This is a genomic window from Kordia sp. (genome assembly GCF_050633145.1).
Classification (GTDB): Bacteria; Bacteroidota; Bacteroidia; order Flavobacteriales; family Flavobacteriaceae; genus Kordia.
Map to the genome: position 1 here is coordinate 173,014 of NZ_JBOEFY010000026.1, position 45,616 is coordinate 218,629.

38 protein-coding genes and 2 tRNA genes (1 of these 40 cut by a window edge) are annotated in these 45,616 nt (G+C 33.4%); 16 read left to right on the forward strand and 24 right to left on the reverse strand.

The genetic code is table 11. The features are described from left to right. Positions 1-1,016, reverse strand: the 5' portion of a protein-coding gene (locus ACRBBL_RS14045; protein ID WP_431369699.1) for a helix-turn-helix domain-containing protein. 712 nt of this gene lie to the left of the window's left edge; only the first 1,016 of its 1,728 coding nucleotides appear in the window; its start codon is at positions 1,014-1,016; its stop codon lies beyond the left edge, outside the window. Between the two features lie 443 nt (positions 1,017-1,459). Here ACRBBL_RS14045 and ACRBBL_RS14050 point away from each other — a divergent pair, with 443 nt between their 5' ends. Continuing rightward, positions 1,460-3,325 carry a peptidase domain-containing ABC transporter gene (locus ACRBBL_RS14050; RefSeq protein ID WP_431369700.1) on the forward strand — a complete coding sequence of 622 codons (1,866 nt, stop codon included), beginning with the start codon at positions 1,460-1,462 and terminating at the stop codon, positions 3,323-3,325. A 428-nt stretch (positions 3,326-3,753) separates the two neighbouring features. Here ACRBBL_RS14050 and ACRBBL_RS14055 read toward each other — a convergent pair whose 3' ends face one another. Further along, positions 3,754-4,230, reverse strand: coding sequence for an STM3941 family protein (locus ACRBBL_RS14055; protein WP_431369701.1), 477 nt, complete (start codon positions 4,228-4,230; stop codon positions 3,754-3,756). Positions 4,231-4,331: 101 nt separating this feature from the next. On the opposite strand from ACRBBL_RS14055, the gene ACRBBL_RS14060 reads away from it, so the two are divergent. The 3 genes from ACRBBL_RS14060 to ACRBBL_RS14070 all read left to right on the forward strand — a co-directional run bounded on the left by ACRBBL_RS14060 (position 4,332) and on the right by ACRBBL_RS14070 (position 7,995). Beyond that, positions 4,332-5,663 (forward strand): alkaline phosphatase D family protein, encoded by a 1,332-nt coding sequence (locus tag ACRBBL_RS14060; protein ID WP_431369702.1) that lies wholly within the window; start codon positions 4,332-4,334, stop codon positions 5,661-5,663. A 127-nt stretch (positions 5,664-5,790) separates the two neighbouring features. After that, on the forward strand, positions 5,791-6,297 hold the full coding sequence (locus ACRBBL_RS14065; RefSeq protein WP_431369703.1) for an endonuclease V: 507 nt from the start codon (positions 5,791-5,793) through the stop codon (positions 6,295-6,297). Between the two features lie 207 nt (positions 6,298-6,504). After that, entirely contained in the window at positions 6,505-7,995 is a 1,491-nt protein-coding gene (locus tag ACRBBL_RS14070; RefSeq protein ID WP_431369704.1) for a hypothetical protein, read from the forward strand. Between the two features lie 1,480 nt (positions 7,996-9,475). Here the strand turns inward: ACRBBL_RS14070 and ACRBBL_RS14075 are convergent. Then, positions 9,476-11,182: a hypothetical protein gene (locus ACRBBL_RS14075; protein WP_431369705.1), complete on the reverse strand. Its 1,707-nt coding sequence runs from the start codon at positions 11,180-11,182 to the stop codon at positions 9,476-9,478. A gap of 158 nt (positions 11,183-11,340) precedes the next feature. On the opposite strand from ACRBBL_RS14075, the gene ACRBBL_RS14080 reads away from it, so the two are divergent. The 6 genes from ACRBBL_RS14080 (at position 11,341) to ACRBBL_RS14105 (ending at position 16,051) form a co-directional block, all read left to right on the forward strand. Then, on the forward strand, positions 11,341-12,747 hold the full coding sequence (locus ACRBBL_RS14080) for an MBL fold metallo-hydrolase (RefSeq protein WP_431369706.1): 1,407 nt from the start codon (positions 11,341-11,343) through the stop codon (positions 12,745-12,747). 129 nt (positions 12,748-12,876) lie between these two features. Beyond that, the gene (locus ACRBBL_RS14085; RefSeq protein WP_431369707.1) at positions 12,877-13,440 is read left to right on the forward strand and encodes a TetR/AcrR family transcriptional regulator; all 564 of its coding nucleotides are present in this window, start codon (positions 12,877-12,879) and stop codon (positions 13,438-13,440) included. A 65-nt stretch (positions 13,441-13,505) separates the two neighbouring features. Then, complete coding sequence (locus ACRBBL_RS14090; protein ID WP_431369708.1) at positions 13,506-14,267, forward strand: SDR family NAD(P)-dependent oxidoreductase; 762 nt, start codon at positions 13,506-13,508, stop codon at positions 14,265-14,267. A gap of 72 nt (positions 14,268-14,339) precedes the next feature. Continuing rightward, complete coding sequence (locus ACRBBL_RS14095; RefSeq protein ID WP_431369709.1) at positions 14,340-14,645, forward strand: carboxymuconolactone decarboxylase family protein; 306 nt, start codon at positions 14,340-14,342, stop codon at positions 14,643-14,645. Next, a complete protein-coding gene (locus ACRBBL_RS14100) occupies positions 14,645-15,694 on the forward strand; it encodes a flavin monoamine oxidase family protein (RefSeq protein WP_431369710.1) in 1,050 nt (349 codons plus the stop codon). The genes ACRBBL_RS14095 and ACRBBL_RS14100 overlap by 1 nt, the downstream gene beginning before the upstream one ends. Before the next feature lie 144 nt (positions 15,695-15,838). Further along, positions 15,839-16,051, forward strand: a complete 213-nt coding sequence (locus ACRBBL_RS14105; RefSeq protein ID WP_431369711.1) for a hypothetical protein — start codon at positions 15,839-15,841, stop codon at positions 16,049-16,051. A 167-nt stretch (positions 16,052-16,218) separates the two neighbouring features. On the opposite strand, the gene ACRBBL_RS14110 is transcribed toward ACRBBL_RS14105, so the two are convergent. The 13 genes from ACRBBL_RS14110 to ACRBBL_RS14170 all read right to left on the reverse strand — a co-directional run bounded on the left by ACRBBL_RS14110 (position 16,219) and on the right by ACRBBL_RS14170 (position 32,463). Next, positions 16,219-16,452, reverse strand: a complete 234-nt coding sequence (locus ACRBBL_RS14110) for a hexameric tyrosine-coordinated heme protein (protein WP_431369712.1) — start codon at positions 16,450-16,452, stop codon at positions 16,219-16,221. Positions 16,453-16,533: 81 nt separating this feature from the next. Next, complete coding sequence (locus ACRBBL_RS14115; protein WP_431369713.1) at positions 16,534-17,376, reverse strand: helix-turn-helix domain-containing protein; 843 nt, start codon at positions 17,374-17,376, stop codon at positions 16,534-16,536. 142 nt (positions 17,377-17,518) lie between these two features. After that, the gene (locus ACRBBL_RS14120; RefSeq protein WP_431369714.1) at positions 17,519-18,358 is read right to left on the reverse strand and encodes a zinc-dependent metalloprotease; all 840 of its coding nucleotides are present in this window, start codon (positions 18,356-18,358) and stop codon (positions 17,519-17,521) included. Positions 18,359-18,581: 223 nt separating this feature from the next. Continuing rightward, entirely contained in the window at positions 18,582-18,857 is a 276-nt protein-coding gene (locus tag ACRBBL_RS14125; protein ID WP_431369715.1) for an ATP-dependent Clp protease adaptor ClpS, read from the reverse strand. Between the two features lie 10 nt (positions 18,858-18,867). Continuing rightward, the gene (prmA, locus tag ACRBBL_RS14130) at positions 18,868-19,707 is read right to left on the reverse strand and encodes a 50S ribosomal protein L11 methyltransferase (RefSeq protein WP_431369716.1); all 840 of its coding nucleotides are present in this window, start codon (positions 19,705-19,707) and stop codon (positions 18,868-18,870) included. 2 nt (positions 19,708-19,709) lie between these two features. After that, positions 19,710-20,459 (reverse strand): triose-phosphate isomerase, encoded by a 750-nt coding sequence (tpiA, locus tag ACRBBL_RS14135; RefSeq protein ID WP_431369717.1) that lies wholly within the window; start codon positions 20,457-20,459, stop codon positions 19,710-19,712. 33 nt (positions 20,460-20,492) lie between these two features. After that, complete coding sequence (locus tag ACRBBL_RS14140) at positions 20,493-20,969, reverse strand: TlpA family protein disulfide reductase (protein WP_431369718.1); 477 nt, start codon at positions 20,967-20,969, stop codon at positions 20,493-20,495. Between the two features lies 1 nt (position 20,970). Further along, a complete protein-coding gene (locus ACRBBL_RS14145; protein WP_431369719.1) occupies positions 20,971-21,540 on the reverse strand; it encodes a L,D-transpeptidase family protein in 570 nt (189 codons plus the stop codon). Positions 21,541-21,648: 108 nt separating this feature from the next. After that, complete coding sequence (locus ACRBBL_RS14150; RefSeq protein ID WP_431369720.1) at positions 21,649-22,356, reverse strand: hypothetical protein; 708 nt, start codon at positions 22,354-22,356, stop codon at positions 21,649-21,651. A gap of 89 nt (positions 22,357-22,445) precedes the next feature. After that, positions 22,446-26,210 carry a DUF7619 domain-containing protein gene (locus tag ACRBBL_RS14155; RefSeq protein WP_431369721.1) on the reverse strand — a complete coding sequence of 1,255 codons (3,765 nt, stop codon included), beginning with the start codon at positions 26,208-26,210 and terminating at the stop codon, positions 22,446-22,448. A 6-nt stretch (positions 26,211-26,216) separates the two neighbouring features. After that, entirely contained in the window at positions 26,217-30,164 is a 3,948-nt protein-coding gene (locus ACRBBL_RS14160) for a DUF7619 domain-containing protein (RefSeq protein WP_431369722.1), read from the reverse strand. A 13-nt stretch (positions 30,165-30,177) separates the two neighbouring features. Continuing rightward, positions 30,178-31,254, reverse strand: a complete 1,077-nt coding sequence (locus tag ACRBBL_RS14165) for an ABC transporter permease (RefSeq protein ID WP_431369723.1) — start codon at positions 31,252-31,254, stop codon at positions 30,178-30,180. 9 nt (positions 31,255-31,263) lie between these two features. Continuing rightward, positions 31,264-32,463: a BT_3928 family protein gene (locus tag ACRBBL_RS14170; RefSeq protein WP_431369724.1), complete on the reverse strand. Its 1,200-nt coding sequence runs from the start codon at positions 32,461-32,463 to the stop codon at positions 31,264-31,266. Between the two features lie 145 nt (positions 32,464-32,608). On the opposite strand from ACRBBL_RS14170, the gene folP reads away from it, so the two are divergent. Continuing rightward, entirely contained in the window at positions 32,609-33,436 is an 828-nt protein-coding gene (gene folP, locus ACRBBL_RS14175; RefSeq protein ID WP_431369725.1) for a dihydropteroate synthase, read from the forward strand. Between the two features lie 175 nt (positions 33,437-33,611). Here the strand turns inward: folP and ACRBBL_RS14180 are convergent, their stop codons facing one another. Further along, a complete protein-coding gene (locus ACRBBL_RS14180; RefSeq protein ID WP_431369726.1) occupies positions 33,612-33,776 on the reverse strand; it encodes a hypothetical protein in 165 nt (54 codons plus the stop codon). Positions 33,777-34,093: 317 nt separating this feature from the next. Between ACRBBL_RS14180 and cdaA the strand changes: the two genes are divergently transcribed. Then, on the forward strand, positions 34,094-34,876 hold the full coding sequence (gene cdaA / locus ACRBBL_RS14185; RefSeq protein WP_431369727.1) for a diadenylate cyclase CdaA: 783 nt from the start codon (positions 34,094-34,096) through the stop codon (positions 34,874-34,876). A 7-nt stretch (positions 34,877-34,883) separates the two neighbouring features. Here the strand turns inward: cdaA and ACRBBL_RS14190 are convergent, their stop codons facing one another. Continuing rightward, positions 34,884-36,650 (reverse strand): ABC transporter ATP-binding protein, encoded by a 1,767-nt coding sequence (locus ACRBBL_RS14190; protein WP_431369728.1) that lies wholly within the window; start codon positions 36,648-36,650, stop codon positions 34,884-34,886. Further along, positions 36,643-37,395, reverse strand: coding sequence for a tRNA pseudouridine(38-40) synthase TruA (gene truA / locus ACRBBL_RS14195; RefSeq protein ID WP_431369729.1), 753 nt, complete (start codon positions 37,393-37,395; stop codon positions 36,643-36,645). The genes ACRBBL_RS14190 and truA overlap by 8 nt, the downstream gene beginning before the upstream one ends. A gap of 102 nt (positions 37,396-37,497) precedes the next feature. On the opposite strand from truA, the gene ACRBBL_RS14200 reads away from it, so the two are divergent. Further along, positions 37,498-37,995 (forward strand): metallophosphoesterase family protein, encoded by a 498-nt coding sequence (locus tag ACRBBL_RS14200; RefSeq protein WP_431369730.1) that lies wholly within the window; start codon positions 37,498-37,500, stop codon positions 37,993-37,995. A 74-nt stretch (positions 37,996-38,069) separates the two neighbouring features. On the opposite strand, the gene ACRBBL_RS14205 is transcribed toward ACRBBL_RS14200, so the two are convergent. Next, on the reverse strand, positions 38,070-38,483 hold the full coding sequence (locus ACRBBL_RS14205) for a DUF4293 domain-containing protein (protein ID WP_431369731.1): 414 nt from the start codon (positions 38,481-38,483) through the stop codon (positions 38,070-38,072). Positions 38,484-38,662: 179 nt separating this feature from the next. Here ACRBBL_RS14205 and rho point away from each other — a divergent pair, with 179 nt between their 5' ends. Further along, positions 38,663-40,405, forward strand: a complete 1,743-nt coding sequence (rho, locus tag ACRBBL_RS14210) for a transcription termination factor Rho (RefSeq protein WP_431369732.1) — start codon at positions 38,663-38,665, stop codon at positions 40,403-40,405. Between the two features lie 147 nt (positions 40,406-40,552). On the opposite strand, the gene rpsT is transcribed toward rho, so the two are convergent. The 4 genes from rpsT to proS all read right to left on the reverse strand — a co-directional run bounded on the left by rpsT (position 40,553) and on the right by proS (position 42,615). Further along, positions 40,553-40,804: a 30S ribosomal protein S20 gene (rpsT, locus tag ACRBBL_RS14215; protein ID WP_431369733.1), complete on the reverse strand. Its 252-nt coding sequence runs from the start codon at positions 40,802-40,804 to the stop codon at positions 40,553-40,555. Positions 40,805-40,842: 38 nt separating this feature from the next. Next, positions 40,843-40,914 (reverse strand) — tRNA-Glu (locus ACRBBL_RS14220). A gap of 69 nt (positions 40,915-40,983) precedes the next feature. After that, positions 40,984-41,058, reverse strand: a tRNA-Glu gene (locus ACRBBL_RS14225). 78 nt (positions 41,059-41,136) lie between these two features. Continuing rightward, positions 41,137-42,615, reverse strand: a complete 1,479-nt coding sequence (gene proS / locus ACRBBL_RS14230; RefSeq protein ID WP_431369734.1) for a proline--tRNA ligase — start codon at positions 42,613-42,615, stop codon at positions 41,137-41,139. A gap of 100 nt (positions 42,616-42,715) precedes the next feature. On the opposite strand from proS, the gene ACRBBL_RS14235 reads away from it, so the two are divergent. Together ACRBBL_RS14235 and ACRBBL_RS14240 are read left to right on the forward strand one after the other, a co-directional pair. Further along, a complete protein-coding gene (locus ACRBBL_RS14235) occupies positions 42,716-43,765 on the forward strand; it encodes a hypothetical protein (RefSeq protein ID WP_431369735.1) in 1,050 nt (349 codons plus the stop codon). A 48-nt stretch (positions 43,766-43,813) separates the two neighbouring features. Beyond that, positions 43,814-45,334, forward strand: a complete 1,521-nt coding sequence (locus ACRBBL_RS14240; protein WP_431369736.1) for an OmpP1/FadL family transporter — start codon at positions 43,814-43,816, stop codon at positions 45,332-45,334. Positions 45,335-45,616 lie beyond the last annotated feature (282 nt).

Consider the following 45,616-nt stretch of genomic DNA (forward strand, 5'->3'; position numbering starts at 1 on the left):
TCTTGTTTCTGATAATCGGTAAGCTTTTGTTGCTCTCCGTTAGCTTCATAATAATCTTTAATATAGTCATACGTTTCTAACAACTCGGGCATTACATCTTTGGTCACTTCCAATATGGAATCAACTTTTACAAAATGATTGATACTTTTTTTGTTGAGTGCTTTGCTCGTTCTTCCAAGAAATAAATGTGTAAAAGCTAATGAGGTCAACTCACTTTTATCGTTTTCAAATAACGCTTTTACTTTCATTAAACTATCATGTGCAATTTGATATTCCTTTTTAAAATATGAGTTGATTCCTGAATTTAATACAAAATAATTATATCCTACAGGATCGTTTCCTGCAATACTATTTTTTATGCCTTCGTCAATATAATACGTAGCAGAATCTAACTTTTTTGTATAAGTGAATGAATGCGAAAGCGCAAATATGGCTCTATTATACTTAATAGATGTTTTTTCGTATCCATTCGATTCTAGAAACTTTTTATATTGTTTAAAGATTTTTTTGGATTCAACATGACGTTCAATTGTGTTTTTTATTAGACCGATATTAAAATTTATAGTTTCGTAAAGTAATGTGTTTTCTTTAGCGCGATCTAAACCAGTTATTAAATTATTAAGTGCTAATTTATATTTACCAATTATATAATAATACCTTCCTTTTTGATTGTATCCGCTAGCGGGAAACTTTTCATTGTTTTTTATATCTTTTGTAATAAAGATGATACTATCACTATACTTAATACACATTTCATCTAAATCTTTTAGATAGAATTCTGTGTATTCAAAATAGGCATTTGCAATCTTTGAAGTGTTTTCAGTTTGTTTTGCTCGCTCCAATGCTATCCTCAATGATTCATGATTTAAAACATCGATTTGAGTAGCTATGCTATCATTTTTTGGAGCATTCGTCTCTTTTTTTATGGTAGTATTTTGAGCAAACACAGTAGCACAAAAAAGTTGTAACACTATGATTAATAGTAATATTAAGGTCGGTTTTTCTTTACGAATCATGGATGGTTAATGTATGATATATACGTACAGGCTAGCGTACGGTTTTAACACAACTAAGTTACTGTTTTTTTATAAAAATTTGTGAAAGATTTATAAATCGTGAATAGCTTCTCTTGTTTTTGGGTAAACTTTCGACTTACATTTACAGTAACGAAAAACGATAAAGCGATTCAAAAGCAATGAAGTTTTTTCATAACGAAAACTTCTAATTAAGATCTAAATTATTTGCTTCTGATAAAACATGAACTAAAGTTTAGCCGATTTCTTTACGAATGTTCAGTTTGCAAATATTTAGATTGACGAATACTTTCTTAAAGTATGGTTGTTGATTAACGTGCTACTAGTTGTCTTACCAAAATGACTAGTAGCTAATCAACAAACTTCCCAAAATCAGCACATAGTATGGTATAGACATGAATTAATAAACTTTTAACCACCAAAAGATGAAATTTACCAATGATAATATTATCTATTTCTTGATCCTGGCGATTTTGATTTTGGTATTTGGCATTATGTACCAAGTAATTCAGTCACTTACAATCGATGAATACTCCGAAAATTTTAATAAACGCCACGAATTACGAAAAAAGTGGTTTTTAAATATCATAAAACCCGACCACAAAACCATAGGTTACAGTATTCTTTTAGGAATCTGCATTGCTATTTTAGGAATGAGCATTGCGGTGTTTGCGCAGCAACTTATAGATGTTATTCTACCATCAAAAGACACCAAAATGCTTATTTTTAGCATGAGTATTGTCACCGTTTTATTGTTGATAAAGGTATATTTTACAACGATTCGTGATCAATTTTTAATTTCGCAAAGCAAAAATGTAAACAATCGCATTATTGATCGATTTTACAGTTCATTGCTAAGTTTACCTAAACCGTTCTTTGATACACGAAAAATTGGTGAATTGGTCGCACGATTCAACGATACACAACGCATTCAAAATGTAATTAAAGTTGTCATAGGAAACGTAGTGATTCATACACTGATTTCTATTGTTTCACTAGGTTTTTTATTTTACTATTCTTGGCATATTGGACTCATTGCAGCTATTAGTTTACCATTTTATTTCTTGCTGATGTATGCTTTTAATACAAGAATCATCAAAGCACAAAAAGAAATTATGAGCAGTTGCACCGACAACGAAAGCAATTATATTAGTTCATTACAGAATATTTCTATTATAAAAAATACAAACAGACAAGGTGTTTTTCAAAAACTGAATCAACGCATTTATGGAGATTTTCAAGATAAAGTATTTCAACTTGGAAAAATTAATGTGCGATTGTCATTATTTTCAAGCGTATTTGGCGTCTTATTTTTAATGGCTGTTTTAGTCTACACTTCATTTCAAGTGTATAGCGGCACTATGCTTATTGGCGAATTGACTGCCGTATTGTGCATTGCAAGTTCATTATTACCATCGGTAGCAAGTTTGGCTTTAGTAGCCATTCCAATCAACGAAGCAAAAGTTGCCTTTGACAGAATGCACGAATTCACAGCCTTAAAAGAAGAAGCTACTGGAAAGACACCAATTGAAAAGTTTAAATCATTAGAAATTAAAAATGTTTCTTTTGGCTTTTCAGATAAAAAACAAGTACTCAATAACATTAATATTAAAATTTCCAAAAAGCAATGCATCGCTATTGTTGGCGAAAGTGGTTGCGGAAAGAGTACACTAGGACAAATTATTCAAAAGTTTTATACACATTCTAGTGGAGAAATTTTAGTCAATAAAGAAATTCCGCTACAGCAAGTATTAACCAAAGATTGGCGCAATATTATTGGCGTTATTCCACAAGAAGTGCCCATTTTTCCAAATACAGTGTTTGACAATATTGTGTTGGGCGAAGATGATACACTTCAAAATGTAGATTCATTTATTACAGAATATGGTTTTGAAGACTTCATTCAACGTTTACCAAAAGGATACGCCACTATGTTAGGAAAAGGCGGTATGAATTTATCTAACGGACAAAAACAAGTACTAGCACTAATACGAGTGCTGTACAAAAAGCCACAATTATTGATTTTAGATGAATTTACAGCTACAATGGATAGAAAAACAGAATTGTTTGTCTTTAAACTATTAGAACAATTAAAATCGAAAATCACCATTATTTTCATTTCTCATCATTTACATCATTTGAATCAAATTGCTGATGAAATTTATGTAATGCAAGAAGGAGAAACGAAAGTACATGGCAATCATAAAACACTACTAAAAACGCCTAATTTTTACAGCGATTTTTGGAAAAAAATATTAAAAACACCTGAACCCATAAATTATATATCATGAAAAAGAAAATTTGTTTACGTAGTTAGTTGACAAAAAATTAAATGGGGACGAGAGATCACACAGGATGCACTAATTTTTTTCATTAAGTTTTTAATTTTTCAGGTCTAGTTTACTGGGAATACTAGACAATTGCAAAATGTGTTATCTCTCAAGTTTTTTAGGTTAGGGGAACCTATCATTATTTTTAGGCTGGCAAAGTGGTATATATGACATGTACCACTTTGCCTTTTTTTATGAACTATTGCTTTAAAACAAAGCTATGATACTATTTTTTAATTTTAAATGGAAAGTTATGAATCAAAAGAAATTACTTTATTTAAAAGGATTTATATCAGGTTTTTTAACCGCTATAGCGGGAATTATCATTTTTGTAATGATTAGTCTTTTTTTGATGAAAAGCTAAAGATTAAATTGACTTAGAAAGTTAACTAACTTTTTCTATAGTTTTCAATCATGTCAATAGCCTCAGGTAAAGGTAAATGAAACTCAGTTGAAGGAATAATTGCTGGACTTCCAAAACGATGTAAATTTGACTTCATCAAGTTTTTTACAATATTGTTTTTGTCTTTAAAAAATGCTTCATGATCGTTCAATAGAATAACCAATGCTTTAAAATTAATTCCGTCTTTTATTGCAAATCCATCTATAAATTCCCAAGAAATCATTCCTACTCCATTAGCAGCAGTTGTAATTCCTTGATTGCTTACCATAACAGATGGTTTGTTTTTAGTATATAGGTTTAATAAGTAACATCCCACGAAAGTGAACAATCCGAAAAAGATATATACAAACAGAGAAGACCAAAAAAGTATTGCACTAACAGAAATTAAAATAATAAACACTGAAAAAAATAATTGCTTCTTTCTGTGTTTTGAATTTCTGTAAAAAAGTAACGGAGTTTGCATAATTAACGATTCAGTGATTAAATATATCTAATTTGTAACCTAAAATTAAACTAGTTGCGTAATTTTATGCTGAAATTTGTAATTAAATAGAAATGATATTTATGAAAAAGAATTTTACGATACTTCTTTGCTTTGTATGTGTATTTGTGAGTTTTGCGCAAAAAAACCTTTTACAATCGGGTCCGATGGTTGGATATTCTGATTTTAGAGAAGCGCTAATTTGGGTACAAACAATAGAGCCCGCTGAAGTGAAAATAGGGTATTTTGCAAAAAATGAAACTGAAAAGTTTACAGAAACTGTTCAAACGACCAAAGCTGGCGATTTGATTGCAAAGCTAACTCCAAATGAAGTAGCCTACGGCAAAACATATACGTATAAATTATACATTAATGATGTCTACGTTCCGCGAGATTATAAGTTAGAATTCCAAACGCAAACGTTGTGGCAATTTCGAACCGATCCGCCAAATTTTAAAATAGCATTGGGTTCGTGTAGTTTTATCAATGAAGCAAAAGACGATCGCCCAAAACCGTATGGCGATAAATATCAGATTTTTAATTCTATCCTGCAAAAAGACCCAGATTTAATGTTATGGGTTGGCGATAATATGTATTTGCGTACCCCTGATTTTATGACCAATACTGGAATTCGTCATCGCTACAGACATACACGTGCTACCAAGGAAATGCAAGCTTTACTAGGAAGCGTTCACAATTATGCTACTTGGGACGATCATGATTACGGACCAAATGATGCTGATAGAAGTTATGTAAATAAAAAGATTGCCGAACAGACTTTTAATGATTATTGGGGGAATTTAAACACGAATGCTGCTGGAAATGGTGGTGTAACGCAACATTTTGCTTGGAATGATGTTGAGTTTTTTATGTTGGACGATCGGTATCACAGAGCACCAAACAGAGATCCAAACCAGGACAAAGCCTATTTAGGAAAACAACAACTCGATTGGTTGATTGATGCTTTGACAAAAAGCAGGGCTACTTTTAAAGTTGTGATTAATGGTGGACAAGTAATTAGCGATGTGGCTAAGTTTGAAAATTATGCTACATATCCAACAGAGAAAGCCGAATTGTTAAAACGTATACATGATGCCAAAATTGAAGGTGTATTTTTTATTAGTGGTGACAGACATCATACCGAAATTTCAAAATTGGAGCGCAAAGATGCATATCCGCTAATCGATATTACTTGTTCTCCACTAACAGCCGGAACACATGCTCCAAGAGATGAAGGCAATACATTTCAAGTAAAAGACAAAACGTTTTATAAGCGTAACTTCGGAATTATGGAAGTAACAGGAAAACGAAGAGAACGCGTATTGGTATTAACAATTTACGATTCTGACGGAAACAAAGCCTTTGATTACGAAATTAAAGCCAATGATTTACGATATCCGAGAATGAAGAAGTAACTTTCAACGCAATCGTTCTTAAATTTTTACAAAGAATTAATTGTGCAATCTTCAGAATAAAAAATAATTCAAAAAACCGCTAACAAAACTTAGCGGTTTTCTTTTACAAATTTTATAGCTTTACCTCATGATAGCCGCTATTGACATTCATTATAAAGAAACTTATGCGAAAGCCGTTTGTGTCGTATTTAATTGGGCAGACGAGACTCCGCAACATGTATATACAGCTATTATTACAGAAGTAGCACCTTATGTTTCTGGAGAGTTTTACAAAAGAGAATTGCCTTGTATTCTAAAAGTACTAGAACAAGTACAGTTAGATTCACTAGAAGCTATTATTGTGGACGGTCATGTATTTGTACATAATGATAAAAAATATGGTTTAGGCGGTTATGTTTGGGAAGCATTAGACAAAAAAGTTCCCATTATTGGTATTGCAAAAAAATCATTTATTCATACAGAAAAAGTAGCAACTCCAATCAAACGTGGTACAAGTGAAAGTCCATTGTATGTATCCTGCATTGGAATTGACAAAGAAACTGTACTCGAAAAAATTAAATTGTTTCATGGAGAATATCGCATGCCAACAATTTTAAAGCTAGTCGACTCTCACTCACGAACAGAAATGGAATAACAAAAAACGCATTCAAAACTGTAAATCAATTAGTTATAAAACTATTTATATTTCTTCTTAACTCCTTTTTACTTAACTTTTTGGCTAACAATTAGAGTTCAAGTCATAAAATCGAGTATTTATACGCTATGCCATTCATACTTTTTTCATGAAATTTGAATAATAATTAAAAGACCATAATACCAACCAAATTAACACCTAACTAAAATGAAGACTTTATTAAAAACTACTGCATTGCTATGCGTAGCTATCTTATTTCTAAATTCTTGTGAAGAAAAAAAGAAAGAAGATGCAAAAAAAGGCACTGAAACAACAAAAACTAAAGCCAAAGCGCAAGTTAATTATGACTTAGCAGAAGCTGATACAGTTGGAGATACTTGTGCTTGTGAATCCGATTGGTTTCCACACACACAAACACCAGCTCCTGCAGAAGGAAGCAATAGTCCGTTTGCTGCTAGTGAAACAACAAACTGTATTTTTCACCAATGGTCATGGCAAAAATTCTTATGGTTAACAGTACCAGACAGTAACAAAACCCCACTATTTTTAAGAGATGCAAGTATTAAGCAGGTAGATCCATTTATGAATCCTGTAACGATTCCTAGTGGAGCAACCGTAGCACTTTCTATAACGGAAGAACAGCAAGCAGGTTCATTAGGAATTTTAAGATCAAATCCTAACTTTAATAAAGGAAACTCAGAAACGGTTTATTATGCTATTTATATGAATGACACAATGAATGAGGCAGCTATAAATTATGCTTCACAACTAGCAGATGGTACCTTAGAGCATAATAATGCTCAAGCTTTTCCTGTAGGATCGTTCGAGCTAAAAACATCATGGATTCCAACAACTGCAATTCCACAAGCAGATTTAACTAATTACTATACAACGAATGCTAATATTGACGGAGCTACTACAGAAGTGGCACTTTTAGGAATGCACGTTGTAGGAGTTGTTGAAAATCACCCTGAATTTATTTGGGCAACTTTTGAACATAACAATTTAGCTCCAGCTTTCGATTGGACCAAAGGGACTGCAAGTGCTGATACTGATAAATTATTATTTAAAAAGGGAAGCGTTTCAACTATTGATGGAATTCAATGGCCGTATCAAGGTGCTGCTCCTACTTTAGAAAGTCAGGCATATACCCTTTTTGAATATGGTGTACCAAGAATTTCTGGGAGTAATCCTAAAACTAACTTCATGAAAACAAGTCAGACTGAACCAAAAAACTATCATAATATTAAGGCAATTGATGATTGCGTTGCAGGAAAATTAGATGACGTTTGGAATAATTATGCATACACAGGTTCTATTTGGCTTAATACAGATGGATTAACTCCTACAGAACAAACTGCGTTGATAAATACTCTAGGTACTGGTATTGGAGCTGCTACTCCAGGTTCATCAGCTAGAGGTTCGTTAAACTCTGCTAATATTTCAATGGAAACATATACACAAACATTTATGCCTAGCTTATCTAGTATTAATGCTAGTAACTTAGCAAACTGTTTTTCATGCCACAGTGCACAAAGTTTTACAAAAAAAGGACAGCCTCAGTTTAAATCTCCTTTGTATATAAGTCACGTATTTAACGGATATCTAGAACATCAAAAAGGTGCTACAAAAGATGAAATAAATCAAATGAAAGCACAAGATTTTCAAGACACATTTTTTAATAAGAAAAAGGAATAATACTTAAATTTTAGAAAGAAAAATATCAGTATTTAGTTTTATCGAGAATGCTCCAAACAAAAAGAGAATCCTTAGGGCAAAGGATTCTCTTTTTATATTTTATACAATTTATCAGATTGTCAATACCGTAATACTAAATATTATGATATAAATATAGTCGGATAAATATCAAAATAATTACAAAGTCGATCAATAAGTTTATTTCTGTAGATGAATAGTATTTTTTATTCGATTACCAACCTGATTTTCAGTAAAACGAATAATTTAAAAAATGTCGTAAATAAAAAAAGAATCCTTAGGGCAAAGGATTCTTTTTTTATTTTAAAACAATTTATCAGATTGTTAACACTTCAATACTTAATAATACTGACGCTAATATAGTTTAGTATTCATTTTGTCTTATATAAAGTCGATGAATACCTAATTATATGTAGATAAATGGTCGTAATATGTCGTTAAACTAACAATGAAGATAAAGAAAGTTAAAAATAGTCCAAAAAAAAAGAACTTTTAGGGGGCACAAAAAAGTTCTTTATATTTTACAATTTACCAGATTGTAATTATCGTAATACTAAATATTTAAGTCAAATATACAGGGAACGCATACATACACTTCCAAAAGTCGATCAGACATACTTATAGTGTAGACGAATGACATTATTATGACGATCAATGCTTTTTTCTCGCACTTCCAATCAGATAATCAGCAAGTTAAATATTTTCAAGCCATCTACGACATCATAATATGCATCCTAAGATTTATTTAATAATAAGTTATGTAGTCAAGAACGTTCTCCAAAATTATAAACTAAAATAAACGGATTTCATAAATGCTTATAAAAATACTTGTCGCTTGTTTTAAAAGTCAAAAAAGAATATTCTGTAGCTTTAGATTGAATTGTTACCAAAAGCGAAAGGAGCATTCCCCAACGCTCCTTTCTATTTGTAGAATAATAAACCTCAATAAAATACTCATTGAAACTTGATTCTAATGTAGTAAAACTTGTCATACAAGCTCTAAATTATTGTGTGAGCGTTAAAAAATAAATGTGAGCGTTAAGTTTTGAGTAGAAAAAACAAAAAAGGAGTGTCCCCCAACACTCCTTTTGCATAAGAAATATATTCTTCTAAGCGGACTTATAATTTTAAGTCTATAATTTTTTATTGAAGAATAAATAACCTAAAAAACCTACGGTAAACTTAGACAAAGTACTTGTATCATAAAAGAAATTGTACCCGCAATTTATAAATTACGTGCATATAAAGAAATAACTAACCGCCTGACTTACAACAAATAAAAACTCGTATTTCACGGAATTGTAGTCTTAAAAATGAATTTTATAGAAACCTCTTTTTTTCTCAAATTATTAGTGAAATTGTATCAAAAATTTGAAATTTACATATTATAAGATGACTTTTGTGATGGCAGTTTTGAATCCTTTTAGTGAAAAATATAGTCTGTTTTTGTTAAAACTATACATTATAAAAGTTCACTTTCTTCCAGTCCATCTTTGATTGCATTTCGAACAATCCGATACGTTTTTCGTTGTCCCAATACTCGAAAAGCAAAGCTATAAAAACCACTTTTAGTGAGCGATTTTACGATGGCACGAATTCTCTTTTTAATAGGTTTTTTATATGCCTTATCAAAAGCTTCCATATTGAATTTTGGATATGATGGATATGCTAAATTTGCATCTTCACCATAGTTTTTTGTATCATATTCTTTATTGATGATATGCAATGCACGCATGTCTGGAATAATTGGAAAGTAAGTAGGCACTTTATTTAAATCGTCTTTATCACTATATGAAAAACGATTTTTAGCGGCTGCCGTAACTTGTGAGCCAAATCGTTTGACAATATTTTTATTTTCTACCGCGAAATAATAACGTAAAAACGATTGACAATTTTTTCTTCCTAAATGAAAATCATGTTCACGGAACGATTCATCCAAAAAACCTCCAAAACCACTTAAAGGCGCAGAAGCCAAATCTTTTTTAGCACGAATCCATCCGTTTGTTGTTTCGCGCTTACGTTTTGGTTCTACCAAAAATTTGGTTCGATTGCTTAATGATAATGCTTCCAAAATTCCATCTTGATTAAACATTACTTGATTTCGCAAAGCTTTAAACATTCCTTTGGCTATAGAAATGATATCGCGTTTGCTATCATACGGATCTAAATCATGATCTTGATTTGGAAAAGGGTCTACCATTATAATGGCATAATTATCGTCTTCGCGAATTGTTTTATTTTTTTCAATGAGCACTTTCATACAAATTCCAAAAGGTTCATTGTTTATCAATCCACCATCAACCGAATTAAATTTGTATTCATCATCCGTCTTCAAATCGACACGAATACCTTCACTCCTATCAAATAAATATTTAGGATATCGCGCTACATATTCATGCGCAATTGTTATTTCTCTTGATTTCAATCCAATAGGAAAAGCAGAAGTACTTAACGTAGCATTTTTCAAATAATTTACGTGCGCTGAATCTTTTAAATCTAACACAAAATATAAAGAATCATCATCTTTTGGAATACCTGCATTATGCTCTTCATTTGCGATTTTATAACGAAAAAATCCTCCATGATTGGTAATAACGCTTTCGCTGTCTTTAAAATCAATATTAAAATTCAATCCACGCAAATTGGTGGTTGTTAAAACCAAATCTAAACTTTTAGAAACATATTTAGGAAACGCAACATGATCGTTTGTTTTTAGTGCGTTATCTGCAATTGTATCTATTGGTGCTGTATTTAGCAACGATTCAGGATATTCACCTGCTTTCAAATCATCTACATTCAACAACTTCATTAAAGAGGTTTCTGTATCTGTATCTGCCATTTTTACCCAAGACTTATAAAACACATTATTTTCACCTTTTGGATTGTCTTTGTTTACAAACCGATGATCTTTATCAAGCAAACTCAATACTGTTAAAGTTCCTGTAATTCCTCCAGCCGAAGCGCCACTTAACACTTCCAATTCTACATCATGCATCGGAATAGAATCATCATATTCAGGGTGATTTTTACCTAAAGTTTTATTGCGCTCTTTGGTTTTTTCCCATAAGTGCAATGATTCTAACAAGTAATCAATAACGCCAGCAGTGTAGGCTCCCGCAGAAACAGCGCCAGCCATTGTAATACATATTTTAAACTTTTTTGTAGGCATATTTCAAAGTAATTTCTGGATAAATATAGCGTTTTAGCACTCTTTTTATTGTAATACAAATAGCAATCTGTATATAATTTTTAACAAATAAATACAACACGTACAAAACATTTACAATCATAATGTTTGTTATATTTGTACATCGTAAAATCATAAGAATGAAGATTGAACAAATATATACAGGCTGTTTAGCACAAGGTGCATATTACATAGAGTCTAATGGTGAAGCTGCAATAATTGATCCATTACGAGAAACAAAAACATATATTGAGAAAGCAAAGGCTAATGATGTGAAAATCAAGTATGTTTTTGAAACACATTTTCATGCAGACTTTGTGTCAGGTCATTTAGATTTGGCAAAAGCAACTGGTGCAACTATAGTTTTTGGTCCAAATGCAACAACCGATTATGATATGCATAGTGCAAAAGACAATGAAGTATTTTCTATTGGAAATATCAAAATAAAAGTATTGCACACACCTGGTCATACGCTGGAATCTTCTACGTATTTATTGATTGATGAAAACGGAAAAGAACATGCTATTTTTTCTGGCGATACGCTATTTTTAGGTGATGTTGGACGACCAGATTTAGCAATTAAGTCCGATTTAACAAAAGAAGATTTAGCAGGTATGTTGTATGATTCGCTTCGTACAAAAATTATGCCTTTGGCAGATGATATCATTGTATATCCAGCACATGGTGCAGGTTCTGCTTGTGGAAAGAATTTAAGTAAAGAAACTGTTGGACTTTTAGGCGAGCAAAAGCAAACCAATTATGCGTTGCGCGCAAATATGACAAAAGAAGAGTTTATCAAAGAAGTTTTAGATGGTATTGCGCCACCACCTCAATATTTTGCTAAAAACGCACTTTTAAATAAAGTTGGATATGCGGCTTTTGAAACTGTTTTGGAAAAAGGAAATATTGCCTTAACTCCAGAAAGGTTTGAAACACTCGTTAATGAAGAAAATGCATTGATGTTAGATGTACGTAACCGAAAAGACTTTTTGGGAGAACATATTCCAAATAGTATTTTTATTGGACTTGACGGTAGTTTTGCTCCTTGGGTTGGTGCATTGATCAAAGATTTACAACAACCCATTGTACTAATAGTTCCTGAAGGAAAATCTGCAGAAGCTATTACACGACTTTCAAGAGTTGGTTACGACAATACATTAGGGTTTTTAGAAGGTGGAATGAAAGCATGGAAAGCTGCCGGAAAAGAAACGGCTCGCATTAATTCTATCTCAGCAGAAGAGTTTTCAAATCGTATAAAGAAAAACAAGCTGAATGTACTTGATGTTCGTAAAGATGGCGAATACAAGGCAAAACATATTGAAGATGCACAACACTTTGCGCTAGATTATATTGATAAAAACATGAACGAGATTGACGCAAATAAAGCATATCATATTCATTGTGCTGGCGGATATCGTTCTGTTATTGCTGCTTCTATATTGAAAGCACGTGGTTTTCATAAAGTAACTGATGTTGCTGGCGGATTTGCAGCTATTAAAACAACAGATATTCCGTTAACAGAGTTTGTATGTCCTTCTACACTTTAACCTAAAGAATTACTACGTTTTGTAATTTTAAAACACATATACTTTAGTAATAGTATAAAGTAATATGTAGTTTTTAAAGCAAAAACAGACAGACTTGTCTGTTTTTAATTTTTTGTATATATTTGCCCTGTGAAACATTCAGAAGTAAAAAATAGAATCATTGAAACTGCTTCATTCTTATTTTATAAGAACGGATATAACTCTACTGGAATAAACGAAATTATTTCAGAAGCCGGAATAGCCAAAGCAACACTTTACAATCATTTTAAGTCTAAAGAAGATATTTGTCTTGCATACCTTCGATTCAAGAATACAACCTTTATTAAGGATATTGAAGCATTTACGACTTCTAAACCAAAAGGAGAAACGCAGATACTTGCAGTTTTTGACTTTCTTGAATTATTTTTTCAGGATAAAGATTTTAATGGTTGTTGGTGTATTAAAACAGTTTCTGAAATTCCAATTGATAATCAAAGAATTAGAGATGAGATACAAACTCAAAAGAATAATTTCATTCAATTGATAGCAACACTCGTTACAAATAATTTAGACATTCTTGAAGAAGCAAGAATCAAATCAATTTCTAGACAAATATATTTACTTTATGAAAGTGCCGTTGGCGAAAGTCATTTGCATCAACTAAATTGGCCTATTAAAGAAGCTAAAAATTTATGTTCACAAATCATATTGTAAAAAAAATTTACATAATTAAAGACAGACTTGTCTGTTCATTTATAAATTAAACAAAAACAAATAAAATGAAAGAAGTAGGAAAAAAAGTAGCCTTAGTAATTGGAGGATCAAGTGGAATTGGAAGAGCAACTGCACAAAATTTATTAAACGAAGGTGTTGAGGTACACGCAGTTGGAACAAACGCTACAAAATTAGAGGCATTTAAAAATGATGCTTCTGGAAATTTACACACACATCAAGTAGATATTACGAACGCTGCACAAGTTGACGCATTGAATGAAAAAATTAACGGATTAGACAATTTGGATTATCTAGTAAATGCTTCTGGTATTTTTGGTCCTAAACCTTTTTTAGACCATACGGTTTCTGATTATGATTCGTATCAAGATTTAAATAGAGGTTTTTTCTTTATAACACAAGCAGCAGCTAAAAAAATGAGTACAACACAAGGTGGAGCTATTGTAAACGTAGGTTCTATGTGGGCAAAACAAGCTGTAAAAGCGACGCCTTCTTCAGCGTATTCAATGCAAAAAGCAGGTTTACATTCATTAACGCAACATTTAGCAATGGAGTTGGCAGATCATAAGATTCGTGTGAATGCCGTTTCGCCTGCAGTTGTTGAAACGCCTGTATATGAAAGTGTTTTTGGAGGAAAACAAGAAGCGCACAACGCATTACAAAACTTCCATGGTTTTCACCCAATTGGACGTAATGGAAAAGCACAAGATGTAGCTGATACTATTTCGTATTTATTGTCTGATAAAGCTTCTTGGGTTACAGGCGCTATTTGGGATACTGATGGCGGTGTAATGTCTGGAAGAAATTAAAAATTAGATATCAACTATTTATAAGGCAAGGTTTCTTGACTTTGCCTTTTTAATCCTTTAAAAGAAGAATTTATGTACGATATGAAAAATTTAAAGCAGTTAGGCACTTTAGGAAAAAATGCGCCTGCTGCTATGAAGGCTTTTCAAACTTTAGATCAAGCAGCTCTTGGTGATGGAGTAATTCCTAAAAAATATAAAGAATTAATGGCAATTGCCGTAGCTTTGACCACACAATGTCCATATTGCTTAGAGATTCATAAAAAACATGCAATAGAAGCTGGTGCAACACAGGAAGAACTTGCAGAAGTCACCTTTATTTCTGCAGCTTTACGAGCTGGCGCAGCCGTAGTACACGGAACACATTTAATGGAACACTAATGACACAAAAGAAAGCTACTTATATTATTATTGGCGCAGGTTTATCTGGTTTAACAACCGCTTATAAATTGCACCAAAAAGGAGAAACAGATGTATTAATTTTAGAAGCAAGAGATCGTATTGGTGGTCGTATTTTAACGCAAGATCAGGTTGATTTTGGAGCGACTTGGTTTCAACAGCATCATGAAAATTTGTATGCTCTTTTGGAAGAAGTGGCTACCGATAAGTTTCATCAGTTTAGTGATGGGAAGAGTGTTTTGGTTTATAACTCAATGGCACCTGCGCATTATTTTGAAAATGATCCTAGTTATCCATCAGCATTTCGAATTGCTGGTGGATCTTCTGCTCTTATGGAAAAAATGGCATCTTTTTTTCCTGAAAAAATTCACACCAATACTATCGTTTCTAGTATTGAAGAAGTAGAAAATCAACTAGAAATCTCTACAAATAATGGCACTTATCACGCAGATAAAGTAATTGTAACTATTCCGCCAAGGATAGCTACACACATCAAATTTTTACCCGAATTACCTGAAGGTTTAGTCCATGATATGAATATGACGCATACGTGGATGAGCAATGCAATAAAAGTTGGTCTAACCTTTAAAACTCCTTTTTGGAAAGCAAAAGGGTTGTCTGGAACTGTTATTGGTCAGATTGGTTGCGTGACCGAATTGTACGATCATTGTTGTATTGAAGAGAAGTCTTTTGCGTTAATGGGATTTGTAAACGAAGCTTTGCGCGATGTATCTGCCGAGGAACGAAAAGCCAAAATTTTAGCCTATTTGCAAAAATATTTAGGTGATGAGGTTTTAGATTTTATCACGTATGAAGAGAAAGATTGGTCTCAAGATTGTTTTACGGCTTCAAGCGATATTAAGTCTATTTATATGAGTCCGCGTTATGGGAATCCGAAGTTTCAGGAATATTATGCCAACGGAAAATTACTGTTTTCTGGAGCAGAAACCTCGCCTATTCACGGTGGTTATATGGATGGAGCTGTGTTTAGTGGTTTGAAAGCTGCGGAGAAAATTACGTCTACACTATAATTTTAAAAACGTACTGTATTTTATATTGGTTTTGAAATTCATGTCTGTTGTGAGTTTATCTTAGTAAAATACTACAAAATGTACGATACCATGAAGCTTTTTAAAAACTATATTTAGCGCTATCAACCTAATAATACGTGTATTATGAAAAAACAAAATTTAAAAAGTTTAAAGCTAAGTAAGAAGTCAATTTCTAAACTTACTTCTTTAAAAGGAGGTTCTGTACCTGCTGAAACATGTGAATCTCCTTGTCAAGGAGGAACAGATTGTTGTAATGGTAGTCAAGGAGTTTGTTATGATCCAGAATCTGTGAGCTGGGTGTATCGAATTTGTATATGTCCAATAACTGAATCGTAATTGAATTCGAAAATCACATCACTTCCTACACGAGGACTTCCTTTATCAAACTTTTCTTTTATAGGTTCAGTATCATCTTGTCCTTCTTTTAGTTGTTGTGCTTTTGTTTTTGATATCGCAAAAAAGATAAACTGATTACAATCTCAAAAGGTGTATTTTCTATGTTGCTATTTCCAGTAATTATTTGCAGCAGAAACCGTTTGAAAGTTAACGGCAATTACATGAGAAGCCATGGTAAGACCTGTTGCATTATTTGCATATTCTGGTCGTAATTTTTTCAGTACTTCCATGTCAGGTTGTGTTGATTTTACGCCCATTCTTGAGAGCTTTATTGCGAGTTCGTATCCTTCTTGTGGCGTTTCAGTTTGTAGACTATGAAGCCATATTTCTTTTTGTTCCATATTGATGTTTTTTTTATTTAAAACAAATGTAATAGCGAAGCTATATGCCACTTAAGGACAATTGAACCAAAACATGGACAATTAAATCAGTCTGTTATTTTTCAGTTGTTTGCGGAATTCTTTTGGAGAGATATTGGTATGCTTTTTAAAAACTCTACTGAAATATAAAGGATCGTTATAGCCAACTTCATAAGCAATGTCTTTGATAGATACATTCGTTAAGAATAACTTATTTTTTGCGCTAGCAATACGTTTTAGATTGAGTAGCGTTACAAAACTATTTTGGAAATATTTTTTACAGAGTCGGTTGAAAGTAGAGATTGACACTTCAATTTTTTTTGCATAAAATTCTGCCGAAGATTCTTTGATATAGTATTCATCTATCAGTTTCTCAATTTGATAATGAATGTTTTCTTTCTTGATGGATTCGATTTCTTGTTTTCCTTTTTTATAGCGAACTGCTTTTATTAGAAACATTTTTAGTTGACTTGATACCATGTCTAGTTGTCCAATTTCTTTTTTTGATAATTCTGATTGAATGTTTTCGTAGAAAGTAGATAAATCGTCGAATTCATTTCGAGAACAACGTAATACAGTATCATTCATAAAATTATTAAACAATAATCCTTGACAACCTATGTCTTTTGCATGAATGTCTATACAGAAAAAATCAGGATGAAATTGAATGAACACGCCTTCAAAATCAGCTTGCAGTTTTATTTTTTGATATGGATAGTAAAATAAAATATGATCGTTAGAAATTGTGATTTCTTGTGCATCAATTTTCAGTATTCCGTTTGCTTTCTTTAAAAAGAATACGCCATAGAAATTTGGGTTTTCAAACAGTGTTGAAAATGTGTCAGAAGCTACAGAAAGTACTGTGAGTATTTTTTCGTTTTTCTTATTGTAAAGCGTATGTGTCATTTGTAACTAGCTGTTATACAAATGTATTTTATTTATGGATATATACCTTTTTTTTCAATCGTTTTCATCTATATACAAATAGAAACTTAACTATATANNTTTTTTATTATATTATTTTGTGTATTCTATATAAAACTGCTTCTTAGTATAGGTAATTTAAAGCAGTAATATCATTTTGATTGAACTCTCCATCTTCGCTTGAACTAAAGCAAGCTAACATAAGAGAAGTTGAATCATATCCTGTTGGTGTTCCTGGAATATGTACTGCACCAACTCCAGCTGTTCCTTCATTTGAATTTTGTCCACAACTTTGTCTGCTGAACCAGTCCGTGTGACGGAATCCGATTGAGTGTCCAATTTCATGTCCAATTACATGTTCGTGAACATTATTACTGTAAGGAGCTAATCCTGAATTAATTTTAACCCACTTGTATGGATTTCCTCCTGAAGGGAAACCAGCAGATCCACCTGCTCCACCTTGTACTTGATATACTACCATGTCTTTATTTTGATAGTTGGTACCAAATGTTAATTGGAAGCTGATGTCTAAATTTAATGCATTATAGTTATTTACTGCCCACTGAAGTCCAGTTTGCATTTTAGTTGTTAATCCATTAGAATTATTTCCTGTATATCCTATAATTGTAATTACACCGTTAGACACTAAGTTATTTGTACGGTATTGCTTACTTGTAATATCTCCACCCATTTCCATGTTCATTAATTGATCACGTGTCATAAAGATATCACCTTCAATCATGTATCCTTCTTCGATTTTACCATTTGGTTTTTCGAATGAAGCTTCCTGCATATCAAATGTGTTGAAGTGAAGTGATTGTGCTTTTGCAACTAGTTCTTGTGGAACTCCGATAGCTGTGTTTTGCTCCTCGTCTACTACACTGTCATTATCTTTACTACAAGATGTAAAAGTAAGTCCTGCAGTCAATGCCATTAGCAATGCTAAGTTTTTAATTTTTTTCATTTTAAAAGTTTTTTCGGTTAATGTTATAAATAGTTTGGAGCGATTTTTAACACAGCACAAAATTATAAATTAGATTGAATAATTCCTAATAAAATGTTAAAAAAACTAATAATTCATAAAAAATTAACAGATTTCATATGCTTTGTTAAATATTTATCAAAAAAAATAGGTGCTTAAAAAAAAGCACCTATTTATATATAACCTGTTAAAAATCTTTTAGTTACTAGATTATTTCAGCAGAAAGTCCTGCTTCCAATAATTTACTGCATCTAGGTTTTAAGTCATTATATTCTCCTGTTTTCACCGTACATTTTCCTTTATAATGAACAATTATTGAACATTGTTCTGCTTGCTCGGCAGTATGATCGCATGCATAAATAAGCGTATTTATAACATGATCAAATGTGTTTACATCATCATTATATAATACAATTTCATTATTTTTTTGTATATCTTCTAGCGTGAGTAATTCTTCTTGAATTTTTTCTTGTGTACTCATATTCAATATTTTACTGCGAATTTACAAATTTTAGTGAAACCCAATTGTTTTTTTCGAGTTTGTCCGCATATTTTAACTTGTTTTTCACACATTCATCCGTAATCATAGGAATATCTTCCGTATAAAAACCACTTAAAAACAATATTCCGTTTTCATTTAAACAGTTAGCATATTGATGAATATCGTTCAATAGAATGTTTCTGTTAATGTTAGCAATGACAATATCATAGGCTTTATTTTCCAATAGGGAAACATCTCCTTCATATACAGAAATATGCTTACAATTGTTACGTTCTACATTCTCGAGTGAGTTTAAATAACACCAGTTATCAATATCAATTGCATCTAAAGGTTTGGCGCCTTTCATTTCAGCCAAAATAGCTAAAACACCTGTTCCGCAACCCATATCTAACACTTTTTTATCAGTTACATCTGTGTTTAAAATATGCTGTAACATCATATGTGTGGTCTCGTGGTGCCCAGTTCCAAAACTCATTTTTGGTTCAATAACAATGTCATATTCAACCGATGGTTTTTCATGAAAAGGTGCACGAACTACACATTTTCCGTCTACTTCAATTGGTGTAAAGTTCTTTTCCCATTCTTCATTCCAATTGACTTGTGCTATTTCTTCATGCACATAGCTGATGCTGAATTCTGAATTTTTTAGTATTTGAATATCTTCTAAAATTGCATCGTGCCAATCGTCTTTTTGAATGTACGCGTTGACACCTTCTTCATTTTCAACAAAGCTTTCAAATCCAGCAAAACCGAGTTCTGCAATTAGAATTTCCGTTCCAGGTTGTACTGGTGAAACCTTGAATGTATATCCAATATAAGTTGTTGACATATTTAAAATGCGTTTATAATAGCAACAAAATCAGCCGCTTTTAAGGCTGCGCCACCAATTAATCCTCCATCTACATCTTCTTTAGCAAAAATTTCAGTTGCGTTTGCTGGTTTTACACTTCCTCCATATAAGATAGAAAGTTCATTTCCTGTTTCGTTTCCAAATTTTTCAGAAATCGTTTTACGGATAAAAGCGTGCATTTCTTGTGCTTGTTCTGGCGAAGCAGTTTCTCCAGTTCCTATTGCCCAAACTGGTTCGTATGCTAAGATTATGTTTTTCCAATCAGTAGCATTTAAGTGAAATAATGCATTTTTTAACTGACTTTCTACAACTGCAAAGTGATTTTCAGATTTACGATCTTCTAATTCTTCTCCAAAACAGAATACAATTTGCATATCATTTGCCAAAGCAGCATCTACTTTTTTAGCTAATAATTCATCTGTTTCTCCAAAATATGCTCTTCGCTCACTATGTCCAAGAATTACGGTATTTACGCCAACACTTTTTAACATATTTGCTGATACTTCACCTGTGTAAGCTCCTTTTGCTTCTTGATGCATGTTTTGTGCAATTACTTCTATATTATGTCCTTTTAGTACGTTAAACGCTTGAAAAAGGTTTACTGAAGTAGGTGCTACCATAACATTTACATCTGTATTTGGCACTTGTGCAATTAAGTCATTTAATAATGCTTCCGTTTCCGAAAGATCATTGTTCATTTTCCAGTTTCCTGCAACTATTTTACGTCTCATTTTATTGTTTTTTATTGAACCTATTTAAAGTTTTTATTTTAATGCTTTGTCGTCTGTTTCTATGGCTTCAAAAAGTTTAATACTTCCATCTGGGTTGATAATCATGTATCTAGGAATCCAATTGAGTCCAATAGCTTTTCCAAATGTACCGTACATTCCTGACTTTAAGAAATAATGTTCTCCGACAAGCGCGTGTTTTTTAATTCCTTTTTTCCACGCTGCTATATTTCGGTCTAAAGATAGAAATAGGTATGTTAATTGTGGATTATTTTTTTGAATTTCTTTGATTCCTGGAATTCCTGTTAAACAATCGCGACACCATGAAGCCCATATATCTACAAAAATAGTTTTCCCTTTATGGCTTGCTAAAATGTTTTCAAATGTAGTGTTTTCTCCGTTTATGGAAAGCATTGTTTCTTGTAATGCTTCTGGAGGGAATTCTTTTAATATTTCTTTGTGACAGCTTGCCACTAAACAAGCAATTAACAATAATTGTATGAAGTGTTTCATGCTATTTTTGAATGGTAATTTTTGTCTTTTTTGAGATGTATGGATAGATTTCATTGACATCTTTGTTTTTCATCGAAATACATCCTAGTGTCCAGTTTCGTTTTTCATCAATCATAGCATCCATTCCATCTGGCACACCGTGAATTCCAACTTCACCTCCAATAGTTTCTCCATTTTTTATAATTCCATTTGCTTTACGCTGATTGAATTTTTTCCAAGAATCTGCATTCGGATAATCTATCCAAACAAATTTTGACCAGCTGCGATGCGGATATTTGTCTCGCACGCCAAATACGCCTTCTGGTGTTCGCTTGTCACCTTCCTTTTCTTTGTCGTCCACAGGGTTTCCTCCAAAAACAACATTGTATTCTTTTACCAAGGTATCCGCCGCAAAAACAGAAAGTTTATAATCGCTTTTATCGATAAGAATTCGAATTGGTGTTCCGTCTGGCAATAACTTTTTTATAGGTGTTTCTTCAGCTTTATTGCTTTGAGTCGACACCTCTTTTTTACAAGATTGCACAGATAGCATGATACTTATGCAAACGAAAAATAATTTAAAAGTTTTCATCTGTTTATTTTTATTTTATGAACGCTGTCAGATGTTGTTTGCTATGAATCATTTTTCTTGGTCCAAAAATTTTTAACATGCTCATATCATATTAATTCTACAACGAATTTATTCTATTATAAATTGTCTTATTTCAGAATTAGAAATATTTCCACTCGGATCTTTTGATTGAATTTTCCAGTAATAAACTCCTGCTGTCAGTGTTTCTGTATGTGTTTCAGCAGTTAGCATGTTTGCAACTTCTTGCACAGGCGGATTTGCGGTGTCTACATATACTGCATATTCTAAAAGTTCTGTTTCGCCCTCATCAGGGTCATTTCCTACCCAAGTGAATACTACATCTAAAGTTGCAACCGTTGCGCCATTGTCTGGACTTGTCAATGTAGCTGGAAAAGGCAAATAGTTTGAAATTGCATTGAAAGGTGTTTGAAATTGCCAAGTTGCTCCCGTTACAGAATCGCCTTCACTATCGGTAGCTTCCACATTCCAAGAATACGAAGTTCCTTTTTCTAAGGTAACCATTGTAGAAGTTCCTGTGAGGTTTTCTGTAGCAACCACTAAGTTTGTCGTTAAGTTTCTAAGTGTAAACGTATAATCTAGATTGTTATCTTCTACATCTTGAAAGTCATTCCATTGAAAGTCAACTCTAATTTCTGTATCTGAAATTTCTTCACCTGTGCATACTCCATTGTTATTTGGAAGTATATAACTGCTAGCTGTTGGCACATTATTTTCTGGTTCTGGAGCTGGATCTGAGTCTCCTGAACTACAACTTATGATTGTTATTGTTACAAAAAGTCCTAAAAATTTTTTCATCTGTTTTTTTGTTATGAATTTTGTTAGATGGAATTCGCTAACAATCATTTCGGTTGATGTCAAAAGATTGTTTTGCTCATTTCATCATTTTATCTTTTTATTAGTTTTTGTGTGAATGTATTTTCGCTAGTCGATAACTGTACAAAATACACACCTGTTTTTAAGTTTTTTATGTCTATTTTTTGGTTGTTCACAGGAGTTTTGATAGTTTGATTTGCAATCAACCTTCCTGATATATCATATATACCAACATTGGCATTTGTTATATCTCCTGCATTTAGTAAACTTAGATAGATATAGTCGTTACTTGGATTTGGTAACATGACAAAGTTTGCGTTCGAAATTGTTTTTATCGTTTCTGTGAACTTTCCTTGACATGCTTTTTCGGTGGTTACCTCAACCGTGTTTATTGGTTTACTTAACTGTTTTGTGAACGTCACTGTTGTGTTTTCATCTGGAGCAATAACAGTAAACTCTTCTCCATTAATGAAGATACTGTAGTTGGTTGCGCCTATCAAGTCTATAGTATATTCGTTACTTCGTGATAGTGCTGAGTTTGCATGCAATTCTGCTGGATCACCTATTTCTACCGTGAAGCATTGCTCGTAGTTTTCATCTGTAATACTGAAACATAATTCGTAAGTTCCTGCATCTAGATTTTCTATGAGTAAATCTTCTGTAAAGGTGTTTACTGGAATATTTATTGGCGTTCCATTGCGTTTTAAATCGGCTACATAATTATGATTTGCAATTGCTTTGATGTCTATTTTTGCATTGTCTAAACTTGCGCAGGTTTCACTTTCGGTTTGTATCAAATAGTTGTCTACAGGTAATGTAAACGGGCAACCATCTGTATTTGTTCCGTTGTAGTATGGACAATCGTCATCTACATCTAAAATACCGTCATTGTCATCATCATCGTCACACAAATCACCTAAACCATCTTGATCAAAGTCTTCTTGGTTTGGATTGTAAACTTCGGCACAGTTATCATCTGCGTTTAAAACGCCATCGCCATCCGTGTCATCGTCACATACATCGCCCATTCCATCATTGTCAGCATCTGCTTGATCGGTGTTTGCTATGTCAGGACAGTTGTCCATATAGTTATAAATGGTATCGCCATCTGTATCTTCTACAATTCGTGTTTCTGTTTTATTGGTAATTATTGGCGCATTGAAATCAAAGTAAATTGCAGCTCTGTTGTCAATTATGTCTCCGACTTGCACTGTACTTTTTGGTTTTACTCTGAACGCGATGTATCCGTGACTGTTTGGTTCATCATTTGTACTATCTGGCAAGTTGATATCGTTAAATAAAAACTCCAATTCTGGATCGTCTCCTGTAACTAAAGCTATCGAATAATCGTGACTTGCATCGACAGGTTCAAAAGTATCCCAATCGATTAAATTACTCATGAGATCTACAATACGAATGTTTACTGCTGGTGACGTTCCTTCGTTTTGAAAACGAATTACATAGTGCAAATATTCGTCTGCATCTTCAATGAGTACATGTTCGCCTTCTAATACTCTTTTGTCATTTGGATCGTATGAGGAAAGTACGATTTGATTGAGACTGTTTTGATTGTTATTAGGAAGTATGTCATTCGTTAAAGGAGCTATTGCTATGAAAATTAGCTCATCGTTAATATTCGTTGTTGGTGGTGGCAATACATCAAAATTGACCGTAATGCTTCTGGTTTCGCCTGGAATTAGGTTTGTATAATCCCACGTGAGTATATTTGTTGCTTGTGTTGTTGGTGTAATGCTAGCTGAGGTAAAGTCTATTTTTTCATCGTTGAAGTTAAAATCGATTGTTCCACTAACAAGTGTTGTTCCATTGTTTTCTAGTACAATACTATAGACTGCTTCAAATCCTGCTACTGCTGGAATTTCGGGTATAATAATTACTGATATTTCTTCGAAAACTTCTGTGTATGCTGCGCAAAAATCAACTATTTCGGTATTGTCTGTTCCCGTTATCGTTATGTTTTGAGATTGTGGAACAATATCAAGTTGACTATCAGACTCAATGTATACATCAAAAGAACCTTCTGGTACAAATAGCGTGTATTCTCCATTTTCATTGGTAAATGTTGAATAATAGTTGACTCCATCGTATGCTATTATTTGAATGCTTTCGAAAGGAAAATCGTCTGCCGTACAGCCGTTGTCATCAAAATCTAATAGCACTGTTCCTGTAATTGTATTTAACGTACATGTTTGAGCAGAAAATTGACAAGGTACACTAACATTCACCAATGCATAGTTTGAATTATTTGTTACGAAATTACAAATAGCAGCACAATCGTTCATAATTGGATTACTTTGAATTCTTAATTCACCTCCTACAGATTGTAAAGTTTCCAGCCCATCTAAGGAAGGAATTATTGCATTGTAAATAATTTTAAGGTCACCCGAAACTGTATGTAAAGAGGTAAACATGTCTTCCATAGAGGTTATACCTAATTCAATATCTCTTACGGTACAATTTCCACCAATGGTGTGCAATACTTGAAATGAAGTCGTAGTAGGCGCAAATTCATCAAGTTCAAAATTTCCTCCTATTGTTTCTAAAGAATTCATTTCAAAAGAATATGATGCAGTTGTGCGCGGTAAATAATTAATTTTGATAGATCCATCGATTTGAGTTAATGAATTTATGGATATATTTCCTATTTGTGTACCACCATAAAAATCTATGATTTCATTAGGATCCGTTGGTAAACTTGTGGGATATGAATAACCACTTATTAGTGATATGTCTCCTCCAATAGATGTTAGACTATTCAAGTTTATTTCTTCAATATTAATTTCTTGAAAATTTGTACTTGTAACCAGTAAACTTCCTCCAAGAGTTTCCAAGTTTGGAAAATTTAAGGATACGTTCGTATCTATATTACCAAAAGGATATACATTTCCGTAACCTCCAATTTCTATGTTACCTCCAACTGATAGAAGGTTAGGCAAATTAGTAAATTCATCTACTCCTTTTAAGTATAGATTGCCGCCAATAGTTTCTAATCCATTAAGTCCAGAACGAAGATTTGCCTTATCAATAAATATTTCTCCTTCTATTGTCGTTAAATTATTAAGAAAATCTAATCCGACGTTTGAAAACCCACAGTATCCAGAAATAATCCTTAAATCTCCTCCAATAGATGTAAATGAAGTAAAAAGATTGGTAGCATTCGTTGCTGTCTCAGATACTCTAGAGCAAGTAAACTTCATATCTCCTTCTACTCTTTCAAGTGCTGTAAACCCAGTAATACTGTCGAAACTGATATCTACAAAGCTAAGTTCGCCTCCTATTATTTCTATACTATCAAAACCATCTATGACGATTCCTCCTTTACTTTGATGTATTTTAACGTCTCCGCCAATACTTACCAAGCTATTGAAACCGCTAATTAATTCAAGTGAGTTACCATAATCTGGAGTCACATTTTCATCATAATATAAATGAACAAGAGAAAAATCTCCCCCAATAGTTTCTAAACTGTTAAATCCGGAGATTATTTGTATTCTGTCAGTCGGTCCAAATACGACATTGCCAGCTACGTTTATTAAATTTGCAAACCCTGTGATTTCAACTGAAGAACCAAAATAATATCCACCGAGCAGCAAATTTCCTTGTATAGAGGTAATAAAGTCCAATCCACTTACATCCATATTTTCTCTATATGTTATTCCAAGACTAAAAGGAAGATCTGGACAGGTAGTCCCATAAGCAGCCACAAAAGCATCAATTTCTTCTTGGGTGCTTAGTGACATACTTTCTGTAGGACATTGTGCTTTTAATATATTGGCACTAAAAATTGTGATTAATGCTAATAATACTATTTTTTTCATTTTTATTTACTTTTTAATCAGCTTTTTGGTGTTGCTATAATTTTCTGTGTTCAGCGTAATAAAGTATACACCAGCTGTTAGGTTGTTTATTTTTATATGTTTGTTCTGTATTGGAAACTGTACCACTTCCGTGGAAATGACTCTTCCAGATACATCGTAAATGCTAATTACGCCTTTTGTTTCTTTATCTTCTATGATGGATGTCATAAAAACATCACCATTTGTTGGATTGGGAACAATGGTAAAGTCTAAGTTTTCAATCGTTTTTACAGTTTCTATGTATTTTCCTTGACAGGCTTTTTCTGTACGAACCTCAACCGTATTTATTGGTTTGCTTAGCTGTTTGGTGAATGTTACCATTGTGTTTTCATCTGGAGCAATAACAGTAAACTCTTCTCCATTAATAAAGATACTGTAGTTGGTTGCGCCTATCAAGTCTATAGTATATTCGTTACTTCTTGATAATGCTGAGTTTGCATGTAGCTCTGCTGGATCGCCTATTTCTACCGTGAAACATTGCTCGTAGTTTTCATCTGTAATACTGAAACATAATTCGTAAGTTCCTGCATCTAGGTTTTCTATGAGTAAATCTTCTGTAAAGGTGTTTACTGGAATGTTTATTGGCGTTCCGTTGCGTTTTAAATCGGCTACGTAATTATGATTTGCAATTGCTTTGATGTCTATTTTTGCATTGTCTAAACTTGCGCAGGTTTCGCTTTCGGTTTGTATTAAGTAATTGTCTACAGGTAATGTAAACGGGCAACCATCTGTGGAAGTTCCGTTGTAATATGGACAATCATCGTCAACATCTAAAATTCCATCGTCATCGTCGTCATCGTCACATAAATCACCTAAACCATCTTCGTCAAAGTCTTCTTGGTTTGGGTTCGCTGTGAAAGGACAATTATCGTCTACATCTAGAACTCCATCATCATCATCGTCTTCATCACAAGCATCTCCCATTCCATCATTGTCATTATCATTTTGATCTGTATTTGCAGCAAAAGGACAGTTATCATCTACATCCAAAATAGTGTCATTATCATCGTCGTCATCGCAAATATCCCCAAAACCGTCATCATCATTATCATTTTGATTGTCGCCTGCAATAAGCGGACAATTATCATCTGCATTTAGAATTCCGTCGCCATCCGTATCATCATCACAAACATCGCCCATTCCGTCATTATCTTGATCGGCTTGATCGGCATTTGGTGTATCTGGACAATTATCTTGATAGTTATAAATTCCATCGTTATCCGTATCTTCTACAATTCGCGTTTCAGTTTTGTTGGTAATGATTGGCGCATTGAAATCAAAGTAAATTGCAGCTCTGTTGTCAATTATGTCTCCAATTTGCACCGTACTTTTTGGTTTGACTCTAAACGCAATATAACCGTGACTGTTGGGTTCATCATTTGTACTATCTGGCAAGTTGATATCATTGAATAAAAATTCTAATTCTGGATCGTCACCTGTAACTAAAGCTACTGAATAGTCATGACTTGCATCCACAGGCTCAAAGGTTTCCCAATCGATCAAATTGCTCATAAAGTCTACAATACGGATATTTACGGCTGGTGAGGTTCCTTCATTTTGGAAACGGATGACATAGTGTAAATATTCGTCTGCATCTTCAAGTAATAGATATTCGCCTTCTAGTACCGTTTTATCGTTTGGATCAAAAGATGAGAGTACTATTTGAAAAGCATTGTCTTGATTGTCATTTGGATTTTCATCATTCGTCAAAGGCGCACTTCCAGAAAAAGTCAATATGTCACCAATATTATTTGTTGGTGGTGGCAAGACATCAAAATACGTAATAATACTTCTGGTTTCGCCAGGAATTAGATTGGTATAATCCCACGTAAGTGTATTTATGGCTTGTGTTGTTGGCGCAATCGTTGCCGAAGTAAAGTCTAAATTGGCATCGCTAAACGTGAAATTGATTGTTCCGTTTTGGATAATTGTTCCATGGTTTTCAATAATAATACTGTACTGTGCTTCATAACCTGGTACTGCGTCATTTACGGGTGCAATGGTGAGTGATATATCTTCAATAATTGTATTGAATGTTGCACAAAAATCAATTACCTCCGTGTTATCACTTCCTGTAAACGTTACATTTTGCGATATTGGAGTTATATCAATACCATCTATAGAAGCTGTACTGACAGTAAAAGAACCTTCTGGAACTGTGATTGAATATTCACCATTTTCATTGGTAAATGTGGTAAAATAATTTACACCATCAGACGCAGCAACAGAAATGTTTTCTAAAGGAAAATCTGCTGCAGAGCAGCCATCGAAATCAAAATCTTGTAAAATGGTTCCTTCAATGGTATTGCTTGTACAGGTTTGTGAAGTTAAGCACTCCAAAGTATTGTTACCTACCGTATAGTTTGTGTTGTTGTTGATATATTCACAGATTGCCGAACAGTCGGTTAGACCATAATTACTTTGAATAATTAAATTACCTCCAATATTTTGTATACTTTCTAAACCATCTAAACTCAATAACTGCCAATTTCCTTCTATAAATACACTTCCACCAACAGTATGCAATATTGGAGTTATGTTATCAATGGTAGGAAATTCCTCTGTACCTGTAAAAGAATACGATCCATTGATTCCATATAGGCTCGCAAAAGTAATATTTTCTGCATTTCCCCAAACATTAGAGAAAGAAAGATCTCCTCCTATAGTTTGTAGTGCATCCATAGAAATAGGAATTGATAAATTTAAGATATTTACAAACCTGATTGAGCCATTTAAATGCGTAAGTGCGTTTATACTGATAGATCCTATATTTACTCCATATCCAGAAAAAATCATATCTCCTCCAATAAATGATAAACTATTTAAATTCACCTGTCCTACAAATGAATCTTCTCCTATTGTAATTCCTCCTCCTAGAGTTTCTAGGTTTGGAAAATCTAAAGAAGCACTTGTTCCTATGAAAGATTGCGCATCTGCTGCAAAAGTAATGTCTCCATTGATGGTTTGAAGTTGAGGTAAACTAGGAAAAGCTCTTCCTCCATTGAAATCTAAGTCTCCTTCAATAACTTCAAGCCCTGCTAATCCAAAACGTATTCCTGCATAATTTAAAGAGATACCTCCTTCAATTGTTCTAAGATTGTTTAAAAAATTTAGTCCCACACTCGTAGTGCATTCATCAAAAAATCCCGTCAAACCAATACTACCTCCTATGGATTCTAACGAAGTAAAATTATTAATTGCATTAGTGTCATCGTCATTCCAATTAACGCATGAAAAGCTAATACCTCCTTCTATTCGTTCCAAAAGTGTCAGTCCTGTAAAGTCATCAAAATTCGTTCTACTAAACGCTAAACTTCCTCCTATAGTTTCTAGATTGTTAAAAGCATTAAAAGTTATTCTTCTGTAAAGTCCTATGAATAGACTTCCCCCCATAGTTTCTACGTTATTGAATCCATTTATCGAATTCATACTTGGAACGATTGGAGATACATCAGAATCATAAAAATGACTAAATGAAACAGATCCTCCAACAGTTACTAAACTATTAAAACCTGTGATTTCTTCTAAATCTTCATTGGTTCGAAAGGATAATGTACCGCCTATAGTTGTTAGACTATTAAATCCTGAAATAATTTCTACTGCATGATTGTATTCAAACTTTAGGTCTCCACTTACAGAAACTAAGTTGTTAAAATCAATAGTAGCACTATGGTTAGTGTTCAAAATTTCAAATGATCCATCAACAGAAGTAATGAATCCCAAGCCACTAATATCTGTAACACTACTACTTGATACTGTAATATCTACAGGAATGTCCGTACATATAGTAGCATAGGCTGCTACAAAGTTATCTACTTCGGATTGTGTACTAAGTACGACAGCTGTTGTTGGACATTGGGCTTGTAAATTGAAGGCACCCAAAAATAGCACTATAAATAGTGTAATTATTTTCATTGGAATGGTTGTTTTATTTTAAACGTATCTTGGGATCGAGGTAACTGTATACAATATCTACTAAAATATTGATAATTACAAACATAGAAGCGATTATTAATACAGAGCCCATGATGATTGGTAAGTCTTGACTGTTTAAGGCATCTACGATTTCTTTTCCAAGTCCGTTCCAACCAAAAATGTATTCTACAAATACAGCTCCTGCCAACATGGAAGCAAACCAACCTGAAATTGCCGTTATAACTGGATTTAACGCATTTTTTACAGCATGGTTTTTTATGATTTTAAATTCACTCAAGCCTTTAGCTCTTGCCGTACGAATGTAATCTTGATTGAAAACTTCAAGTAACGAGTTTCGCATGAGTTGTATGACAACCGCTAACGGGCGAATTCCTAACACGATGGCTGGTAAGATGAGGTTTTTCCAGCGAATGCTAATTGATTCTCCAAAATCATCCACTTCATACAAACTTCCTGTCATGTTTAATCCTGTAAATTCATGCAATAGAAACCCAAATATCCACGCAAATAATATGGCGCTAAAGAAAGAAGGAACGCTCATTCCTAATGTACTTATGATTTGAATCATTTTGTCTAAAAAAGTATCTTTATACAAAGCAGAAATTACACCAAATATAACACCTAACAACATGGCAATACTAATAGCTGCAATAGCTAACACAATGGTATTTGGTAAAGTTTCTTTGATAACTTGTGAGACACTTTTACCCGATTTTTGAAACGATTCGCGTAAGTATGGAAGTTTTATAACAGTTGTAGTATTCCCAATAGTAAAGAGTTTGGCTGCGCTGTATTTATCTTTCGATAGATGTGTATAATCATCTTCTTGAGTAGAGTGAAACGATATTGGTAAAAGATCGTTTAAGTAATACACGTATTGTGTGAGTATCGGTTTATCAAAACCATATTTTTTCTTCACCACAGCAATTTGTTCTTCCGTTTGATTTTGCCCAAGCATCATTTTAGCAGGATCGCCAGGTAAAATATTGAACAAGAAAAAAATCACCGTAACGACTCCAAAAAGCGTTAGAAAAGCATAACCAATTTTATGTAAAATGTATCTTCCCAAAGATTGTTTTTAGAACTTTAATGTATCAAAATCGTTGTAATGCGCTTTTCCGGTAATGGTTCCTTTTTCTACTTTTAATACGCCTGGATTTGATCGAACAGTCGTTTTTAACGCAGTTTCATCTGTAGTATAAAAATCGAAGTTGAATTGCATTGTAGCACTCAAATCTTTTAATTCTTGCGGATCAGCAGCCGATAAACCAATTACTTTGTAACCTGCGTCAATAGCTCGATCTGTAAAAGCTTTTACTACAAAAAGACCAGCATCTTCTACTTTATCCAAACTATACACAATAACCATGATGAGTTTTTCTTCTTCCATCATCGCTTCTATAACATTATCACCATCTTCATTTTCAATATAAAAATCGTGAATTGGTGGTTCATAGCCTTCTTCTATAATCTCACTTCTTATCGTTTTGTAGGTTCCGCCTTCTACTATAGGTTGTTCTCCAAGAGTTTCTGTAACAATTCCTACTTCTTTTCCATTTACATCAAAAACCCAAGTATATTCTACCACATCTTTTTTAGCATTAGGAGGATACGACATTCCTTCCACAATGTTTGTACCGATTTTATATGCTCTAAAATCAAATACAGGCAAATGATTTAGTACATGATCTCCAAAGAAAATACACGCAACTAAACTTACTGCTGTAATTGCGATGTTGACTTTTTTTGATATTATTGGTTGGATGTGTTTAATTCCCATAAAAAGAATTAAAATAGCAACAAGTAAAATGATGTCTTTTGTGAAACTTTCCCAAGGAGTCAGTTTCCAAAAATCACCAAAACATCCACAATCGGTCACTTTATCAAAGTATGCCGAATAAAAGGTTAAAAAGGTAAAAAACACGATCAATCCAAGTAGACTCCACAATACTAGTTTTTTATACAAACTCAGCAAAATCATAACACCTAAAATGACTTCTAAAATGACCAAGAATACCGCAATCCATAAAGCATACGGCGACAAAAACTGAAGATTTAATACATCTTCTGCAAAGTAATCTGTCAATTTAAATGAAAAACCAACAGGATCATTTAGCTTGATAAATCCTGAGAAAATAAACAATCCACCCACAAAAAGCTGTGAAAATATTGTAAGCACTTTTCCATAGATGGTATTAAAAAAAGCAACTTTATATTTTACTAACTGTTTCCAAATTTGCTTTGCCTTTGAGTCTTTCTGAGCTCCTGTGTTTTCCATGCTAATCTTTTTACGATAGTTAACGTGTTTACAAATACTTCACGATCTGTTATTATGTGATGCGCGAGATTTTATGTAAATTTCGTCCAAAATTACCAATTTATAAAAAGAAATTCACATAAGTTCATTTTAAAGGTATGTATGTATGAAAAGTATAAACTGTAACGGACAATTGGTGTCGCTTGAAACACCAAAAGTGATGGGGATTTTAAATGTAACACCCGATTCTTTTTATGATGGCGGCATGTATAAAGATGCAACTTCTATTCTCTCAAAAGTAGAAAAGATGTTGACCGATGGCGCTACTTTTATTGATATTGGCGCATACAGCTCGCGACCAAATGCTCCAAAAGTTTCTTTGGAAGAAGAAAAACAACGTTTGTTGCCTATTTTGGAATTGATTTTAAAAGAGTTTTCCAACACAATTCTTTCTATTGACACGTTTCGAAGTGAAATCGCTAAAGCTGCTGTTAATGCAGGCGCAGCTGTTATTAATGATATTTCAGCAGGAAATTTAGACGCAAATATGATGAAAATCGTTGGTGAACTTGGCGTGCCATACATTATGATGCATATGCAAGGAACACCTGAAATAATGCAGCAAAATCCTAGCTATGATGATGTAGTGAAAGATATTTTGCTTGAACTTTCTGAAAAGGTTGCTGCTGCACGATCGTATAAAATTAACGATCTTATTATTGATCCTGGTTTTGGTTTTGGAAAAACAATTGCTCACAATTATTCAATTTTAAAGCATTTACGCTTGTTTGAAAATCTAGATTGTCCTGTGCTAGCTGGAGTTTCGAGAAAATCAATGATTTATAAAGTACTAGAAATTTCTCCACAAGAAGCCTTGAACGGAACTTCTGTATTACACACAATCGCTTTACAAAATGGTGCTTCAATTTTACGAGCACATGATGTTAAAGAAGCTGTAGAATGTGTGAAGTTGGTGGGTATGCTTGGTAGTTGATTGTTGTTTGTTGTTTGTTGTTTTTCTGCTTTTTTATTTCAAAACATAAACTACTAAACTTATAAACACATAAACTTCAAACTAGTTATTTCACTCTCATTTCAACTTTCAATCTTAGTCATAAAAAAACTGCCTACAATTACTTATAGACAGCTTTTCAATTTGTTTTTACATTTTAAAGATCTGGATCACAAAAACAACATTGTACTTCTGCACAGTGATGTCCACAATCAAAACATGCGCCGTTGCTATAACATTTTGCACGTCCTCCATTGATTTTGTGTTGTTCCGTTTTTTCGAGTTCTAAAACTCCCTCAATTTTTAAAATTTTGTGTAACATAATGTAAGTGTTTTTTGATTAATGAATTATGAAGTTAGAAATTCTAAAAACCAAACAGTTACGGTTTTACCATAGAATTATTTTTTTAACTTTTGAGTATTTGGTTGCGGAAATTTTCACATTTAGTGTTATACATCTTAAATTTAAAAAAATCGTTATTCTGTATACGTTAAGAACAATCAAAATATCAATAAATAACTCCCAAATACCTAGCATCCAAAACCTAATACCTAGAAAAAAACTTTTATATTTTACATTTGACGTTTTACATCTTAAATTTTGTTATTTTTACTCTAATTGTATAGCAAAAACTCACTTTGGATTTTTTAGGTTTTTTACATTTTGGACTGTTAGACTTCATCGAAATTATTCTCGTTGCAGTGCTTTTGTACTATGTTTACAAGCTTGTTAAAGGTACTGCTGCAATTAATATTTTCATTGGAATTGTCATTATTTTTGTGATTTGGAAAATTACGGAAGCATTAGAAATGAAAGTATTAAGCACTATTTTTGGTGCATTTATTGATGTTGGAATTTTAGCATTATTTATTGTATTTCAACAAGAAATTCGAAAGTTTTTGTTGATGATTGGTTCTACAAATTTTGCAACGAAACGTAGCTTTGTAAAGCATTTTAAATTCTTAAAACAAGAAATTAATACTGATACAGATGTAGAAGCGATTGTTACTGCATGTACAAAAATGGCTACCACAAAAACAGGCGCTATTATCGTTATTGAACGCAACAACTCATTAGAGTTTGTAAAAAGTTCAGGAGATTCTATGGGAATGGAAGTGAATGTTCCGACATTGGAAAGTATCTTTTTTAAAAATAGTCCCTTGCATGATGGTGCTACTATTATTGAAGGAAATCGCGTCACTGCAACCCGTGTTATTTTGCCAGTTTCAAAATCTACTGTAATTCCGCAACGTTTTGGTTTACGTCATAGAGCTGCTGTAGGAATTACCGAAAAAACAGATGCTTTGGTATTGGTTGTTTCTGAAGAAACTGGACAAATTTCTTATATCCGCGATGGTGAGTTTGTTTTGTATGAAGATACTGAGACACTTCAAGAAATGCTTCAAAATGATTTGAGTTAGTAGATTACTACACCGTTTCCTGCTGAATAAATTGTACTTCGTATAAGTTTTTGTAGTATCCGTTATTGATTTGCAATAACTCTTCGTGTGAACCTTGCTCTACTATTTCTCCTGCATCCATCACAATAATTGTATCTGCTTTTTTGATTGTTGCCAATCTGTGCGCAATAACAATGGAAGTTCTTCCTTTTGTAATGGTATCTGTAGCGTTTTGAATGAGTTGTTCCGAGTGCGAATCCACCGATGAGGTTGCTTCATCCAAGATTAAAATCCTAGGATTTGTTACATAGGCACGTAAAAACGAGATTAATTGTCGTTGCCCAGAAGAAAGCATACTTCCACGCTCTTTTACGTTGTATTCGTAATTGTTTGGCAAACTCATGATAAAATCGTGCACACCAATTTGTTTTGCAGCTGCTTCTACAGTTTCTCGCGTAATTGATGGATTTTGTAGAGTGATATTGTTTAAAATAGTATCTGCAAACAAGAATACATCTTGTAATACAACCGCTATTTTTTCACGCAATGCAGCCAATTTCACATCATTAATATCAACTCCATCAATAGTAATTGTTCCAGCATCAATTTCGTAAAAACGATTTAATAAATTGATGATGGTAGATTTTCCTGCTCCAGTAGCTCCAACAATGGCGACTGTTTGTCCTTGCTTGACATCAAATGAGATTCCGTGCAACACTTCTTCATCTTTTACATAAGAAAAACGTACATCTTTAAATGCTAAATTTCCTTTGATAGCCAAATTCGCCTGAGTACCTGTATCTTCTATTTTACTATCAGTATCTAAAATTTCAAAAATACGTCCGGCTGCCACCATTCCCATTTGTAACGTATTGAATTTATCTGCAATTTGTCGCAACGGCCTAAAAAGCATACCAATCATCATTATAAATGCTACAATATCTCCTGGTTTTACAGATGCATCTGTTGCAGAAAGCAATCCTCCATACCAAACAATTAACCCAACCGCAATGGAATTGGCTAAATCTGGAATTGGGAAGAAAATAGAGTTGTACCAAATGGTTTTGAGCCATCCTTGTTTATGCTTTTGATTGATGGCTTTAAAATTGTCATATTCTGTTTTTTCTCTTGAAAATAATTGTACAATCTTCATTCCTGTGACGCGTTCTTGTACAAAGGAATTTAGATTTGAAATTTGGGCACGTACATCTTCAAAAGCCGATTTCATTGCTTTTTGAAACACGCGTGTAGCGTAAATTATTACTGGAAGAATCGCAAAAACAATTAAGGATAGTTTCCAGCTCATCCACAACATAACACCCATTACTACAAGCATTTTTAGTAAATCTGCAATGATAACAAATAATCCTTGACTAAAGATACTCGCAATCGTTTCAATGTCACTTACAGCTCTTGTTACTAGGCGTCCGACCGAAGAAGTATCATAATACGCCATCTTAAATCGCAACATGTGATGAAATAATTTTTGTCGAATGTCTTTTACAATGGTTTGCCCGAGCCAATTTGCATAGAAAACAAATAGAAACTGAAAAATTACTTCCAACAATAATACACCTAACATGTATAAGATATAGGTCAATAAACCATCTTTATCTTTAGGAAAAATATAATCGTCTATTGTAATTTTTAATAAAATTGGGCGCGCAACCGCAAACACAGACAATAATATTGCTGAGATTGCTACAAAATACAGTGTAGTTTTGTAGGGATATGTATAGGTCAATAATCTTTTAAAAAGACCAAAATCAAATACTTTTCCTGTTACTTTAGCCATTGATTGTAAAAGTTTCTGCCGGATAGGTTACCGCGGTTAAATATAAAGCTTTTCCAGGCACCGAAGTTCCTGCTTTGTTTCGATCTCTCGATTCTATAATTTCTTTAAAATCTGCTATGGATAGTTTCCCCAATCCTACGTCTAATAGCGTTCCTACAATAGCGCGAACCATGTTTCTAAGAAAACGATCGGCGCGAATAGTAAATATTAATAATTCATCTTTTTGTTCCCAAAATGCTTTTTCTAACTTACAGATATAGGTTTTTACATCGGTATGCGTTTTCGAAAAACATTTAAAATCATCGTAATTGAATAATTCTTTTGCCGCCAAATTCATCAACTCAATATCTAGTTTCTTATAAACTGTGTGTGCCGATTGATTGTGAAATGGATTCTTTTCTGAAACAATCCAGTATTCATAGGTTCTACCTGTAGCATCAAATCGCGCATGTGCATCTTCTTTGACAGAATGAATTTCTTGAATTGCTACATCTTTTGGCAAGAATGAATTCAGCTTAAGCGTCAGTTCTGATTGATTAAATTGTATATCGGTATCAAAATGAGCATACATTTGCTTGGCATGTACGCCTGCATCTGTACGTCCTGCGCCAACAATAGCGACTTCTGATCGCAACAAAACAGACAAGGCTTTTTCAATAACTTCTTGCACAGAAATATCATTCGGTTGATTTTGCCAACCGTGATATTTTTCGCCATTATAAGAAAGTTCTATGAAGTATCTCAAGGTAATATTTGCTACTTTTGTTTCAGACTCACAAAGATAAGTTTTAATTCATTAGTTTGTGTGAATTCTCAATTATTTAGCAAACTTTTAAGGAGAAATTTCATGAAGAAAATTTTACTATTATCAGATACACATAGTCATATTGACGATCAAATTTTAAAACATGTTGAGTATGCCGATGAAGTATGGCATGCTGGCGATATTGGCGATTTGTCTGTGACAGATACCATTCAGAAATTAAAACCTTTGCGCGGCGTGTATGGGAATATAGATAATGATAAAGCGCGTATGGAATTTCCAGAACACAATCGTTTTATGTGTGAAGGTGTCGATGTTTGGATAACGCATATTGGTGGTTATCCGAATAAGTATAATGTGCGTGTGCGCGAAGAAATTCGTCAAAATCCACCGCAACTCTTTATTTGCGGACATTCACATATTTTAAAAGTGATGTTTGATAAAAAATTGAATTTGCTACATATGAATCCTGGCGCCTGCGGAAAACACGGTTTTCATAAGGTACGAACGATGCTCCGTTTTGTGATTGATAAAGACAAAATCAAAGATTTAGAAATTATTGAACTTGCCAATCGGCATTAGTTTACTTCATAAAAAAACTCCAAAGTATGGCTACTTTGGAGTTTTTACGCACTAAGATTACTAAGATGTTAGGTTTATCGTAATCGATCTACAGATTTTACAAGGTCTTCATCCTTTTTAATTGCTCGGTTTGCGAGCACTAATAAAACGATAGAAATAAGAGGAAGAACGACCCCAATACCTTTCTCCGAAATTTTATCAATCTCTCCAGATACGCTTAGCATTCGATATACAAATATCCCTAATAAAATAAGGTGAAATAAGATGTTGAAACGATTCAACACAAATTGTAATTTTCTATTTTTAAATAAAAAGATAGTGATTAAAGCCAATGCAGCAGATGCCATAAACAATCCTAAGTACAAAGGATCATCTTTAGCGAATACTTCTACTTTATCTTCTAGTGTATATAAACTGAATACAAATGTTAGACCGCCAGCAATTGCTGCGACTAATAACATGTATAAACTTTGTATTCTTTGAATCATATCTTAAAATTGGATCACAAAAATAATAGTTCTTTTCATAAAATACTATTTTGTTTATTAAAATAAATTTGTATTATTGCATAGACAATTCATAATCTATTGTTACTAATAGATTTACACACTTCATTACGAGTATTATCACTCACTTTTTCAAAAAACAATTTATTACAAGCCAATACATGTTAGAAATATCAGAATTAAAAAGCAAAAAACTTCCCGAATTACAGGAAATAGCCAAAACCTTAGCTGTTCCAAAATATAGAACTTTAAAAAAACTAGACTTAATTTATAAGATATTAGATCTTCAAGCTAGTAACCCTGAGTCTGTTGCTCCAATTACAAAAGCAGAACCTAAAGCAAAAACAGAGGACGCTTCAACAAAGAGAAAGCGAATTAAAAGAGAACCTAATCAACGAAACGATAAGCAACCTTCTCCCCAAAAGCCAACTCCTCCTAAAGAAGCAACTCCTCCTCAAAAAAAACAAGTTAAAGCTACTTCTGAAAAATCTAACACACCGGCTCCTAAACAACAAAATAAACCTACTCACAAACCAGCAGATAAGAATCAAAAAAATACAGCTCCACAAGCTAAAAAAGATGATTCAAAGAAATCTGAAAGTGATAATTCAGATGCTAAGAGTACTAGTAGTAGCAATAACAACAATAATAAGAAGCAACAGAATAACAACAAACACAATAATAAGAAAGATCATTCGCAACAGAATAAGCACAACAAGAAAGATCATTCACACAAAAACAACGGAAATAAAGATCAACGCAATCGCTACCGCGAACCTGATTTTGAATTTGATGGGATTATTGAAAGCGAAGGTGTTTTAGACATTATGCAAGATGGTTATGGATTTTTAAGATCATCAGATTATAATTATTTATCATCTCCAGATGATATTTATGTATCACAATCACAAATTCGTTTATTTGGATTAAAAACTGGAGATACAGTATTAGGAATTGTTCGCCCTCCAAAAGAAGGAGAAAAGTATTTCCCTTTAATTAAAGTAAGTAAAATAAATGGATTAGATCCACAAGTGGTACGTGACCGTGTTGCTTTTGAACATTTAACTCCATTGTTCCCAGATGAAAAATTCAATTTAGCGGAACGTCAAAGCACAATTTCTACGCGAATCATGGATTTGTTTTCTCCTATTGGAAAAGGACAAAGAGGAATGATTGTTTCTCAGCCAAAAACTGGTAAAACCATGTTACTGAAAGATGTTGCTAATGCTATTGCAGCCAATCATCCTGAAGTATATCAAATTGTTTTATTAATTGATGAACGTCCTGAAGAAGTTACCGATATGCAGCGTAATGTAAAAGGTGAAGTAATTGCTTCAACGTTTGACAAAGAAGCAACTGATCACGTAAAAGTGGCAAATATTGTTTTAGAGAAAGCAAAACGTTTGGTAGAATGTGGACATGATGTAGTTATTTTATTAGACTCTATTACAAGATTGGCTAGAGCATATAACACCGTACAACCTGCTTCTGGAAAAATACTTAGTGGTGGTGTGGATGCAAACGCGTTACACAAACCAAAACGTTTCTTTGGAGCTGCACGTAATATTGAAGGTGGTGGATCATTATCTATCATTGCTACTGCATTGACAGAAACTGGATCTAAGATGGATGAGGTAATTTTTGAAGAGTTTAAAGGAACTGGTAATATGGAGCTTCAATTGGATCGTAAGATTTCTAATAGAAGAATTTTCCCTGCAATTGACCTTACTTCTTCAAGTACACGTAGAGACGATTTATTACTTGATCAGAACACAATTCAACGTATGTGGGTAATGCGTAAATACTTAGCAGATATGAACCCTGTAGAAGCAATGGAATTCATTAACCAACGCATTAAACAAACTAGAAACAACGAAGAGTTTTTAATATCTATGAATGCATAGTTAACGAAACATTTACTATAAATTATAAAAAGCTGCTCAATACATATTGAGCAGCTTTTTTATTTTAGAGTTTTCAGGAAAAAATGAGATACAAAAAAACTCCAAATAAATTGGAGTTTTACAATGTATTTTTAATAAGTGCTTTTATTATAGAGCACCTACGTGTTTTGTTAATTTAGATTTTAAATTAGCAGCTTTATTATTATGAATAATATTACGCTTTGCTAACTTATCAATCATAGAAGTTACATTAGATAATAAAGCTTCAGCTTCTTTCTTATCAGTAACTGATTTTAATTTCTTAATAGCGTTACGAGTTGTTTTATGCTGGTATCTATTTCTTAGACGCTTTGACTCGTTACTTCTAATTCTTTTTAATGCTGACTTATGATTTGCCATCTCTCTTCTTAATTATCTTTTTTAAACTTAATGTTTAGTAGCCCGTAGGGGATTCGAACCCCTGTTACCAGGATGAAAACCTGGCGTCCTAACCCCTAGACGAACGGGCCATCATTTTTCAATGAGGGTGCAAATTTAAATTATAATTTCAAATTTGCAAATAAACTTACAGAAAAAATTGGTAGCCCGTAGGGGATTCGAACCCCTGTTACCAGGATGAAAACCTGGCGTCCTAACCCCTAGACGAACGGGCCATTATTTCTGTTAGCGGATGCAAAAATACAACTATTTTTATATGCTCCAACTATTTTTAAAAGTTTTTTTACTTTTTTTTAATATGCTTTCGCAAATAAGACTCTTTTAGTCGATTTCTGCCCCGAATATACACATTTTCCTTCTTCTTCCAAAGCTTCTAATGGAATACATCGAATTGTTGCTTTAGTTAATTCTTTGATTTTATTCTCAGTCTCCTCAGTACCATCCCAATGCGCTGAAATAAACCCTCCTTTTTTATTTATAATATTTTTAAATTCTTCAAAAGTATCTACAGTCGTGGTATGCTCATCTCTGTAATTCTTAGCTTTTGTAAATAAATCTTCTTGAATCGTCTCTAAAAGACTTAAAACAGTTTCTACAGCGTCTTCTTGTGCTACAGATTGCTTTTCAAATGTATCCCTACGTGCAATTTCAAGCGTTCCATTTTCCAAATCACGTGCACCCATGGCAATACGTAACGGCACTCCTTTTAACTCCCATTCAGCAAATTTAGCTCCTGGACGCAATGTATCTCTTTTATCAAATTTAATAGAAACTCCTTTTTCTTTTAATTGGTCTGAAATTTCTGCTACTTTCGCTGCAATTGCTTCAAATTGCTCTTCATTTCTATATATAGGAACAAAAACAACCTGAATTGGTGCTAGTTTTGGTGGTAATACCAATCCAGCATCATCACTGTGTGTCATTATTAATCCACCCATAAGTCGTGTAGAAACTCCCCAAGAAGTAGCCCACACCAATTCTTGTTTTCCTTCTTTAGTTACATATTTCACATCAAAAGCTTCTGCAAAATTTTGTCCTAAGAAATGTGAAGTCCCAGCCTGCAACGCTTTTCCATCTTGCATTAACGCTTCAATTGTATATGTATCTAATGCGCCTGCAAAACGTTCACTTTCTGTCTTTGCTCCTTTTACAACTGGCATAGCCATAAAATCTTCTGCAAATTCAGCATATACTTTTTGCATTAGTAATGATTCTGCTACTGCTTCACCTTTTGTTGCATGTGCTGTATGCCCTTCTTGCCATAAAAATTCTGCGGTTCTTAAAAATAAACGTGTACGCATTTCCCAACGAACTACATTTGCCCACTGATTTATTAAAATAGGTAAATCTCTATATGATTGAATCCAATTTTTATATGTATTCCAAATAATAGCTTCACTTGTTGGTCGAACAATTAATTCTTCTTCAAGTTTAGCATTAGGGTCTACAATAAGTTTTCCTTCTTTGTCTGGATCGCTTTTTAACCTATAATGAGTTACAACTGCACACTCTTTTGCAAAGCCTTCTGCATTTTTTTCTTCGGCTTCAAAGAGACTTTTAGGTACAAATAGTGGAAAATAAGCATTTTCATGCCCTGTTTCTTTAAACATTTTATCTAATTGAGCTTGCATTTTTTCCCAGATGGCATACCCGTAAGGCTTAATTACCATACAACCTCTAACCGCCGAGTTTTCAGCTAAATCAGCCTTTACAACCAATTCGTTATACCATTTTGAATAGTCCTCAGACCTCTTTGTTAATTTCTTGCTCATTCTTAGTAGTTTGGCACAAATATTGTGAATATGTTAAATAAAAAATAGTTTCGACAAAACTAACTATTTTTGTACTGTTCAACAATTAATTTTAGGAGATATGCGAGTAATTTACTATTTACAAAACAACATAAAGGCTATACATGTTTTAGCCATAACTTTTTTGACACTAACATCCTGTGGCACATATCAGCAAGCTACATACGATGATGGAATTTATAGTTCTGACGAACAAAGGAGAGAAACTGCTGAAGTTGTTAACAATGATGATAGTAACAATGCATATCAAAATTACTTTGAACAAAAATCTTACGAAGCCGATGATCGTTACGGTGATGTGTTTACAGATGTAGAAGAATATTCTAGTCAAGGTGATGCTGAATCACAACCTGAAACAGACGTTGACGCAATTGGATACACAGAAAGCTATTCTCCTTGGGGTGAAACTGCAGAAAATATTACTATCAATGTATATGATAGCGGATGGAACAACTGGGGTTGGAATAACTGGGGTTGGAACAATTGGGGCTGGAATAGCTGGAGATGGAACCGCTGGGGTTGGAATCGCTGGGGCTGGGGAGGCTTCAACAATTATTGGGGCTGGGGAGGCTACAACAACTGGTGCTGGGGAGGCTTCAACAATTGGGGTTACGGACCATACTACGGATACGGACGTTCTCCTTATGGAAACTACGCATACAACAGAGGAAGAAGAACTGCTTATGCTAATAGAGCCTATGCAAGCAGAAACGCTTATGCAAGATCTTTAAACAGAACAAATAGTCGCTACTCTAATACTCGCTCTACAAGAAGAAGCAACAACAATGCTAGAACTACTCGAAACACCAGAAACACTAGAGTTACAAGAAATACCCGAAATACAAGGAACACTAGAGCAACTAGAAATACTCGAAACACAAGAAATACTAGAGCAACCAGAAGTACTCGAAACACAAGGAATACTAGAGCTACAAGATCTACACGTTCTACAAGAAGTGCTCCTGTACGATCAAACTTTAATAATAGATCAAGAGTAAACAGCTCTTCTTCTTCAAGGTCATCAAGTGGTTCTTCTGCAAGATCATCATCTAGCAGCAGCTCAAGATCAAGTGGTAGCCGCGGTGGTTCAAGAAGAGGCGGAAGAAACTAAAATCTATATTAATATATTTTATCCCTAAAAATAATACTATACTAAATTATGAAAAAAGTATTCATACTATTCATAGGTGTACTTGCTATGTCTGTAAGTGACGCCCAAAACTTAAACGATGTTGTACGGTATTCTACCGAAAACTTAAATGGAACAGCACGTTTTAGAGCAATGAGCGGAGCATTTGGAGCTCTTGGAGGTGATTTCTCGGCGTTTTCAATAAATCCAGCTGGTTCTGCCGTTTTTAGCACGAGCGAGGTTACGATTTCATTAAGTAACTATAACAATGACAACGATGCTTCTTATTTTGGTACAACTACCAATAGAAACGAATCCGAATTTGATTTAAATCAAGCAGGAATTGTATTTGTCTTTAATAATATGGGCGATAGCGACTGGAGAAAAATTTCTTTAGGCTTAAATGTCCAAAATAATGACAATTACTATAATAATTTCTTCGCAACAGGAACAAACACTTCTAGAGGAATCGCTGATTACTTTGTTACTTTTGCCAATGGACAAGCATTAGGTGATATAGCGCAACTTCCAGGAGAAAGCGATACAGATACGTATTTATTTTTAGGAGAAAATTTTGGTTTTGCTGCACAACAAGGGTTTTTAGGCTACGAAGGATTTGTTATTAATCCAGATGTTGATAATAATAGTAATACTACTTATAATTCGAATGCCGATTATTCTAATGGTGCTATTCATGATTATATTGTACAAAGCTCTGGTTTTAACAGAAAGTACACATTCAATATAGCAGCCCAATACAGAGATAATTTATATTTAGGATTAAACATAAACTCACATGATGTTGACTATAGAGAGCGAAGAGTATTAATAGAAAGTCCTGTAAATACTAATTCTGGATTACAATATGCTGAGTTCTCCAACGAACTATACACCTATGGAACTGGAATTTCTTTTCAAGTAGGCGCAATTTTAAAATTACAAAATGTTCGCTTAGGAGGTTCTTACCAATCTCCTACTTGGTATAGCTTAAATGACGAATTAGTTCAAGGTTTAAGCACTGATTTTAGAAACCCAACAGATCCAACTGAAATTTTACGAAGCGATATTTTTCCAAATGTCGTAAACGCATATAGAGAACATAGAATTGTGACTCCAGGGAATTTAACTGGTAGTATTGCATATATATTTGGAAAAAGCGGCTTAATTAGCTTTGATTATACTTTAAAAGATTACGCAAACGCAAAATTACGTCCAACCAACGATTTTATTCAAGCCAATGCTGATATTGAAAATCAATTACAATCCACTTCATCATATAGAATTGGTGGTGAGTACAGAATTAAACAACTTAGCTTACGCGGTGGATATCGCTTTGAAGAAAGTCCATTCCAAAACAACTCAAGTGTTGGCGATTTAACAGGTTACTCTTTAGGATTAGGATACAATTTTGGAAGCTTCTCACTTGATTTAGCTTATGATAGAAGCGAACAAACTAGAAATCCACAACTTTTCCAAGTAGGTTTAACAGATCGTGCAAACATTAATAACATAAATTCAAACGTAACACTTTCAGCAACGTTTAAACTATAATATTACATTATCACAACCGATTCATTTACCGTAAAGAACCTCATTAGTATAAATGAGGTTTTTTTATGCCCTTTTGGGAATAAACATTTCTTCGGCAACAATCTTTTAATAAGAATTGAAACTACTCTAACATATTTTTAATGTTCTAGCAATGCTCAACTCGTTTTACCCATCTTAAATAAAACTTTTTTCTAGCTTCTAACATATTATTTGATTGAATGATATAAAAAAACCGAAGAATATCTTTCTTCGGTTTTTTGTGTATTTCTGTTTTGTTTGATG

What these genes read in the sequence shown, in the direction of transcription:
- ACRBBL_RS14150 (WP_431369720.1), bottom strand. Translation starts at nt 22,356, where the DNA reads ATGAAAAAATTTTTAGGACTTTTTGTAACAATAACAATCATAAGTTGT.
- rho (WP_431369732.1), top strand. Translation starts at nt 38,663, where the DNA reads ATGTTAGAAATATCAGAATTAAAAAGCAAAAAACTTCCCGAATTACAG.
- ACRBBL_RS14060 (WP_431369702.1), top strand. Translation starts at nt 4,332, where the DNA reads ATGAAAAAGAATTTTACGATACTTCTTTGCTTTGTATGTGTATTTGTG.
- ACRBBL_RS14235 (WP_431369735.1), top strand. Translation starts at nt 42,716, where the DNA reads ATGCGAGTAATTTACTATTTACAAAACAACATAAAGGCTATACATGTT.
- ACRBBL_RS14050 (WP_431369700.1), top strand. Translation starts at nt 1,460, where the DNA reads ATGAAATTTACCAATGATAATATTATCTATTTCTTGATCCTGGCGATT.
- rpsT (WP_431369733.1), bottom strand. Translation starts at nt 40,804, where the DNA reads ATGGCAAATCATAAGTCAGCATTAAAAAGAATTAGAAGTAACGAGTCA.
- ACRBBL_RS14180 (WP_431369726.1), bottom strand. Translation starts at nt 33,776, where the DNA reads ATGTTACACAAAATTTTAAAAATTGAGGGAGTTTTAGAACTCGAAAAA.
- ACRBBL_RS14190 (WP_431369728.1), bottom strand. Translation starts at nt 36,650, where the DNA reads ATGGCTAAAGTAACAGGAAAAGTATTTGATTTTGGTCTTTTTAAAAGA.
- ACRBBL_RS14100 (WP_431369710.1), top strand. Translation starts at nt 14,645, where the DNA reads ATGACACAAAAGAAAGCTACTTATATTATTATTGGCGCAGGTTTATCT.
- ACRBBL_RS14140 (WP_431369718.1), bottom strand. Translation starts at nt 20,969, where the DNA reads ATGAAACACTTCATACAATTATTGTTAATTGCTTGTTTAGTGGCAAGC.
- ACRBBL_RS14055 (WP_431369701.1), bottom strand. Translation starts at nt 4,230, where the DNA reads ATGCAAACTCCGTTACTTTTTTACAGAAATTCAAAACACAGAAAGAAG.
- ACRBBL_RS14125 (WP_431369715.1), bottom strand. Translation starts at nt 18,857, where the DNA reads ATGAGTACACAAGAAAAAATTCAAGAAGAATTACTCACGCTAGAAGAT.
- ACRBBL_RS14170 (WP_431369724.1), bottom strand. Translation starts at nt 32,463, where the DNA reads ATGGAAAACACAGGAGCTCAGAAAGACTCAAAGGCAAAGCAAATTTGG.
- ACRBBL_RS14155 (WP_431369721.1), bottom strand. Translation starts at nt 26,210, where the DNA reads ATGAAAAAAATAGTATTATTAGCATTAATCACAATTTTTAGTGCCAAT.
- folP (WP_431369725.1), top strand. Translation starts at nt 32,609, where the DNA reads ATGAAAAGTATAAACTGTAACGGACAATTGGTGTCGCTTGAAACACCA.
- ACRBBL_RS14240 (WP_431369736.1), top strand. Translation starts at nt 43,814, where the DNA reads ATGAAAAAAGTATTCATACTATTCATAGGTGTACTTGCTATGTCTGTA.
- ACRBBL_RS14115 (WP_431369713.1), bottom strand. Translation starts at nt 17,376, where the DNA reads ATGACACATACGCTTTACAATAAGAAAAACGAAAAAATACTCACAGTA.
- ACRBBL_RS14205 (WP_431369731.1), bottom strand. Translation starts at nt 38,483, where the DNA reads ATGATTCAAAGAATACAAAGTTTATACATGTTATTAGTCGCAGCAATT.
- ACRBBL_RS14095 (WP_431369709.1), top strand. Translation starts at nt 14,340, where the DNA reads ATGTACGATATGAAAAATTTAAAGCAGTTAGGCACTTTAGGAAAAAAT.
- ACRBBL_RS14080 (WP_431369706.1), top strand. Translation starts at nt 11,341, where the DNA reads ATGAAGATTGAACAAATATATACAGGCTGTTTAGCACAAGGTGCATAT.
- tpiA (WP_431369717.1), bottom strand. Translation starts at nt 20,459, where the DNA reads ATGAGACGTAAAATAGTTGCAGGAAACTGGAAAATGAACAATGATCTT.
- proS (WP_431369734.1), bottom strand. Translation starts at nt 42,615, where the DNA reads ATGAGCAAGAAATTAACAAAGAGGTCTGAGGACTATTCAAAATGGTAT.
- ACRBBL_RS14120 (WP_431369714.1), bottom strand. Translation starts at nt 18,358, where the DNA reads ATGAAAAAAATTAAAAACTTAGCATTGCTAATGGCATTGACTGCAGGA.
- ACRBBL_RS14065 (WP_431369703.1), top strand. Translation starts at nt 5,791, where the DNA reads ATGATAGCCGCTATTGACATTCATTATAAAGAAACTTATGCGAAAGCC.
- ACRBBL_RS14075 (WP_431369705.1), bottom strand. Translation starts at nt 11,182, where the DNA reads ATGCCTACAAAAAAGTTTAAAATATGTATTACAATGGCTGGCGCTGTT.
- ACRBBL_RS14160 (WP_431369722.1), bottom strand. Translation starts at nt 30,164, where the DNA reads ATGAAAATAATTACACTATTTATAGTGCTATTTTTGGGTGCCTTCAAT.
- ACRBBL_RS14105 (WP_431369711.1), top strand. Translation starts at nt 15,839, where the DNA reads ATGAAAAAACAAAATTTAAAAAGTTTAAAGCTAAGTAAGAAGTCAATT.
- ACRBBL_RS14110 (WP_431369712.1), bottom strand. Translation starts at nt 16,452, where the DNA reads ATGGAACAAAAAGAAATATGGCTTCATAGTCTACAAACTGAAACGCCA.
- ACRBBL_RS14090 (WP_431369708.1), top strand. Translation starts at nt 13,506, where the DNA reads ATGAAAGAAGTAGGAAAAAAAGTAGCCTTAGTAATTGGAGGATCAAGT.
- ACRBBL_RS14070 (WP_431369704.1), top strand. Translation starts at nt 6,505, where the DNA reads ATGAAGACTTTATTAAAAACTACTGCATTGCTATGCGTAGCTATCTTA.
- ACRBBL_RS14200 (WP_431369730.1), top strand. Translation starts at nt 37,498, where the DNA reads ATGAAGAAAATTTTACTATTATCAGATACACATAGTCATATTGACGAT.
- ACRBBL_RS14145 (WP_431369719.1), bottom strand. Translation starts at nt 21,540, where the DNA reads ATGAAAACTTTTAAATTATTTTTCGTTTGCATAAGTATCATGCTATCT.
- prmA (WP_431369716.1), bottom strand. Translation starts at nt 19,707, where the DNA reads ATGTCAACAACTTATATTGGATATACATTCAAGGTTTCACCAGTACAA.